The organism is uncultured Thermosynechococcus sp. (assembly GCF_938074695.1).
Taxonomy (GTDB): domain Bacteria; phylum Cyanobacteriota; class Cyanobacteriia; order Thermosynechococcales; family Thermosynechococcaceae; genus Thermosynechococcus.
The window spans coordinates 1-44,743 of record NZ_CALJEM010000025.1 but is presented as its reverse complement, the minus strand read 5'-3'; the positions used below and the strand labels follow the sequence as shown (position 1 = coordinate 44,743).

The 44,743-nt window shown below is 53.6% G+C and carries 40 protein-coding genes and 2 pseudogenes; 23 read left to right on the top strand and 19 right to left on the bottom strand.

From position 1 onward, the window contains the following. Nucleotides 1-28 precede the first annotated feature (28 nt). Nucleotides 29-268, top strand: a pseudogene (locus tag Q0683_RS04305) (hypothetical protein); the annotation flags it as partial. A gap of 59 nt (nucleotides 269-327) precedes the next feature. Then, complete coding sequence (locus Q0683_RS04300) at nucleotides 328-852, top strand: alpha/beta hydrolase (RefSeq protein ID WP_298976454.1); 525 nt, start codon at nucleotides 328-330, stop codon at nucleotides 850-852. 76 nt (nucleotides 853-928) lie between these two features. Here Q0683_RS04300 and mreD read toward each other — a convergent pair whose 3' ends face one another. Genes mreD through Q0683_RS04285 form a run of 3 tightly spaced genes read right to left on the bottom strand, consistent with a single transcriptional unit; the run spans nucleotide 929 to nucleotide 3,241 of the window. After that, nucleotides 929-1,456: a rod shape-determining protein MreD gene (mreD, locus tag Q0683_RS04295; RefSeq protein ID WP_298613903.1), complete on the bottom strand. Its 528-nt coding sequence runs from the start codon at nucleotides 1,454-1,456 to the stop codon at nucleotides 929-931. After that, entirely contained in the window at nucleotides 1,422-2,186 is a 765-nt protein-coding gene (gene mreC, locus Q0683_RS04290; RefSeq protein ID WP_298613901.1) for a rod shape-determining protein MreC, read from the bottom strand. The genes mreD and mreC overlap by 35 nt, the downstream gene beginning before the upstream one ends. 14 nt (nucleotides 2,187-2,200) lie before the next feature. Continuing rightward, complete coding sequence (locus Q0683_RS04285; protein WP_298613899.1) at nucleotides 2,201-3,241, bottom strand: rod shape-determining protein; 1,041 nt, start codon at nucleotides 3,239-3,241, stop codon at nucleotides 2,201-2,203. Between the two features lie 373 nt (nucleotides 3,242-3,614). On the opposite strand from Q0683_RS04285, the gene Q0683_RS04280 reads away from it, so the two are divergent. Continuing rightward, nucleotides 3,615-4,373 carry a ChaB family protein gene (locus tag Q0683_RS04280; protein WP_298613897.1) on the top strand — a complete coding sequence of 253 codons (759 nt, stop codon included), beginning with the start codon at nucleotides 3,615-3,617 and terminating at the stop codon, nucleotides 4,371-4,373. A gap of 209 nt (nucleotides 4,374-4,582) precedes the next feature. Here Q0683_RS04280 and Q0683_RS04270 read toward each other — a convergent pair whose 3' ends face one another. Together Q0683_RS04270 and Q0683_RS04265 are read right to left on the bottom strand one after the other, a co-directional pair. After that, entirely contained in the window at nucleotides 4,583-4,942 is a 360-nt protein-coding gene (locus Q0683_RS04270; RefSeq protein ID WP_298976451.1) for a YtxH domain-containing protein, read from the bottom strand. Continuing rightward, nucleotides 4,939-5,244: a hypothetical protein gene (locus tag Q0683_RS04265; protein WP_298615262.1), complete on the bottom strand. Its 306-nt coding sequence runs from the start codon at nucleotides 5,242-5,244 to the stop codon at nucleotides 4,939-4,941. Before Q0683_RS04265 ends, Q0683_RS04270 begins: the two co-directional genes overlap by 4 nt. Nucleotides 5,245-5,357: 113 nt before the next feature. On the opposite strand from Q0683_RS04265, the gene Q0683_RS04260 reads away from it, so the two are divergent. From Q0683_RS04260 to Q0683_RS04245, 4 genes are read left to right on the top strand one after another with little or no spacing between them, the layout of a single operon-like run. Next, the gene (locus tag Q0683_RS04260; protein WP_298976449.1) at nucleotides 5,358-7,481 is read left to right on the top strand and encodes a transglycosylase SLT domain-containing protein; all 2,124 of its coding nucleotides are present in this window, start codon (nucleotides 5,358-5,360) and stop codon (nucleotides 7,479-7,481) included. Between the two features lie 26 nt (nucleotides 7,482-7,507). Then, the gene (locus Q0683_RS04255) at nucleotides 7,508-8,230 is read left to right on the top strand and encodes a M15 family metallopeptidase (RefSeq protein WP_298615269.1); all 723 of its coding nucleotides are present in this window, start codon (nucleotides 7,508-7,510) and stop codon (nucleotides 8,228-8,230) included. Nucleotides 8,231-8,232: 2 nt separating this feature from the next. Then, nucleotides 8,233-8,937 carry a 3-oxoacyl-ACP reductase FabG gene (gene fabG / locus Q0683_RS04250; protein WP_366142503.1) on the top strand — a complete coding sequence of 235 codons (705 nt, stop codon included), beginning with the start codon at nucleotides 8,233-8,235 and terminating at the stop codon, nucleotides 8,935-8,937. Continuing rightward, the gene (locus Q0683_RS04245; protein WP_298615277.1) at nucleotides 8,924-9,103 is read left to right on the top strand and encodes a hypothetical protein; all 180 of its coding nucleotides are present in this window, start codon (nucleotides 8,924-8,926) and stop codon (nucleotides 9,101-9,103) included. The genes fabG and Q0683_RS04245 overlap by 14 nt, the downstream gene beginning before the upstream one ends. A gap of 4 nt (nucleotides 9,104-9,107) precedes the next feature. On the opposite strand, the gene Q0683_RS04240 is transcribed toward Q0683_RS04245, so the two are convergent. From Q0683_RS04240 to Q0683_RS04225, 4 genes are read right to left on the bottom strand one after another with little or no spacing between them, the layout of a single operon-like run. After that, on the bottom strand, nucleotides 9,108-10,289 hold the full coding sequence (locus Q0683_RS04240; RefSeq protein WP_298976446.1) for an LL-diaminopimelate aminotransferase: 1,182 nt from the start codon (nucleotides 10,287-10,289) through the stop codon (nucleotides 9,108-9,110). Next, nucleotides 10,286-11,632, bottom strand: a complete 1,347-nt coding sequence (ftsY, locus tag Q0683_RS04235; protein WP_298976444.1) for a signal recognition particle-docking protein FtsY — start codon at nucleotides 11,630-11,632, stop codon at nucleotides 10,286-10,288. The genes Q0683_RS04240 and ftsY overlap by 4 nt, the downstream gene beginning before the upstream one ends. A gap of 28 nt (nucleotides 11,633-11,660) precedes the next feature. Beyond that, nucleotides 11,661-12,521: a 3'(2'),5'-bisphosphate nucleotidase CysQ gene (locus Q0683_RS04230; RefSeq protein WP_298615283.1), complete on the bottom strand. Its 861-nt coding sequence runs from the start codon at nucleotides 12,519-12,521 to the stop codon at nucleotides 11,661-11,663. A 4-nt stretch (nucleotides 12,522-12,525) separates the two neighbouring features. Continuing rightward, nucleotides 12,526-14,265 carry an ABC transporter ATP-binding protein gene (locus Q0683_RS04225; RefSeq protein ID WP_366142500.1) on the bottom strand — a complete coding sequence of 580 codons (1,740 nt, stop codon included), beginning with the start codon at nucleotides 14,263-14,265 and terminating at the stop codon, nucleotides 12,526-12,528. A gap of 42 nt (nucleotides 14,266-14,307) precedes the next feature. On the opposite strand from Q0683_RS04225, the gene Q0683_RS04220 reads away from it, so the two are divergent. Next, nucleotides 14,308-15,570 (top strand): cell wall metabolism sensor histidine kinase WalK, encoded by a 1,263-nt coding sequence (locus tag Q0683_RS04220; protein ID WP_298615286.1) that lies wholly within the window; start codon nucleotides 14,308-14,310, stop codon nucleotides 15,568-15,570. 4 nt (nucleotides 15,571-15,574) lie between these two features. Here Q0683_RS04220 and Q0683_RS04215 read toward each other — a convergent pair whose 3' ends face one another. Further along, a complete protein-coding gene (locus tag Q0683_RS04215; protein ID WP_298615290.1) occupies nucleotides 15,575-17,887 on the bottom strand; it encodes a diguanylate cyclase domain-containing protein in 2,313 nt (770 codons plus the stop codon). Between the two features lie 413 nt (nucleotides 17,888-18,300). Here Q0683_RS04215 and Q0683_RS04210 point away from each other — a divergent pair, with 413 nt between their 5' ends. The 5 genes from Q0683_RS04210 (at nucleotide 18,301) to Q0683_RS04190 (ending at nucleotide 23,978) form a co-directional block, all read left to right on the top strand. Then, nucleotides 18,301-20,175 (top strand): PP2C family serine/threonine-protein phosphatase, encoded by a 1,875-nt coding sequence (locus tag Q0683_RS04210; RefSeq protein ID WP_298615294.1) that lies wholly within the window; start codon nucleotides 18,301-18,303, stop codon nucleotides 20,173-20,175. After that, the gene (queA, locus tag Q0683_RS04205) at nucleotides 20,175-21,239 is read left to right on the top strand and encodes a tRNA preQ1(34) S-adenosylmethionine ribosyltransferase-isomerase QueA (RefSeq protein WP_298615318.1); all 1,065 of its coding nucleotides are present in this window, start codon (nucleotides 20,175-20,177) and stop codon (nucleotides 21,237-21,239) included. The genes Q0683_RS04210 and queA overlap by 1 nt, the downstream gene beginning before the upstream one ends. Before the next feature lie 577 nt (nucleotides 21,240-21,816). Further along, nucleotides 21,817-22,629, top strand: a complete 813-nt coding sequence (locus Q0683_RS04200) for a carbon-nitrogen hydrolase family protein (protein ID WP_298617219.1) — start codon at nucleotides 21,817-21,819, stop codon at nucleotides 22,627-22,629. A gap of 120 nt (nucleotides 22,630-22,749) precedes the next feature. After that, nucleotides 22,750-22,947 carry a hypothetical protein gene (locus tag Q0683_RS04195; RefSeq protein ID WP_298615299.1) on the top strand — a complete coding sequence of 66 codons (198 nt, stop codon included), beginning with the start codon at nucleotides 22,750-22,752 and terminating at the stop codon, nucleotides 22,945-22,947. A 164-nt stretch (nucleotides 22,948-23,111) separates the two neighbouring features. Continuing rightward, nucleotides 23,112-23,978 (top strand): alpha/beta fold hydrolase, encoded by an 867-nt coding sequence (locus Q0683_RS04190; RefSeq protein ID WP_298976440.1) that lies wholly within the window; start codon nucleotides 23,112-23,114, stop codon nucleotides 23,976-23,978. Here the strand turns inward: Q0683_RS04190 and Q0683_RS04185 are convergent. Next, nucleotides 23,970-24,503: a P-loop NTPase family protein gene (locus tag Q0683_RS04185; protein WP_298615304.1), complete on the bottom strand. Its 534-nt coding sequence runs from the start codon at nucleotides 24,501-24,503 to the stop codon at nucleotides 23,970-23,972. The two genes, Q0683_RS04190 and Q0683_RS04185, sit on opposite strands and share 9 nt — an antisense overlap. 161 nt (nucleotides 24,504-24,664) lie before the next feature. Between Q0683_RS04185 and Q0683_RS04180 the strand changes: the two genes are divergently transcribed. From Q0683_RS04180 to Q0683_RS04165, 4 genes are all read left to right on the top strand, one after another. Then, nucleotides 24,665-25,312: a DUF3386 domain-containing protein gene (locus Q0683_RS04180; protein WP_298615307.1), complete on the top strand. Its 648-nt coding sequence runs from the start codon at nucleotides 24,665-24,667 to the stop codon at nucleotides 25,310-25,312. Between the two features lie 2 nt (nucleotides 25,313-25,314). Then, on the top strand, nucleotides 25,315-26,526 hold the full coding sequence (rnz, locus tag Q0683_RS04175) for a ribonuclease Z (RefSeq protein WP_366142725.1): 1,212 nt from the start codon (nucleotides 25,315-25,317) through the stop codon (nucleotides 26,524-26,526). Between the two features lie 268 nt (nucleotides 26,527-26,794). Further along, nucleotides 26,795-27,964, top strand: a complete 1,170-nt coding sequence (locus Q0683_RS04170; RefSeq protein ID WP_298976437.1) for a cysteine desulfurase family protein — start codon at nucleotides 26,795-26,797, stop codon at nucleotides 27,962-27,964. 9 nt (nucleotides 27,965-27,973) lie between these two features. After that, a complete protein-coding gene (locus Q0683_RS04165) occupies nucleotides 27,974-28,423 on the top strand; it encodes a hypothetical protein (protein WP_298615311.1) in 450 nt (149 codons plus the stop codon). Here the strand turns inward: Q0683_RS04165 and Q0683_RS04160 are convergent. Both Q0683_RS04160 and Q0683_RS11030 read right to left on the bottom strand, forming a co-directional pair. Further along, nucleotides 28,420-32,142, bottom strand: coding sequence for an EAL domain-containing protein (locus Q0683_RS04160; RefSeq protein WP_298976434.1), 3,723 nt, complete (start codon nucleotides 32,140-32,142; stop codon nucleotides 28,420-28,422). The genes Q0683_RS04165 and Q0683_RS04160 overlap by 4 nt on opposite strands. A gap of 298 nt (nucleotides 32,143-32,440) precedes the next feature. After that, the gene (locus Q0683_RS11030; RefSeq protein ID WP_366142502.1) at nucleotides 32,441-32,743 is read right to left on the bottom strand and encodes a transposase; all 303 of its coding nucleotides are present in this window, start codon (nucleotides 32,741-32,743) and stop codon (nucleotides 32,441-32,443) included. A gap of 968 nt (nucleotides 32,744-33,711) precedes the next feature. On the opposite strand from Q0683_RS11030, the gene Q0683_RS04155 reads away from it, so the two are divergent. The 3 genes from Q0683_RS04155 to Q0683_RS04145 are packed head-to-tail and all read left to right on the top strand — an operon-like array spanning nucleotide 33,712 to nucleotide 36,055. After that, nucleotides 33,712-33,954 carry a hypothetical protein gene (locus Q0683_RS04155; protein ID WP_298976432.1) on the top strand — a complete coding sequence of 81 codons (243 nt, stop codon included), beginning with the start codon at nucleotides 33,712-33,714 and terminating at the stop codon, nucleotides 33,952-33,954. A 19-nt stretch (nucleotides 33,955-33,973) separates the two neighbouring features. Further along, nucleotides 33,974-35,350 carry a magnesium transporter gene (mgtE, locus tag Q0683_RS04150; protein WP_298976430.1) on the top strand — a complete coding sequence of 459 codons (1,377 nt, stop codon included), beginning with the start codon at nucleotides 33,974-33,976 and terminating at the stop codon, nucleotides 35,348-35,350. Between the two features lie 3 nt (nucleotides 35,351-35,353). Further along, nucleotides 35,354-36,055, top strand: a complete 702-nt coding sequence (locus Q0683_RS04145) for an MgtC/SapB family protein (RefSeq protein WP_298976428.1) — start codon at nucleotides 35,354-35,356, stop codon at nucleotides 36,053-36,055. Nucleotides 36,056-36,061: 6 nt separating this feature from the next. Here the strand turns inward: Q0683_RS04145 and Q0683_RS04140 are convergent, their stop codons facing one another. The 4 genes from Q0683_RS04140 to petG all read right to left on the bottom strand — a co-directional run bounded on the left by Q0683_RS04140 (nucleotide 36,062) and on the right by petG (nucleotide 39,831). Further along, the gene (locus tag Q0683_RS04140) at nucleotides 36,062-36,490 is read right to left on the bottom strand and encodes a hypothetical protein (protein WP_298976427.1); all 429 of its coding nucleotides are present in this window, start codon (nucleotides 36,488-36,490) and stop codon (nucleotides 36,062-36,064) included. Between the two features lie 96 nt (nucleotides 36,491-36,586). Next, nucleotides 36,587-37,990: a 3-isopropylmalate dehydratase large subunit gene (gene leuC, locus Q0683_RS04135; RefSeq protein ID WP_298612835.1), complete on the bottom strand. Its 1,404-nt coding sequence runs from the start codon at nucleotides 37,988-37,990 to the stop codon at nucleotides 36,587-36,589. Nucleotides 37,991-38,336: 346 nt separating this feature from the next. Next, nucleotides 38,337-39,686, bottom strand: a complete 1,350-nt coding sequence (der, locus tag Q0683_RS04130; RefSeq protein ID WP_298612832.1) for a ribosome biogenesis GTPase Der — start codon at nucleotides 39,684-39,686, stop codon at nucleotides 38,337-38,339. A 31-nt stretch (nucleotides 39,687-39,717) separates the two neighbouring features. Next, on the bottom strand, nucleotides 39,718-39,831 hold the full coding sequence (gene petG / locus Q0683_RS04125; RefSeq protein WP_298612828.1) for a cytochrome b6-f complex subunit V: 114 nt from the start codon (nucleotides 39,829-39,831) through the stop codon (nucleotides 39,718-39,720). A 113-nt stretch (nucleotides 39,832-39,944) separates the two neighbouring features. On the opposite strand from petG, the gene Q0683_RS04120 reads away from it, so the two are divergent. The 3 genes from Q0683_RS04120 (at nucleotide 39,945) to grxD (ending at nucleotide 43,761) form a co-directional block, all read left to right on the top strand. Further along, nucleotides 39,945-43,040, top strand: a complete 3,096-nt coding sequence (locus tag Q0683_RS04120; RefSeq protein ID WP_298976425.1) for a response regulator — start codon at nucleotides 39,945-39,947, stop codon at nucleotides 43,038-43,040. Between the two features lie 91 nt (nucleotides 43,041-43,131). Beyond that, nucleotides 43,132-43,383, top strand: a complete 252-nt coding sequence (locus Q0683_RS04115) for a BolA family protein (RefSeq protein ID WP_298612822.1) — start codon at nucleotides 43,132-43,134, stop codon at nucleotides 43,381-43,383. Nucleotides 43,384-43,437: 54 nt separating this feature from the next. Continuing rightward, on the top strand, nucleotides 43,438-43,761 hold the full coding sequence (grxD, locus tag Q0683_RS04110) for a Grx4 family monothiol glutaredoxin (RefSeq protein ID WP_181496364.1): 324 nt from the start codon (nucleotides 43,438-43,440) through the stop codon (nucleotides 43,759-43,761). Between the two features lie 100 nt (nucleotides 43,762-43,861). On the opposite strand, the gene Q0683_RS04105 is transcribed toward grxD, so the two are convergent. Together Q0683_RS04105 and Q0683_RS04100 are read right to left on the bottom strand one after the other, a co-directional pair. Continuing rightward, nucleotides 43,862-44,299 (bottom strand): Hsp20/alpha crystallin family protein, encoded by a 438-nt coding sequence (locus Q0683_RS04105; protein WP_298976422.1) that lies wholly within the window; start codon nucleotides 44,297-44,299, stop codon nucleotides 43,862-43,864. A gap of 230 nt (nucleotides 44,300-44,529) precedes the next feature. After that, nucleotides 44,530-44,743 (bottom strand): annotated as a pseudogene (locus Q0683_RS04100) (MBL fold metallo-hydrolase); the annotation flags it as partial.

The window sequence follows — 44,743 nt, the reverse complement described above, 5'->3', positions numbered from 1 at the left end:
CAAAACTTTGGAGAACTTCCCTCGCCCCATGATTGATGAACTCTTGGAACTCTCACCCAACTGGGGACTGGATACCCTGTTGTTGCTGGTGGTGTTGTTGGCCCTAGAAGCGGTTCTTTCGGCAGACAATGCGATCGCCCTAGCGGCCTTAGTGCGAGGCATCGAAGCTTCAGATGAGCAGCGGCGGTCCCTCAATTTGGGACTCGTCATTTCCTACATTTTTCGGATTGGGCTGATTCTCACAGCCACGTGGGTCTTGCAGTTTTGGTAGACTGCTAGCGGTGCAATCCAACGTTTGTACTGAAGTGATTTTGGAGTTGATCCCCTATGTTGAAGCGTCTTTCGCCTTGGTTGCTAGCCCTGGCCCTACCCGTTGGTGCTCTTTTCACCACCCCGGCTAAAGCAGCTAACTTTATCTCCCTCACCTATGGCCCTTTTCAGCGCTCCTTCCCCATCTCGGAGCTTGAGGAATTTGTATCCACTCAAGAAGCGACTGGCGAATTGCGGGCATTGATGCGGTTGGTTCCCAAAGATGACCAAGCCAAGCTCCGAGAATTCTTAAGTATGCGGCTGCCCTTTGACGTCGTGCAAACCGATAAAATTCTAGCTAGTCCCATCGGCAAAGATTTACTCAAACAATTTTCTCAGGTGATGATTCGTCGGGATGAAGCCGGTGAAGTTGCCCTGCGCGGTGCCCTGCTCACTGCTGCTGCTTCCCCAGAAGGCTTGAGCATGATGTCGTTCCTGAAAAACTACCCTGCTGAAACCATTAACCTAGACTTGCGCAAACTCAATCAAATGCTCAAGACACAAGATGGCATTATGGGTATGCTGGGTAACTTACGCCCATAGCGCCAAACGATTGATCAAGATTCACAGTGAACAATTTCAGTGCAGGGGCAAAAAGACTCCTGCATTTTTTCGCAATCTACTCTTGCTCTCGCAACCACGTCCACCAGCGATTCAAGGGGGCATAGATCAAGGGTGCCCAAAGGCTGCTCATGATGGCCGAGCCAAGTGCCACCTGCCGATGGTGTTGCCAAATCTCTTCGAGGGGAAAACCACTGACAAGACTCATTTGAATGGCGATGACCGTTTGCTGCACAATGGCCATTGCAAAGGTAATTAGAGCAACGGAAATAAAATCCTCAGAAACAAAGCGCTGCTTTTGCATTAGGGCGGTCAGCGCCCCCACCAAAGCTAAACTGACTGCGTGGCTAGGGTGAGCACCCACTAAACCATCCTGAATCCAACCGAGGGCAATACCTGCTAGTGCCCCTTGACCCCACGATCGCTTGACACTCCAGACAATAACCCAAATTAAAAACCAGTCTGGTACCAATAGCGGCAAGTTAGGTAAGTGAATAAAGGTCAGCAGGGCACAAAGCCCCACAGAGCCGGTTGTAATTAGCCAGTTGAGGCTAGTTCGCCGTAAATGTGTCCATCGGTTCAGCATAGGGAATGACGGTCACCCACTCAAGGCGATCAATCGGTGCACCGAGAATAACCGTGGCATGGGGACGGGTTGGATCGCTTAGTTCCACCGATTGTACTTCTCCCACGGGAATGCCGGCCGGATAGAGACTGCTGAGGGCTGAAGTATAGAGGACATCCTTGGGCTGTACCTTGGGGTCTTTCTCCAAAAACTCCACAATCACCTGCTGATTCAGTTGTCCCCGCAGAATCCCCATTTGCCGCGTCCGACCCACCACGACCCCCACTCGACTGGCAGGATCGGTGAGCAACATCACCCGACTGGTATTGGGAGTAATGCTCGTAATGCGTCCCACAAGGCCACCGTTGCCCACAACCACCGAGCCAATGGTCAGACCTTGACGACTGCCTGCTCCCAGGAGGAGCGATCGCCACCATTGATCGGAACTCCGTCCAATCACCGGAACAATACGCCCTTCCCAATTAGGCAGCATCGGTGCTTTTAGCAGTTGCCGCAACCGCTGGTTTTCTGCCCGGAGGGCTGCTAGTTGCTGCTCCAGTTGCCAGGTGCGGGCTTGAATCAAAGTTTGCTGATCTTCCACGGAGCCTTGAAAGGGTAGATTGAGAAGGCGGTACAGCTCCCGAATTGCTGCCCCATTCGTCTCACGCAAGATCCAAGCGCTCGTGAGCACCAAGGTTGCCAGGAGGAAACTTCCTGCATATCGTCCCCACCAGCGCAGCAAAAAAGCCATGGCTGTTGTGATCCTTAACCAATGACCGAGGGTTGGGTGGAAAAGACACGGGCTAAGTCTTTGAAGTTTTCTAGCACCCGACCTGTGCCCATGACAACACAGCGCAGGGGATCTGCTGCTACATGAACCGCAATGCCTGTTTCATGGCTAATCAGCGTATCTAAGCCCCGCAGCAAGGCACCTCCCCCCGCCAGCATAATACCACGATCCACAATGTCCGCAGCCAGTTCTGGAGGCGTCCGCTCAAGAGTGCGCTTGATTGCTTCAATAATAGCCGAGAGAGGTTCTGCCATACTTTCCCGAATTTCCTCGGCTTTGACCACTACTGTGCGCGGTAGGCCAGAGAGTTGGTGTAGTCCTCGCACTTCCATGGATTCGGAGTCATAGCTGTCGTTGGGATAAGCAGAACCAATGCGAATTTTAATTTCTTCAGCTGTGCGTTCACCAATAATTAGGTTGTGCACTTTTTTCAAATATTGGACGATTGCCTCAGAAATTTCATCTCCAGCGACACGGACAGACTCACTCAAAACCGTGCCCTGCAAACTCAGAACCGCCACTTCTGTGGTTCCACCGCCAATGTCCACAATCATGTTGCCCGTTGGTTCTTCCACCGGCAAGCCCGCACCAAAGGCAGCAGCAACGGGTTCATCAATTAAATACACCTCCCGCGCTCCTGCCCCTCGCGCCGCATCCTCAATAGCACGGCGTTCCACACCCGTCACACCGCTGGGAATACCAATCACCACACGGGGCGCAAACAAATTCTTGCCGCCGTGCACTTGGCGCATAAAATGCTTGAGCATGAGTTCAGCGCGCTCAAAGTCAGCAATCACACCATCGCGCAGTGGCCGTACGGCCACCACATTGCCCGGCGTCCGACCTAGCATTCGCTTTGCTTCAGTACCAACGGCAAGGGGTTGTTTGGTGTTTTGGTCAATCGCAACAACGGAGGGTTCCTCTAAAACCACACCCCGCCCGGATACATAAACTAGGGTGTTGGCTGTGCCCAAGTCAATGCCGATATCTCGTGATAGCCGACTAAATAGTCCCACGATGGTGTACCCCTTCTTTGAATCCTATCGACGGTAACAGTCCTGTTACCAAAAACGTGATGGCAAGATTGTATTACGTTTTGTTTGAAAAATTTCGTTGAAAAATCCCGGTGGGTTATGCGTAAACAGCCCTGTTCACGAGAACGGCATGCCCCCTAAAACCATGAAAACCAGTGTGGGAAAGGTTGCCATTCCCTGTGTATCCTATAGAAGGCTGTACCAGTGATTTGCCATCGGGTCAATCCGGTCGCCTAGGGTTCCAAGTTGTTCAAGAATGGACAATTTGACATCCTCCCCGGCCTGTTAGCTTGCTCCCGCGCAGCTTGGCGCACCGGGTCAGGGAAGTAGTTTGTTCTGTTAAGGGAATCTATCTATGGCTACTGACTCTACTCAACCGGCAACCAAATGTGTCTCTGCCACCTTCAAGGAAGAGGCCAACGTCAAAGAAGCAATCGAACGGCTCTTGAATCGCGGTGTCCCCAAGGAAAATATCTCGATCATTGGTCGCAATTTTCAATCTGAAGCCCGGATTACTGGATTTATTACCAAGAAAGATATTATCTTGGATGGGGTTACTACGGGCGCCCTCTACGGTTCTATCTTTGGTTCACTGCTCAGTCTGCTGACGGGGGTTGGCGTTCTGTTCATTCCTTTTATTGGTGTTGTTGCGGCTGCAGGACCGCTGGCGGCTGCTCTCTTAGGTGCCACAGGTGGGGCACTCTATGGTGCTTTGGGCGCTGGGTTGGGCTCGGTGCTAATCTCCTTGGGGATGCCCCAAGATAAAGCAGCCATTTATCAAACACGGGTACAGGCGGGGGAATTCTTGCTCGTGGTCGAAGTTCCTGAGGAAAAGACGGGGGAGATTTTTCTCCTCTTGCAATCCGCCGGCGGTCAAGAGGCTGCAATTACTGAGATGCAAATTCCGCGTCAACCTGAGGGGCAGTTGTCTGGACCTGAGGACATTTCTCCAGAGGTGCGTGCAGATTTGTCGGAAGCGGCTCAGTCTAAGTTTATTGAGGCCTACAACGAGGCCCTCAAGGAGTCCAACGATGCAAAAAATGCCCTTGTTAAAGCATGGGAGCACATCAAAAATCTCTTCCAACGGGACGATCGGGGCATCTATGGTAGTTAAATAGTGGCTAGAGGGCGTTGACTTTCTCCCTGAGTTCAGGGTGCCCAAAGTCGGCAATCACACCATCGCGCAAGAGCCGCATGCGTCCGACCTAGGATTTACTTTGTTGCAGTACCAACGGTAAGAGGTTGCTTGGTGTTTCGGTCAATGGCAACAACGGCGGGATCCTCTAAAACCACACCCCATCCAGATACATCAACTAAAGCAGGCTATTGATTGACGGCATCTTCTTCATCGAGGTTACCCAAGGCCATGCCATTGGCTTCACGGCGTAGGATTTGCCGCTGTTGCTGGGTCACCTCAATGCCGACAGCGATCGCTTCTTTGAGCCGCTCTAATGTAGCTTGCCAGCGCTCTTGGGTAGTTTCTGAGAGGCGATCGCGATGTTGCTCAAAACTGGCAGTGATGTCTTCGAGCAGTTCGGGTAAAGCATCAGCAGATTTGCGCAGCAGTTGTCGGGTTTCCTTACCAGAGCGGGGAGCAATCAACAGCCCTACAACTGTGCCGATCGCGCTTCCTAGAAGCAAACCACCCCAAAAGGCACCACCGCCACCCTGTTGCTGACTCATCGCTTTCTCCTTCGGAAGCGGACACCATACCGCCCTATCCAGCTTATCAAGGTTAAAAACAAACGGACATGGCGCTGTTGCCGACGCCATTTAGGCAGTTGCGATCGCAAGCCTGCAACGCCTCGTTGGCCAATGAGAATTACCTCGGGGGCACCGCCTAAGACCCCGTGGGTACTCCGCTCGGCATCCAGTAGAGCGCGGGACACCCCCCGTAGAATTTGCCGCAGCTTCACTAACTGCCACGCTAACCACAGAGAAATCAGCGCAATCAGGCAATTGCAGCCAATTACAATCCAGACCATTCGTGGCGTAGGGGGCATTGACCTTCGGGACTACCGGTTCATCTTTTCATAGATTGCCACAGTGGAGGGTGAGGTGTGGCTAAGTAGACTAAGAGTTGATGATATTCAGCAGTGTGGTGAAATTGCTCCTAAAACAAAAAGGTTGGCGACAGATGTGGCCTTGGCCAGGGTCGCTGTTGCTGGCTGGGCTTGTTGTCGGCGGTGGCTTAGCCGGTTGGTACCACTGGCGATCGCCCTCTTTGACACCGCCTTACACGCTCACGGTGGAAGCACCCCCCCAAAGTCTGCAAGAGCTAAAGCAGTGGGCACAGTCTTCAGACCCCCTCAAGCGCGATCGCGCCCGCTATCTTTTGGCCGTAAAAAGCCTGAGTCAAAAGAACCCCCAATCTAGTCTCCAGTGGCTCCAAGGCCTTGAACGGACCTACCGACCCATGGCAGCCCCTATTCTTCTACTGCGGGCTGAGGCCTATCGCCAACAGGGAGACAACCGCAAGGCCAAGGAAACGTGGGAACAGTTGCTGCGGGACTATGGCAATGAACCTGAAGCAGCAGTGGCGCTTCTGAGCTTAAATCAACCGCAACCGGCGATCGCGCGCTTTCCCCGCCATCCTGCCGTCATCAACTACGTGGCGGAACAGTTAGAGAAAAATCCCGATCAAGTGCCCTACCTGAAGCTGGTGGCGCGCTACGGCCTTTTTCTGAAGGACTACGGCACCTACCTTGAAATTTTGCGCCAGCGCTACGCCGATCAACTGACGCCAGCCGACTGGGAAGCAGTTGCTTTCGGCTATTGGGAGAAAATGCAGTATGCCCCCGCTGCGGCCGCCTATGCCAAGGCACCGCCAACACCTCTGAATCTCTATCGGGTAGGACGGGGACGGCAACTGAGTGGCGACACCCCAGGGGCGATCGCTGCCTATCGGACGTTGGTTAACCGCTTTCCCCAGAGTTCAGAAGCTGCCCTAGCCCAACTGCGCCTTGCCCGTCTGGCGAAAACCCCGGCGGAGCGTCTCCCTTTGCTGGCTAAGTGTCTGCAGTTGGCAACGCAAAATCAAGCCCCGGCGATCGCGGCCGATGCCCTCTTGACGCAGTATGAAAACTACAAAGCACTGGGGAATACTGAGGGAGCACAACAGAGCCAACAGCAACTTTTTAAGACTTATCCCCAAAGTGGCGCCGCAGCGGAACTGCGCTGGCAACTGGCCCAAGGGGCTGCCCAAAAACGGCAGTGGTCTGAGGCACAACGGTGGGTTAGGGAAATTCTCAAATTCAATGCCGACAGTGAGCTGGCGCCGCGCGCAGCCTTTTGGCAGGGAAAATGGCAGGGAGAGGCAGGACAACCCCAAGCTCAACGCCAAACTTGGCAGTTCCTTATAGAGCACTATCCCCACACCTACTATGCTTGGCGGGCAGCCAGTCTGCTCAAAAAGCCAGTGGGCACGTTGACAACCCTGCGGCAACAGCGTCCTTCAGTGAGGCGCGATCGCCAACCCCTCCTCCCCCTAGCGACGGGTAGTTCAACACTGCGGGAACTGTATCTACTGGGGCAATCGCAGGAGGCTTGGCAGCGCTGGCAGTGGGAATTTGAAAATCGGGTGCAACCCAGTGCAGCAGAGCAACTGAGCGATGGCCTCATTCGCCTAGGGGTGGGGGAATACCTCGATGGCCTCTTCATGCTGCAAAACTTATTTACGCGGGCTGCCAATGAACCTGAAGTGGCCACCTTCTTTGCCCCCCTTCGCCGCGATGTTCGCTTTTGGTATGCCCTTTACCCCCTGCCCTACTGGGAGTTGGTGCAAAAGTGGTCACTGGCGCGCAACTTAAATCCTCTGCTGGTGATGGCTTTGATTCGCCAGGAGTCTCGCTTTGAAAAGGACATTCGCTCAGTGGCAGGGGCAACGGGGTTAATGCAGCTTATGCCTGAAACCGCTACTTGGATTGCCAAAAAGTTGAACCTAGACCGCTATTCGCTGGTGGAGCCAGAGGATAATATCCGCCTGGGCACTTGGTACTTTGACTACACCCACAATCAATACCATCAAAACACCCTCTTGGCTTTGGCAAGCTATAATGCGGGGCCTGGAAATGTCAATCACTGGTTAAAGCGGTTCGATATTACCGATCCCGATCGCTTTATCGAATCAATTCCCTTTCCTGAGACCCATGGCTATGTCAAAAATGTCTTAGAGAACTATTGGAATTACTGGCAACTCTATGCCCAGCCCGAAAAACCCTAAAATTTAGAGAAGGACAGGGTCAAATCATGGATCAAGATATTCCTGTTGCGGAGCGGCTACAACCAATCCCGAAGAGTAAGGGAGAGCCTCGGCGAGGGGGACTGGCGATCGCCAGCGCAATTCTTCTCGTGGGTCTTGTAGGGGGGGGAGCAGCAGGGTTTCTCAATCGTCCCCCTGCATCGCCAACGGCCAAAGAAACAGAGTCAACCCCGACGGCTACCCCAACGGAAAACCTGCTGGGACATCTGCCCTACGAGGAAGCCCCTCTCTCAGAACTCGAAGCGGTGAGTGCCGATGGCCAAATCAAGCTACGCCGAGCCGCAGCAGAGCGGTTTCGAGCCATGGTGGCTGCCGCGCAGCAGGAGGGAGTGGTTCTGGTGCCTCTTTCGGGCTTTCGCTCCAAACAGGATCAGGACTATCTCTTTTTTGAGGTCAAAGAGCAGCAGGCACAACGCACCACTGAGCGGGCATTGGTGAGTGCTCCCCCTGGCTATAGCGAACACCATACGGGCTATGCGGTGGATATTGGCGATGGCCACCGACCCAACACCCATCTTAAGGAGAGCTTTGAGGACACCCCGGCGTTTCAATGGCTGCAAAAAAATGCCGCCCGCTTTAGTTTTGAACTCTCGTTTCCCCGCAACAATCCCCAGGGCGTCAGCTATGAACCTTGGCACTGGCGTTTTGTGGGCGATCGCCACAGTTTGCAGACCTTCTACAGAGCACGACAACTGACACCGAGGAATTAGCCATGGGAGGACTTGCCCATCGGGCGGTTTTAGTGACAGGCGGCACCGGCGGACTGGGTCAGGGAGTGGTGCCCGTTCTCTTGAGTCAAGGCTATACCCTGACGGTTCCCTACATTGATGCGGCTGCCCGTGAAGCCCTTGAAAAACAATTGACGGCGGCGGAGTTGGCCAATGTGCGGTTTGTGGCGGCGGATTTGAACAATGAAAGTGAAGTAGCCGCCCTCGTGGAGCGCATGCCGCAATTGGATGCGGTGGTTCACTTGGTGGGCGGCTTTAGCATGGGGGCAACGGCGCAATTTGCCCTCAGTGACTGGCAGCAGAGTTTTCGCCTCAATGTGGAGACCACCTTCTTGGTGTGTAAACACGCCCTCAAACGCATGCAGGCTCAGCGGTACGGGCGCATTGTGACTATTGGCTCTCGCGGTGCGGTTGAACCCGCGGCGGAACTGGCGGCCTATTGTGCCGCCAAAGCAGCAGTGGTGGCTCTGACGCGGGCGATCGCCGCTGAAACCAAAGGCCAAAACATCACCGCCAATGTAATTCTCCCTAGCATTATTGATACCCCCGCCAATCGAGCGGCCATGGGGGAAGCGCAAGCAGCAAATTGGGTGAGTCCCCAGGCAATTGGTGAACTGATTGCCTATCTGATTTCCGAGGGAGCAGCGGCCATCAGTGGTGCCGTGATTCCCATCTATGGCAATGCCTAGGGCCATGCTCTTTATCCTATTGCTGAGCCTGCTTTGTGCGATTGCCAATGTCCTCACCGAGATCCTGATTCTTACCCCCCTTGAAGTGCTGCGCTCCCTTCATCTGCCCGCGGTGGTGCTGTGGGGTGTGCTTTTCCTCCTGCTGGCGTGGCTGATGGGAGACTAGGGCACTACACCAGAACTCCCCTTTGGCTAAATGCAGCAATTTGGGCAGCCGCCACTTCTAAACAGGGGCGATCGCGCACTAGGGCAAAGCGCACATAGCCCTCTCCCCCTTGACCAAAGCCTGAGCCGGGTGCCGCTGCAATCCCAGTTGCTTTGACCAGCGCCTGACAAAAGCCAAGGGAATCCCGCCGCCAAGGCTCAGGGAGGGGCGCCCACACATACATCGTCGCCGCGGGCAGGGGCACCGACCAACCGTGATCTGCAAGGGCTTGGACAAAGGTATCGCGCCGCTGTTGGAAAATTTTGCGGGTTTGCTGAACACAGGTCTGATCCCCCGTGAGGGCGGCAATGGCCCCCCGCAGGATGCCGGCGTACTGGTTAAAGTCAATCACTGACTTAATTTGGCGCAGCGCCGCAATCACGTCGGCACGGCCGATGGCAAAGCCAATGCGAAACCCGCCCATATTGTAGGACTTGGAGAGGCTATAGAATTCAATGCTCACCTGGCGATCGCGATCCACTTCAAAGATCGAGGGTGCTCGCTCTGCGTCAAAGACCAGATCAACGTAGGGGAAATCGTGTACCAGCAGGAGGCCGTGGCGATCGCAAAACTCCACCGCTGTCCTAAAAAACTCAAGGGGAGCAACCGCCGTGGTGGGATTGTGGGGATAGCTGAGAATCAGCAGTTTGGCCTGCTCTCGCACCCTCAGGGGAATGGCCTCTAGATCCGGCAAAAAGTGATTTTCTGCCCGCAAGCGCAATGGATAGAGTTGCCCCCCTGCCAGATACACGCCCCCCGCATGGGAGGGATACCCCGGATCGAGCACCAGGGCATACTCTTGGGGGTTCATCACCGCCAGGGGCAAGTGGGCTGTGCCCTCTTGGGAACCAATCAGCGTCAGCACTTCCCGCTCTGGATCCACCCTGAGGCCGAAGCGGCGTTCAAACCAAGTGGCCACCGCCTGGCGAAAGGCCGCCGTACTGGCAAAGAGTTGATAGCCGTAGGTACTGGCATCGCGTACCGAAGCTTCAATGGCCGCCAAAATGTGATCCGCGACGGGCAAATCCGCAGAGCCGAGGGAGAGATCCACAATGGGCTTGCCTGTGGCTGCCACCGCTGCCTTCGCCCGATCCATAGCATCAAAGACATTGCTCTGAAAGTACCGCAGGCGATCGGCCAACCTCATGCTGCCACCTCCCCATCGCGGGAGAGCAGTGCCTCCACAAATTCAAAGCTGTTAAAGGGGCGCAAATCCTTAATGCCCTCGCCAGCACCAATGAAGCGAATGGGCAGGCCTAATTCCTGTACCACCGCCAAAGCCACCCCTCCCTTCGCCGTCCCGTCCAACTTAGTGAGGATGACGCCCGTGAGTTGCGCCGCCTCGGCAAAGACCTGGGCTTGGCGCAAACCATTTTGACCCAGGGTGGCATCGAGAACTAGGAGCGACTCAATTTGCGCATCGCCTGCGTTCTTATCAATAATGCGGCGGATTTTCTTGAGTTCCTCCATGAGGTTGGCCTTGTTTTGCAGGCGGCCGGCAGTGTCCACCAGCAGCAATTCGGTGCCCCGCGCCTTGGCTGCCCCAATGGCATCAAAGACCACCGCAGCAGGATCGGTATTTTTGGCGGGGTTGGCAATCACCTCCACATTGGAGCGTTGTCCCCAAATTTTCACCTGTTCCGTGGCTGCTGCCCGAAAGGTATCTGCCGCTGCAATCAAACAGCGATAGCCTGACCGGGTGGCAATGTGAGCCAGTTTCCCAATGGTGGTGGTTTTGCCGACACCGTTGACACCGGCAATCAACCAGATATTCAGCACGCCTTTTTTCGGGGCAAACTCGCGGCGGTAGCCTTGTTGAAAGGGGCGATCCAGAATGTCCCGCAGAATCTCCTTCAGGTAGGCGATCGCCTGATCGGCAGGGAGGGTTTCTTGGCGAATTTTTGTTTGCAGTGCTGCAATAATCTGATCTGTGGCCTTGACCCCCACATCCGACTGCAACAGCAGCATCTCAATCTCTTCCACCGCCTCCCGACTCAGGGGGCCTTGACCCACAATCGCCCGCAGTTGATGCACCAATCCCCGCCGCGTTTTGCCCAGACCTTGGCGCAGGCGTTGCAACCAAGTAATTTCCTCAATATCCACCTCCTCTGGCCGCCGCCCTTGGGCTGCCAGCACCTCCGCTGACCACAAAAAGCCCTCATTGAGGACAAGGGAAGGGTTTGGTTCTCCCGGTTCAGCCTCAACAACAGCAGATTGAGCCACGGCAGTCTTTTCGGACTCCTCAGAAATGGAAACGGGGCTATCCGCCGCTGTCTTTTGGCTTGCTTCAGGGGTTTCAACGGTTGCGGCACTCTCCGATTGCTGTCGCGCTTGAATAGACTGGAGTGCTGTTTTTGCCCAATTGAGGATAGGCGGGGAAGCGGTGGATTCTGGAGAGTCTGGGGGTGGGGATTCCGTTGGGGTTTCTGCCGGAGGGGATGGCTCCTCACCACTGCCGCCAAACTTGCGTCGAAACCAATTAAAAACCATGCCCTATCCTTTGTCCAACCGAACTTGCCTATTTTCCAGAATAGCTTTGATTCTCTGCTAAAAAAGCTTGCAGGCGATCGCCCACCCAGCGGCTCAAGGCAGGATGACCCACCACCAAGGGCAGCCAGTGCTGCACATCGGCGCAATTGTAGCGGGGCAACTCCCCATTGGCATAGGTAAAGGCTCCTCCCGCCTCCTGCATGATGAGATCTGGCGCGGCCAAATCCCAGTCCTTGGGGGCACTGCCTCCTGTGAGATTGACGTACAGATCCGCATCCCCTTGGCAAATACTTGCTGTTTTACAGCCCATACTCCCCATCGGAATTTGCTGTATGACCCCCAATGTGCTTAGAAAGGCTTGCAGGTGCTCTCCGCCGTGGCTCCGACTCATGACCACCCGCAACGGCCGCCCTTCATTGGGTGGCTGAACCCGCAGTTGCGTAGAATCCCAGCGGGTCTCTCGATAGGTGCCTGCGCCGGCAATGGCGGTGTAGATGACCTCCTGCTCTGGCCAAACCACGGCGGCTAAACAGGGGCGATGGTCATGAACCAGGGCAACGTGAATGGCGTATTCCCCCGTTTGCTGTAGAAAGTCGGAGGTGCCATCGAGGGGGTCAATGATCCACTGGTAGGGCTGCGGCAATGGCTGCCCTGGGGTATAGGTTTCTTCTGTCAAATAGCCAAACTGGGAGGCGGGAAAATGTGCTTGGAGGGCATGGCGCAAAAAGGCATCAATCGTTTGATCCGCCAGCGTAACGGGATCGCCGCCTTTGTCCTGCACCGTTAGATGCTTCACCTGGCGGTAAAACTGGCGCAGTTGCTCAAGGGCTTGCCACAGAATTGGGCGCAGCGTTGCAAGCGTCTTTTCAAGATCAAGGGAGGGGGACATGGTTTTAAGCTGCCCAAAAGGAAAGACCACGGGGAATCGCGGCAATTAATCTGCGGGTATAGTCGTGCTGGGGCTGTTGGTAAACGGCTTCCGCCTCACCCATTTCCACAATTTCGCCATTGTACATAACCATGAGGCGATCGCTCATGAATTTGACCACACTGAGGTCGTGGGAAATAAAGAGGTACGTCAGTTGAAACTCCCGTTGGAGTTCTTTGAGTAAATTCAGCACCTGCGCCTGCACGGATACATCCAAGGCCGAGACGGCCTCATCGCAGACGATAAACTCTGGATTCAAGGCCAAGGCACGGGCAATACAAATTCGCTGCCGCTGCCCCCCCGAAAATTCATGGGGATAGCGATGCTGGGCTTGGGGGTCAATGCCCACCCGTTCCAGAAGATAGGACACCCGTTCTTGGTGTTGCCGTTTTGACTGATGAGGGCGGTGAAGGCGCAGCGGTTCTGCCACCAACTCGCCAATGGTCATACGCGGATTCAAGGAACTGTAGGGATCTTGGAAAATGAGTTGCATGCGTTGCCGCAGGGGGCGCAATTGGCGAGGCGATAAATGGCTAATGTCGCGATCGCCAAAAAAAATCTTGCCTTGAGCAGGTTCCAGCAGACGCAACAGGGTGCGGCCTAGGGTGGTTTTGCCGCAACCCGACTCCCCCACCAAGCCAAGGGTCTCCCCTGTACGAATCGTAAACGAGACATCCCTAACGGCAGTAACAAAGCGCTGCCTGCCCGCCACAGGATACTTCACCCAGAGATGTTCCACCCGCACCAAGGGGGGTTGGGTGGCTAAATCGGCTAGGCGCTCCTGCTGCTGCGCGGGGGAAATTACTTCTAAGCGGGGGGGCGTTGCCCCAAGAAAATCGGCCACCGTGGGCAAAAGAGTCAACCGGCAATCCAAGCGGGGACGGCAGGCCAAGAGTCCTTTGGTATAGGGATGTTGGGGGTGGCGAAACACCTCCTCCACCGTTCCCGCTTCAACAATTTGCCCTTGGTACATGACAATAACTCGATCGGCCAACTCCCCCACAAGATTGAGATCATGGGTTACAAAAATCAATGACAAGTTGTACTGTTGCTGTAACTCCTGTAGAAGCCGCAGGATGGCCGCCTGCACGGTGACATCGAGGGCAGTGGTTGGTTCATCGGCAATTAAAAGCAGCGGCGAGGCCGCCATCGCCATGGCAATCATCACCCGCTGGATTTGCCCGCCGGACAGTTGGTGTGGATAGCGCTTAAGAAAGCGTTTTTTCACCTCAAGGGGGTCTTCGGGCTTGAGGAGCTGCACCTGCTCCAGGAGGGCGATCGCCCGCTGTTGAACTGATGCCCAGGGCAGCCGTTGCTGCGGATCGATGGCCTCCGCCAGTTGAAAGCCAATGGAATAGACGGGATTGAGGGAACTCATTGGCTCTTGAAACACCATACTGATTTGCCGTCCCCGAATCTGTTGCATTTGGCGAGGGGAACAGCGCAGCAAGTCAATGGCTTCCCCTTCTGGTTGAAACCAAGCTTGGCCACGGCTAATGCGTGCCGGCGGCAACAGTAACTGCAGGAGCGCCAAACAGGTCACTGACTTACCCGAACCTGACTCGCCGACAATGCCAAGGGTTTGACCCCGCTCAAGGCTAAAGGAAATCCCATCCACTGCCCGCTGGATCTGACCCGCTTGGCAAAAGTCAACGGTGAGGGCTTCAACACGCAAAAGGGGTGACGACATCGCAGGGCGAACCAACTCAGAATAATCCTAGAATAGAGGCGATTTTGGCACTCAGGTATGGAGTTGATCTTTTTGGGGGTTGGCCTGCTGTTGGGTCTAGCAGTTTGGTTCTGGCAGTGGCAGCAAGTGCAACACGCTGTGGAGACAATCCTTGAGCAGTACACCGTCCGTCCCTGCAAATCCTCACCGTGGCAACGCCTGCAGACCTTACTCAGCCAACAGCTTCAAGAACAGGAACGCTGTCGTCAGCAACTGCTGCGCTCTCAAAAGCTTGTTGAATATGCCCCCATTGCCTACTTTGAGGTGGATGAAGCCGATTGCGTGGTCTGCTGTAACGCGGCGGCGCGATCGCTCTTCGGTTGCGCCCATCCCCAAGGTCGCCTTTTTCTAGAACTGGTGCGCTCCTATGAATTGGACTGTCTTATCGAGGAGGTGCGCCACGAGGAAACCATGCGGGAGCAGGAATGGCTCTATGCCTACCTTACACCGACCGGACAAACCAAGCGCAAACCCCTGCGGGCACGGGGACTCTTCCTTGGCGAGGGGCATGTGGGGGTATTCATTGAAGACTGCGAAGAAACGGTGCGGTTGCGGGATGAGCGCGATCGCTGGGCAGCGGATGTTGCCCATGAATTAAAAACCCCCTTAACATCCCTGCGCCTTGTTGCTGAAACCCTGCAACAACGGGTGCCAGAGTCCTTACGGGATTGGGTTGATCGCCTCCTCGAGGAAATTATTCGCCTCAGTCTCCTTGTCCAAGAACTCCTAGAATTAAACCGCCTCAGCCACACGCCCGCCGATAGCCTAGAGCGACACCCCCTCGACCTTGTCAAACTTATTGACACTGCATGGCAATCCCTCGCCCCCCTCGCTAAGGCCAAAAACATTCACCACGAGTACACCGGCCCAGAGCAATTTCCCTACTGCGGGAATGAATCGCAACTGTTTCGGCTCCTCGTCAATCTCTACGACAACGCCATTAAGTACAGCCCTGTGGGGAGTCGGGTTTACACCCGCCTAGTGAGCGATCGCGAGGGAGGCTATCTTTGCCTTGAAGTCATTGACACGGGCAGTGGCTTTCCCCCCAAGGACTTGCCCCATGTGTTTGAGCGGTTTTATCGAGCACAGGCACGGCGGCATCGCTTTGTCATCCCCACCGATAGTGAAGGACGCATGCCCCCTATTGGCAGTGGCAGTGGATTGGGGCTAGCCATTGCCCGCCAAATTGTAGAGTGCCACGGGGGCTATATGCAGGCTGCCAATCATCCACACTATGGGGGAGCATGGCTGCGAATTTATCTGCCGCTGATCTCACCTTAGTTTTCTATAATTCCTTAGCAATCCAGCGATCGCGCCCCAGTGACTTTGCTTTATAAAGGCATTGGTCAGCCCACCGGAGCAAGTCGGCAGGCAAATGGGGCGCAGCAGGCACGGTGGTGGCAATCCCAAAACTGGCGGTGAGGGTTGAGCCAACGAGGCTTTTCGCATGGGGAATGTTCGCTGCAGCAAGAGCCGCCCGTACCTTTTCCACAACGTGGATGGCTCCGCCTTGGGTTGTATTGGGCAGGATTAGGGCAAATTCCTCCCCCCCAAAGCGGGCAGCCACATCGCCGGCACGCTGAAGACAGCACTCCAAGATTTGTGCCACCTGCCTTAGCACCTCATCTCCCTGCAAGTGGCCGTAGTGGTCGTTATAGGCCTTAAAGCAGTCAATATCCAATAGCACTAAGCTCAAGGGACAGTGCTCCCGCTGACAGCGCCGCCATTCTTTGGCCAGCAGCTCATCAAAGTAGCGACGATTGCCAATATCGGTGAGGCTATCTAAATAGGCCATCTGTTGTAAATTGGCATTGGCCTGTTCTAGGGCTTGGTACATTTCTGCCTGTTGCAGTGCCACCGCTAGGGGTTCGGCAATCCGTTGCAGTAAGAATAGTTCTTCCCGCTGCCAAAGCCGTGGCCGACTGCACTGATGGGCAATCAACAGCCCCCAAAGGGTCTGCCCGTGCAAGAGGGGTACTACGAGATTCGCCTGCACCTGCAAACCCACCAGCAGCTCGCGATAGCAATCTTGAAGTTGGGCTTGGTTGACATCGCTGATGGTCAGGGTTCGTCCTTCGAGAAAGCGCTGGGCAGTTTCCCTGCTAAAACAGGGGTCGTGGATGATTTGGCCACGGATGGCATAGGCAGGAGAAGAGGTTGCCTCTACAGCAACAATGCCACTGCCGTCTTCTAAAAAGCGGTAAATGAGCACGCGATCGCTCAGGAGCAGTTGCTGAATACTGGTGACTGCCCGCTGCAAAATTTCTTCCAGTTGCAGGGATTGGCGAATATCTTGAATGATTGTGCTGACGATAATCTCCCGCTCTAGGGCGGTCTTGAGCCGCTCTTCCGTGCGCTTTTGCTCCGAGACATCCAGCAGCACGCCGTAGAGGGTATTGGTTTCAGGATTGAGCTGGCCGCGATCGCTCAACCAGCGGAAACAGCCATCCCGATGTTGAATGCGATAGGTGGTACTATAGGCACGCTGCTGCTGAATCGCCTGTTCAATCTCCCGTTCTGCCCTAGCCAAATCGGCAGGTGGAATAATCCGACGCAGATCCGACAACTCTTGGGGAAAATATCCCGTGAGATCGTAAATTTGATCGCTAACGTAATGAAACTGCCACAGGCGATCGCGGCGATAGATCGCAACAGGTAAATGACTGATGAGGGTGTTGTAGCGCTGCTCACTCTCGGTAATTGCCACCGTAATTGCCTGTTGCCGTGACAGTTGCCAGCGGAGTTCTGCCGTGGCCTGATTGAGTTCCCGGGTTAGAACCTGAATCACCCCTTGGGCTTCCGTAATGTCAATTGCCGCCAACAGATTACTTTGGGTAACAATGCCCACCATCTGCCCCTTGGCATCCACCACCACAACCCGCCGTACCCCATGCTCTTTGAACAAATGATTGACCTGCCACAGAGTTTGATCGGGGGTTACCGTCAGCACGGGTTGGGACATAGTACTGCCCACCGTTCCGCTGAGCACCCCCCCTTGGGAATGCAGTGCCTCAAAAATATCCTTTTCTGTAATGATACCGCGCGGCAGCAGACCACTGGACGTTGCTTCAGGAACCACCAAACTCGTCACACGCCGTTCAGTCATCAGGGCAGCAGCTTCCTGTAAAGAAGCCTCCGCAGCAATAGTAACCACATCGGGCACCATGACCTCAGCCACCCGCTTAATCCGTAATAGATCCACCGGGCGCAGGCTCTCGCGAAAAGCTTGGCGGGTCAGTAATCCCTCAACCCCCCCTGAATTATTCACCACTGCAAGGGCATCCACCCCAAAGTAGCGAAACCGCTCCAAGACCGCTAGGGGATCGTCGAGATCATTGAGGCGCAGACAATAGTCGGGCGGTAGCATAATTTTGGAGGCGGTGATCTCCTCAGGAGACATGCCTTGACCAAGGGCACGGATCACCTCCCGCTGGGTAATCAATCCTTGAAACTGTCCTTGCTCTTCTACAACTAAACCAAATCCTTGGTTGTTCTGTAACCCGCGGAGAATCTCATTGAAGGAACCCGTTGGAGCAATCACAACTAATTGAGCCTGAACCAAGGCTTGCAAATTTAAGCCTAAACTCAATTGCTCCATAGTGCCCCTCTCTCAGGAAGATTTGCTATTAAGGTTATGTCTATAATTTTTAATTTTTCTAAAAAACAAACAAAAGATTTACAAAAATCCATGTCATTAACTTTGACGATCTCCACCGCAGCTTGATTATTCTAATTTTATCTTGTATGGTTCGCTAACAGCATTGAGGATGAGGATACGCAAAGGGAATGTGAGTCTCCTCCGTGGCTACTTTTACAGTTTTGAGTGCCTTCGATCCAGCAATCAAGAGCTGTAACTGAAATATTCCGCTATTGCAGGAGAAAAGCTAGGATAGGGAATTGCATGCCTCTTATTCGCCCCATGCTATGGACTAGTAAATTACTCGATCAGGAACTCCACACGTGCCTGCTACGGGCGATTGTGACTGCGGCAGCCATCTCAGGGTTGAAGCGATGAATCCAACTGCGCCTAACCTCATTTGCCCGGAGTGTGGCACCGCCAATGCCATTGATCAAACCGAATGCTGCCACTGCCGAGTACCGCTTTTGAAACGCTACTTGTGGGCGATCGGTTCTAGCTTGGATCACTACAGCGTGGGTGAACTGGTGGGCGATCGCTACCTCGTGCAAGGCAAACACTTACTCTTAGATCTACTGCCGGGGGAACCCGCTCCTGGGGTGGACAACACTGCCCAACTCTACCGTCCTTACCTGCGCCTATTTCCCAAGCGTCCCCATGTGCCCGAATTATTCGGTGCCCTGTCCCTTCCTGAGGGAGAACTGTTGCTCCTTGAGCATGCCCCCGTCAGTTGTATTGACCTTGCCGATGCCAAAGTTGCCCCCGGTCTCACCCATGCTGCTCCCCTTACCCTCATCTGGGAGAAAGCCAATTTAGTGCGCCGCCTCAACTGGTTATGGCAAATCATCTCCCTTTGGCCGGCACTGGCGGCAGAAAATGTGGCTCTCACGCTGCTCAATCCCCAGCTTTTGCGAGCCGAAGGTTCCCTTGTGCGACTCCTGCAACTGCAAGCGGGCAATAATCCAACCTTGGCCGACCTTGGCAAATTCTGGCAAACCCATTTCAGCTTTGCCGATCAAGGGGAAAATTTTCAGCAGGCCTTCACGATCCTATGTCAACACATGCAGGATCCTCAGGACACTACCCCTGAATTTATTCGTGACACCTTAGAGACACTGTTTCAACAGGCTCTAGATCACCTGGGCTATGAGTACTACTATGATATTGCCAGTCGCTCCGACCAAGGGCCCAGTCGCACTCGCAATGAGGACAAGTGTTTTCCAGAGGGCGATCTCACGAACCAATCGCAGGTGCTCGCCTTGGTGTGTGATGGAGTTGGGGGGCATGAAGGGGGCGATGTCGCTGCGGGCTTAGCCATTCACATTCTCAAGGAGGCGCTAACCCCCCTTCAAGTGCTGGAGATGTCCCCTGCTGGGGTTGAGCAGGCCATTCAAACAGCCATTCGCCGCACCAACGATGCGATCAATCAACGCAACAATACGGAGCAGCGCCACGAACGCCAGCGCATGGGAACCACCGTTGTCGGTGCCCTGATTGAACACGCCCATCTTTACTTGGCCCACATTGGCGATAGCCGTGCCTACTGGATCAACCGTTGGGGATGCTACCAACTCACCCTGGATGACGATGTGGCCAGCCGCGATGTGCGCTTGGGGATGAGTACTTACCATCAAGCCCTCGAACTCCCCTACGGTGGTTCTTTGGTGCAAGCTTTGGGCATGGCACCCTCTCAGCATCTACATCCCACGGTTCAACACTTTTTGCTAGATGAGGAGGGGATTCTGTTGCTCTGTTCCGATGGCCTCAGTGATTTTAACCGTGTCGAAACCTACTGGCGGCAGTACCTCCTGCCGGTGCTCCAAGGTGAACTTTCCCTCACTGCTGCGGCTGAACAACTCATTGATCTTGCCAATGGCCTCAATGGTCATGACAACGTGACGGTGATGCTCATTCACTGTCGGATGAAGAATGCGGCGGGGGTCATTGACTTGGATTACAGCGATATTGTCTGTCAAGGGGAGTTGCCAGAGGTAACAGACATTCCAATGAACCACGTCGCCCCCCCCCAGCCATCGGAACTGGATATAATGGCTTCCCAAATGGGGGAACCCCCTCAACCCCAACCCAAACCGCAGCCAACCCAAATGTCTCGTTCCCCCGCCTGGCTGCTGCTGACGGCTGTGGGCATTGCCACTGCTGCCCTTGGTTTTCTCACTGTTGTGACTTCTATGAATCGCTCTACAGAGGGTGTAGAGTCCTCTCCTTCCCCCTTGATTACCCCCCAATGATGCCTAATCCTGCTGATTTTTGCCTCAACGCCTACGACTATCACCTACCCCCGGAGCGGATTGCCCAACACCCTGTGTCCCCCCGCGATCATTCTCGCCTGATGGTGGTGACCAAGAACACTGCCACGGATCACTTTTTCTATGAGCTACCGCAACTGTTGCAACCGGGGGATCTGCTTGTGCTCAACGATACACGAGTCATTCCAGCACGGCTAATTGGGCAAAAAGTCGGTGGCGCTGGCCGCACCGTCGAGGTGTTTCTCCTCGAAGAATTGAGCGATCGCCAGTGGTTGGCCTTGGTGAAGCCCGGTCGAAAATTGCGCCCTGGCGCCATGATTCAAATTGGCACGCTGCAGGCCACGGTACAGGCTGTTGACGAGGAGACTCGCGGACGGATAATTGAATTCGATCTGCCGGCGGGCGATCGCCTATGGTCCTACCTCGATCAACTGGGGGAAGTGCCCCTACCTCCTTACATTGACAACCCCATTGAGGATACCGAGCAATACCAGACCGTTTATGCCCGCCGTCCCGGAGCCGTCGCTGCACCAACCGCCGGCTTGCACTTTACCCCCGAACTCCTGAGCAAGCTAGCCTATCAGGGGATTGATCACTGTTTTGTGACCCTCCATGTGGGCATTGGCACCTTTCGCCCCGTTGAGGCTCAGGATATTCGCCATCACCATCTCCACGAAGAATGGATTGAGGTACCGGCTGCCACTGTCGAGCGGATTCAGGCCGCCAAAGCTGCCGGGGGGCGGCTCATTGCCGTCGGCACCACCGTGATTCGCTCCCTAGAGACGGCAGCTCAATCAGGCACCCTTCAACCCTTTTCTGGCAAAAGTGATCTGTATATCTATCCGGGGTACCGGCCCAAGATTGTCGAAGGCTTCATTACCAACTTTCACCTGCCTCGCTCCAGCTTGATGATGCTTGTCAGTGCCTTTATTGGTCGCGAACGGCTACTTGAGTTGTACCAGCAGGCCATTGATCGCCAGTACCGCTTCTATTCCTTTGGCGATGCCATGCTGATTTTGCCTAGCGCTTGCTCCAATCCCGTTTGAATGTGCTATCCTAAGCTCAGTTGTTTTGCAAAGTACCGTTCAGGGAGATGGAGGTGATGCCCATGGCAGATAGTAGTAAACGCTTGGGTCGTCGTTTTGGAGTAGTTCAGCTCTAGGGAAGAGTTGTTCTCCATCTGTTGAGTTGAAATCGACACCTAGGAAGCTACCTTTCCTAGCAGTTGACACCCACGATAACCACCAGACCGCTCCTGAGGCCTTCCTTGGGAGCGGATGGCTTTTTAGGGGCATGCTTGGGCGTTTAAGGAATTTTGAGCAATAGTATAGCTTTGTGGTTAACCATTAAAAAAATATTTCAGATTCTTGGTTGCCCATGGGACGGCGATTTATAGTGGGGGCAACCGAAACCTCGCCATTGTTGGCCAAGTCAAGAAAATTCATTGAGAGCAGAAAACGACTAATGATGGTGAACGCGGGAACTATTGCGTTCTAAGAGCAGCCATGGCCGTTCAACTCCTACCCCGCGCAATCCGATCTTCCAGAACCTGCGTTCTCGTTAGACTTGCCCGAAGCAGATTGCAACGATAGAATAAAAGATTGCTGTCTTTTTTCAATGGGCATGAAATCCTATCTCGCTGCCGCACTGCAAATGACCAGCCAACCCAACCTTGAGGCAAATCTGGCGCAGGCAGAAGAATTGATTGAATTGGCGGTGAGACGGGGGGCAGAACTAATTGGCTTGCCAGAAAATTTTTCCTTTCTTGGTGATGATCGCGAGAAAGTGGCTCAAGCGGCAACGATCGCCGAGCGTACCGAGGCCTTTTTGAAACGCATGGCGCAGCGATTTCAGATTACCTTGGTGGGGGGTGGCTATCCGGTACCGGCCACTGAAGGCAAAGTCTATAACACAGCAGTACTCATTGGCCCCACAGGGGAAGAATTGAGCCGTTACCAAAAGGTGCATTTATTTGATGTCGAGTTGCCCGATGGCAATATCTACTACGAATCGGGAACAGTGCTGGCCGGACGGCAATTGCCCTCTGTCTATCCCAGTAAGGAACTGGGGAATATTGGCTTGTCGGTGTGCTACGATGTTCGCTTTCCAGAACTTTACCGCGCGCTCTCCCAGGCGGGGGCAACGGTGTTGTTTGTGCCGGCTGCCTTTACGGCTTTTACGGGTAAAGATCACTGGCAGGTTCTCCTGCAAGCACGGGCCATTGAAAACACCTGTTATGTGATTGCACCAGCTCAAACGGGGGTTCACTATGGGCGGCGGCAAACCCACGGCCATGCCCTGATTGTCGATCCTTGGGGAACCATCCTTGCAGATGCGGGCGATCGCCCCGGTGTCGCAATTGCAGCCATTGAACCCAGCCGCCTTGAACAGGTCCGCCAACAGATGCCCTGCCTGCAACACCGCGTCTTTTTCTAATCCTTGGGCAAATTGTGCAATCAATCGTAACAGGGCATACAGCAGCGGGGAATTTCCTACGCTATCTTAAAACCATAGGTGAATCCTTGCCCTCACTCCAAACCAGTTAGGAGCGTATCTATGGATAGCGTTACGGTTTCCAACCCGCAAGCCTCCTCGGAGGTTTGGAACTTGCTGAAGCGGGCGATCGCCCACAGTTCAGGGTTTCAGCGTTGGCTGAGTGAGAAGCAAGCCGGTGTGATCCTTGAGCAGCCCACCGATCTGGATGCTTGTGTTACCGCTTACTTGCGTCAGGCTCTCGAAACCCTTGCCTACTAACGTTACGCCAGAATTGTTTCAGAGTTTCAGAATTGTCTTGCGAAGTGATTCTCTCTCCCCTCGGAAGCGGGGTTTTTTATTGCCGCAAAGAGCGATCGCCCCGCCAAAGTCCTACGTCTAGGGTTTCTTGGTTATAGTGGAAAGTGCCAGCTCACAAGGTGCCTATGATTGAAGGGCCGTGGATTCATAAATTTATTGTCTCCAATGGCATCCGTCTCCACTATGTCACCCAGGGAGAAGGGGAGTTGGTACTGTTGCTCCATGGCTTTCCGGAGTTTTGGTACTCTTGGCGACATCAAATTCCCGTCTTGGCAGACAAGCACAAAGTTGTTGCCCTGGATTTGCGCGGCTACAATCTCAGCGATAAACCCCAAGATACCGCCAGCTACGTTCTCGATGAGTTAATCCTCGATATTGTCGGTATCATAGATGGCCTAGGTTATCGTCGCTGTCATCTAGTGGGGCACGATTGGGGAGGAATGGTGGCTTGGGGGGTGGCTTACACTGTCCCTGAGCGGATTCAAACCCTGAGTGTCTTGGCTTGTCCCCACCCTGCCAAGTTTCAGCAGTTAAGTTGGGAGCAATGGCTGCGCAGTAGCTATATGCTGCTGTTCCAACTGCCGTGGTTGCCGGAGCTGCTCTTAGAATGGGGGGGCTATGGGGCGATCGCCCAAATTTTTCGCTGGGCAGCGGTGAACCAGCAGGCCATTCGACCTGCCGACTTGGCTCTCTATCAGGATGCTGCCGCCCAGCGGGGCGCCCTTTCAGGGATGCTCAACTACTACCGTGCCACGCTACAAAGTCTCTGGCGTCGCGAGTGGGGGATGTTAGAGGTGCCGACCTTGATGCTCTGGGGGCGGCAAGACCCCACCCTCGGCATTGAACTCACCTACGGCACAGAAGCCTACGTCAAAGAGTTAAAAATCCAATACTTAGACTACTGTGGTCACTTCGTGCAGCAGGAGCAACCCGATCTGGTGAATGAGTATTTGCTGGAGTGGTTAGAGACTGTTTCAGCGCCCCTAAATTAGTCGCCGCAATTCGGTCACTTGGTCAGCGATCGCCAACAAGGACGGCGGCATTTCAGGCCCAGTCAACATAACATCGAGGGTGCGTGGGCGATGCTTCAAGAAATTCAGAACTTCAGCTTCACTCAGCAGCCCCAGTTGAATGGCCACACTCACCTCATCTAGAACGACCAAGCGATACTGTCCCCCTTGCACCGTCCCTTGGAGATGTTCCCAAAGCTGGCGGACTGCGGCCTTCTCCTCTGGCGTGATGGTCTGTGGATCCCCCAAACAACGTTGAAAAGCCGGTCGCCACCACGTCAAATGTTGCCCCAACTGAATCGGGTGCTCAATTCCCGTTTGAATTCCCCCCTTGAGAAATTGCACAACCAATACCCCACTCCCCTGAGCAGCCACCCGCAACGCCTGTGCTATGACCGTGGCGAAAAAGTGTCGCTGCGGACAGGTAAAGACCTGCACCACTCCCTCAACACCATAGGTTAGGGGCAAGCTTGCCTCAGAGACGGAAACCGAGAGTTGTGCCACCATCGTGTTCCTGTTTATTCAAAAAGGGGAATGACCCACGGGGGTTATACATCTAGTGTAGTGTGCCATGATTTAACCCTAGTGAACACTAGATATACGTGGCCGTCAAGGGGTCAAAGAATCGGTTATCTTAAAACAATGTGATTGTTACGGAGGATGCCGCTATGCCCGCGACACAAGCCCTTGATGCTGAGGCGCTCTTTCGCGCCGCCTACGAAAATCGTTACACATGGGATGAGAATTTTCCCGGCTTTACGGCCAAGGTCACGCTCATTGAGGGCGATCGCAGCTATCAGGGGCAAGTCAAAGTGAGCCGCGACTACACTGTTGAAGTGAGTGGCATTGAAGACGAGCAGGTGCGCGAATCCCTTTACAACCAACTGCGGGATGTGATTGTGCACCGCAAGCGCAACAGTTTTGAAGCTGCCCATGGCAAAAACACCTTCCAAGTCGGGGAAACCGACGCCAGTGGGGCGGTGGAGATTCTCGTCAGCGGCGACGCCATGGGGTCTAATTACAAAGTGCGGGACAATCAAATTGTCTATGTCAGCCGCGTCATGGGGCGGGTGGCCTTTGCCATTACCCACCGTGAAGCCCTCGAGACCGGCGCGGGGTACATTTCCACCAACTACGTGGCGGTCTTCCGCAACCCGCAAACCAATGAAGTGCTGCGGCAAATGGAGTTTGAGGATACCTACGTGCCCGTGGGCAATTACTACCTAATGAGTCGGCAGGTGGTGCACACCCATGAAAATGGCCAGACCAGCACCGTGGAAATTCGCTTTGATGACCTGCAGCTTTTAGCCGACTAAGCGTGGAAATCACATTTTTAGGCACGAGTTCCGGGGTTCCCACCCGCACACGCAATGTTTCCAGCGTTGCTCTGCGGCTCCCCCAGCGCAAGGAAATTTGGCTCTTTGACTGCGGGGAGGCCACCCAGCACCAATTGCTGCGCAGCGACCTGCGCACCAGCCAGATCCGCCGAATTTTCATTAGCCACATGCACGGCGATCACATCTTTGGGCTGATGGGCTTGCTGGCCAGTTGCGGTCTTGCGGGAACGGTGAGTCAAATTGATGTCTATGGCCCGCCGACCTTAAACCGCTACGTTGAAAGTTGTTTGCGCTGGTCGGCCATGCGGCTCCCCTACAAGTTGCAGGTGCATACGGTGGAGCCAGGGGAAGTCTTTAGCGATGGCGAGTTTACGGTGACCTGTCGGCTGCTGCATCATCGGGTGCCCGCCTTTGGCTACCGCGTTACGGAGAGCGATCGCCCCGGTCGCTTTCATGTGGAAAAAGCCCAAGCCCTAGGGATTCCCTCTGGTCCACTGTATGGTCAACTCAAGCAGGGTAAAACCATTACCCTTGAAGATGGCCGCACGTTCGATGGCCGCGACTTTTGCGATCCACCGCAGCGGGGACGCAGTATGGTCTATTGCACAGATACAGTATTTTGTGACAGCGCCGTTGAACTAGCTCAGCAGGCGGATGTGCTCATTCACGAGGCCACCTTTTCCCATCGGGAGGCAGACTTGGCCTTTGCGCGGCTGCATTCCACCTCGACAATGGCAGCTCAGGTGGCGGCCTTTGCCCAAGTGAAGTTGCTCTTCCTCACCCACTTTAGTGCCCGCTACGCCCCCGGCAATCCGCTGCAGGTGGAAGATCTGCTGGCGGAAGCACAAGCCATTTTCCCCAATACCCGCTTGGCGTGGGATTTTCTCCACTATGAGATCCCCCGCGAGGGCAGTGAAGCAGCCCCGCCAGAGAACCCTGCGCCCCCCGCAACAAGAGAGGATAAACTTCCTAGCCAACCGGTGGAGAAAGGGGTTGCCGTTGCCAAGAAAACCCTGTCGGCGATCGCCATCAACCGTGCCACCCGCCAACAAATGCAGCAGAAACTCGGAATTGATGCTGTTACAGCCAATGCAATTTTGGAGCGGCGGCGGCAGCAAAAATTCACCTGCTTGGCGGAACTCGAACGCCTCTATCCACAGGTGGCCTGGGACACCCTCAACGTGCACTTCTAAAGATTAATTCTTCTGAGTCTTAAATAGGAACTTGATAGGAACTTTTGATTGAGATCAACGTCCTGTTGTGCTGTTAATCACCGTTAAGCCCTAGGAAGGACTGGCATCGTTAAAAGCATACAGGCAAATTTCAAGGGGGCTAGGGTATGATGCTGCTGGAGCTAATCCGCCGTATTCAAAGGAACGAGGGAATCATCGGTTACAATTAGCTTAAGGGACTTGATCTTGCAACGGTTCCCCCATTGGTTTTTGGGAGCGGCTCCTGCCCATGCAATTGTATTTCGACTATGGCGCGACGACCCCCTGTCGAGCGGAAGCTATTGCGGCCATGGTGGCGGCCTATGAACAGCAGTGGGGCAATCCCTCCAGTATTCACGAGTGGGGGCAACGTTCGGCAATTGCCCTGGAGCAGGCACGGATGCAGGTGGCAGCCCTAATTCACGCCCAACCAGAGGAGATTATTTTTACCTCTGGGGGCACAGAGGCAGACAATCTTGCCCTGTGGGGCGTCTGCCGGCGCTATCGCCAACCCCAGCACCTAATTATTTCCGCGGTCGAGCATTCTGCGGTGGCCAAACCGGCGGGTGCCCTAGAATCCCAAGGCTGGCAAGTGACCCGCTTACCGGTTAATCATTGGGGACAGGTGGAACCTGCGCAGTTGCGCCAAGCCCTTCAACCGAACACGGTTTTAGTCTCGATTATCTATGGCCAAAGTGAGGTGGGCACGCTCCAGCCCATTGCCGAGCTGGCGGCCATTTGCCATGAGGCCGGGGTTCTCTTTCATACGGATGCGGTTCAAGTGGCAGGACGCGTTCCCTTGGATGTGCAGCGGTTAGGAGTGGATTTACTCTCGCTGTCCAGTCATAAGATTTACGGCCCTCAGGGGGCAGGGGCACTGTATGTGCGATCGGGGGTGTCCCTAGAACCCCTCTTGCGCGGCGGTGGGCAGGAACTTGGCGTGAGGGCAGGAACCCAGGCAGTGCCGACCCTTGTGGGTTTTGGGGTGGCGGCGGAGTGGGCAGCGACTGAGCTGGCGACAGAACCAATGCGCCTTGCCCAACTGCGCGATCGCCTGTGGCAGCAGTTGCAGGATCATCCCCAAGTGGAACGCACCGGACACCCTTGGCAGCGATTGCCCCATCACCTGAGTTTAATTGTGCGCGATCGCCACGGCCAGCCCTTGAATGGAAAAACCTTGGTGCGGCAACTGAACCTAGCAGGCATTGGCATTAGTGCGGGTTCTGCCTGTCAAAGCGGCCACACTCAACCTAGTCCTACCCTTTTGGCCATGGGTTATGATCCGGAAACGGCTAAAGCGGGAATTCGCATTACCTTGGGGCGAGAGACCACAACTGCCGACGTGGATTGGTTAGCCATGGTGCTGCGGCAATATTTGGCAGAGGCGATCGCGCCTTCTTTAGCGGTGTCTATTCCTTAGGGGTGATCAATGGTGTGGGCGACATTATCTGCACAGGGGACTTGGGCGCTGGCCAGCTACGGCGTGGTTGCCACCCTGATTCTGCTATGGACAATTCTGCGATCGCTGCGATACCCCTCGCAAAAAGCCACCCTCGAAGCCAAATTAGCAAGGCTGCAAGATCACTGCAATCAACTCCAACAACAACTTCAAGCAACGGTGGCAGAAAATCAACAATTACAGAGAGAGCGCGATTACTGGCAACAGCAACATCAAGCCCTTAGTCATCAACTTACCACCCTAGAGACGACGTATCACCAACTGGAGATGAATCTTCAACGCCTTGAACAGGAGCGCGATCGCCTACAACAAGCACTTCAACAGCCCACCGACTGGTGGGAAGAAATAACAAAAAACTATCAAAGTTGGTGGGAAAGTTTGCCCTTTATTCCCCACGAGAATACCAGCAGCAAATCCTAGGGCAACCGCTCGATGGGCAATGGCGGATAAAAGAGGTAGCCTTGGCCATAGCGACAACCGAGGTTGATTAATTGGGCGGCTTGGGTCGCCGTTTCCACCCCCTCTGCCACCACATCTAGGCGCAGACTCTTGCCTAGGGCAATCACGGCACCGATAATTTCCTGGGCTGCTTGGCTGTTCTCTAAGCTCTGGACAAAGGAGCGATCAATTTTCAGGGCGTGGATTGGCAATTGATGCAACCGACTCAGGGAGGAATAGCCCGTGCCAAAGTCATCAATGTTGAGGGCAACCCCCAGTTGTTGTAGTTCCTTGGCCACCTGTAATGTGGCTTCAAGGTTGCGGATCATTGTTGTTTCCGTAATCTCCAGATGCAGAAGAGGGGGGGGCAATTGGGCATTGCGCAACACCGCCAAAATATCACCGACAAAGTGGGCATCCACCAGTTGTTGCGGCGAGATATTGATGCCCAAGGTGATGGTCTGACGACGGCTGTCCTGTTGTCGCCACTGGCTGAATTCTTGGATTGCTCGTTCAAAGACCTGTCGGCCAAGGCTGACAATGAGACCTGTTTGCTCCGCAAGGACAATAAATTCAGCGGCAGGAATTTCGCCCTTTTGCGGGTCAAACCAACGGCTGAGGGCTTCAAGACCGACAATCGCCCCGCTCTCCAGCTCAACAATGGGCTGAAAATACACTTGCAACTCACTGTTGGCGATCGCCTGATGCAGTTGGCTCTCAAGGGTAAAGCAACTCTGAGCTTGGGTGTGCATTTGGGGATCGAAGATGCGATACTGCCCCAATCCCTGTTTTTTGGCTTGGTACATGGCTATGTCAGCATCCCGTAAGAGGGTAGCGGCGGAGGCAGTCTCGCGATCGCTAAAAGCCACACCAATACTGGCACTCAAACTCAACAAATGACCATCAATAATCAGCGGTTCCTGAATCACCCGCTCTAGATCGGCAACCCGTGCTTGCACTTGTGCCACCATTTGTTCTGGATCAAGGTCTTCACACAGCACCACAAATTCGTCACCACTTAGATGAGCTAAGGTATCCCCCTCAGGCACCACACTCTGCATCCGCTGCGCCAGGGTAATGAGCACCTGATCGCCCACTTGGTGCCCTAAGCTATCGTTCACCCGCTTAAAGCGATCAATATCAATAAAAACAACGGCAAAGGGTCGATCCCGATGGCGTTGATACTGGCGCCAACAATGCTGCAAGCGCTCCTGGAGCAAGGTACGGTTGGGGAGTCCCGTCAGGGCATCGTGGAGGGCATCGTGAATTAACCGATCCTCCATTTCCTTGCGGCGGGTAATATCGCGCCCCACACATTGATACTCAACACAGCGGCCATGGTTGTCAAAGAAGGCACGGGTAGTCCATTCAAACCAAGCAAAACGTCCTTCACCAAAGGTGACGCCACATTCAATTGTGCTGATGGGCTGCGTGGGGGTAAGGGCTTGCAGGTGTTGTTGGAAACGTTGCTGTGTGAGGGTATCAAACGGGTGTTGGAGCAGCTCCCCAAGGTCACAACTGATCCCTGCCTCAGCCAAATAGCGGAAGAAGGCAGGATTGCCGAAGGTCAAGTGTCCCTCAGGGGTGCAACGATAGAGCAGTTCTGTCTGTGCTTCGAGAACCCGCCGATAGCGTTCCTTTTCTTGATGCAGGGCGCTTACCAATTCGGCACGGTGGATGCCAAAGCCCAGTTGTTCCCCCAGTTGGCGGAGCAGTTCCATCTCGTCGGTTGCCCAAGGTCGAGGAGAAGAGCAGTGGTGGCACAGGAATAATCCCCAGAGGCGTTCCTCCTCAAGAATCGGGACTACCAATAGGGCACGCACCTGCAATTGGCTGAGAAAGTCGCGATGACACTGCCTTATTTCAGCGGTGTTAATATCGGCAACCGCCAGTACCCGTCCTTGGACATAGGCTTCAGCAGACTCGCGGTGGAAGCAGGGGTCATAGAAGGTGCGGTGCAGGAGGGAAAACTGTGCTGCCGCCACTGATTCAGCGACCACTTCACCCCGCCCATCAGCATAGAATTGAAAAATCAGTGTGCGATCGATCCCCAACAATTGACGAACTTCCTCAAGAGCAGTTTTGAGAACCGTCTCTAGATCAAGGGAACGACGAATATTCAGTGTTAGGCGATGGAGGAGTTCTGCTTGGGTTTGTCGTCGCCGTAATGAAGTGGTCGAATCCACCTGAAGCGTAATATTCTGAGAAAAAACCGCCAGTCCTCGACCTGTGGGAAACACCCGCACCGCCAGCCATTGGTTTAAGCTCTGGCAAAACATCTCAAATTGGAGGGGGATTTGTTCTACCATTGCCCGCCGACTTTGGCTCTCAAAAATCGAGTTGCGGGCATCGGGAAAGAGATCCCAGAGGTTTTTCCCCAACATCGCCGAGGCAGATTTTCCCAGTAGGCGGCAAAAATTGCCGTTGACATAGATAACCGTAAAGTTGCGATCTACTTCAAAAAAGTGATCCGACATGCTCTCCAAAATATCGGCCACTTGGTTGTAGGCCGCTTGCAGGCGATCGCTAAATTGGCGCTGTTCTGTTACATCCCGTGCGACCCCATAAATGCGCCCTTGACTGAGAAGCCCTTGCCATTCATACCAGCGGTAGTCTCCCCCTTGGGTGCGCAGGCGAATGGTGTGGTTAGTGATTTGCTCTCCCGCTAGGAGACGTTCCTGCATCTGCCGCTGGCGGGGGCGATCCTCTGGGTGGAGAAATTCTTCAAACTTTGCGCCGGCCAACTGATTCAGGTCATAGCCAAGGCAGGTTTGCCAGTGTTGATTGACCCGCCGCAGCCGTCCCTCACTATCGGCAATCATAAATAGCTCTAGGGACGAGCCAAAGAAATACTCTAGTTCAGCCGTTTTTTGGGCAATTTCCGCTTGAAAACGAACGCGATCGCTAATGTCGCGCTGCACGCCAAAGTGGCCGATGATTTCTTTGCTTTGGTTGTAGAGGCAAACATAGTTCCCCTCCACCCAAAAGGAGCTGCCATCGCGGCGCTGAAGTTCAATTTCAACGTGAAAACGACCCAAGTCAAACATCGCTCGCCACAGTCGTTTTGCAAGCTCAAGATTATCCCTAAAGCAAATACGGGGCGTCAGGCCAATCAGTTCCTCAGCGGGCAGTTGATACTGTTGGGCAAAGGCACTATTGATCCGAGTCAGACGCTGATGATCGAAGACATACTCTAATACTTCCTCTTTATTGACCGTCTCATCCCAGCGGATCGGACGATCCAACATCATGAAAAAACAAGCCTCAAGGGATTGCTGAAAAAAAGCTTCTAAAAGCTCTTGATTGGCTTGTAGTTCAAGTTCGAGTTGACGGCGGCGAGTCACATCCCGCGACGTGGTCACTAAAAATAAAACATTTCCCGCCTCATCACAAATGGGGTGTGTGAGGGTTTCTAGCCAAATATATCCGCCGTTTTTTTTCCGCATTCGATAGGTTTCGGTAATATTCACACTGCCTTGCAGGGCAAGGGCATGGGCACCGCTGCGGATGCGTTCGGCATCCTCAGGATGAATTAATGTGTAGGGACTTTTACCAATCAGCTCTTCGGGAGAATAACCCAAAAGAGTTTTGCTGGAGGGGGTCACATATAAATAGTTGCCATCTGGTTCATGTAGGCCAATGAGATCATCTGTGTGGTTGACTAATAATTCAGTAAAGTGCTCAAATTCAGCTATACTCATTCGCTAGAATCCACGATTTTTACTTCAGATTAAGACACTTCTGAATGCTTTACACTATAAAATCTTAGGTAATCATTAAAAATTTTAGCGGATAGCAGTCCTTTTCTGGAGTATAGAGGCCTAGGAGTATTGGATTCTGCAACAAAAATTAATATTATAAATGACAAGAAGTTATGTCTTTTAATCAAAACTCCAATGCCCTATCGTAGCTTGGGTGGCGTTATGCATACACCACCAACTGAGTTGTAGTTGCAAATATCGTAATTCATATAACAGCTTTCTCCTAAAAGATGCAGGGCTATCCACCAGCTCTAATAGCTCTAGAATCAAACAAATTTGCACTCAATACTATGTGTATCTTGTTTACTACCTCGTTCACACCCTTCCCAATTAGCCGGTCTAACAATAAGTGCACCTCCAGAAATTTCCATAAATTCTCAATTGCCCACCGCTGCTGATACAGTTTAGCCACTTCTTCATCAGTTAAAACCCATAGACTCATTGCTAGCTGAAACTCCGTCTTACTCTTAAGATCACAAAAATAAATCACTCGATATCGGTTCTGATTTACAGCCGTTCTCACATTATTTCTTATGTGCATAAGAAACTTTTTATTCGCTTCATATTGCTCGTAGAGAAACTTTCAGCCCGCAAAATCTCTATACTTGACCAAGGGCGCGGCAAGTCTTGCCCTTTAGGGCAGGGAGGTATAGCGCAGATGGCGCAGCCGTGGTACACTGACAACCGGGTTGGCTTACGGCAGGACATGCCGAAGGCAGCGCCTGCGGAGATACGAGCAGCGGATACGCGCTCGACCCGAGAACTCACTAAAGTGTCTCAAGCTCATCTTGAGCACAGTAGGAATCTCTAGCTTTCAGGCCGGGGAGGAGGTCAAAGACGTTTACTCACCCCCTGAAATGTGGGATGGCGATCGCGAGATTGCCGAAGCTGCTTATGTTTACCTGTTTTCGGAGGTTTTCTTGATGGAGTCTAGTAGTAGTCACTGTAGCCCTGCTTCTGCTGACTCCATCTCCGCTAATGAAGATCCCTGCCACAGGTGGAGCTTCCTTAAGGATCGCTGAGGTGAACTCAGGCTTTCCGGCTGACTAATGGCTTGAACTTCTGGTTCATCTCCACGCGTTCCAAGGCAGTTGATCTGAAAATGGAGATGGATCGGGAAGCAAGTTGTCCAATGGAGATCAATCCTGTACTTACCTGAGCTTGCCTAAATGGGGCTGGCTTAACCTTTTCTAGCATTGAGAGCGATCGCCAGTAGTCAAGCGTTTTTCGCTTTATTTATTTAGCGACTTCCCTTGATTGCTCAATTGGTTGCGCGGCAAAACCATTCGCAACCGAGAGTTTCTATGTTTCAAGTTTGTTCAGCATGATGGCGGAAATGCTACCGATTAGGCTTTCAGAAGTTTTGGGTGTTGCCCTTGCGCACCTAATGAGTACAGCCATGAGCCAAGCGATGGCCAGTTTGGCAGAATACTCACCCTTCGAGTTCTTCCGTTAATTCCGCTAAACCCTAGAGAACCCAATTGTCGTTTGTGAATGGAGCCTAGAACAATGATGACCCACGATGTAAAACAGGCATTTCTGTACCCCTATACCCCTTACCGTGGGCAGGTGACCCTAGACGCGCTGACCTTTGATGCCTATTTACAGAAGTTTGCTCAGCAGGCAGGGTTTATTGCTGCTCTCCATACCAGTGGGAAACTTTCTACCTCCGAGGCGTACAACCAGTTAGCCAATCTCTGGCATCAATTGAGCGAAGCCTATGCCCCTGTCTCACTCACCCTGAATCCCTAGCCATAGAAGGAGCAACACGATGGTAATCAATCCCCTCAATGATCTGCTGACCCATCCTCAGGGTCTCGGTGCTGCCAAACGGACAGCCAACCAGTTGACGATTCCTGAGCTGGTGCGTGCCCTGCGCCAAATTGACCCCCATAAGCGGGTATTGGCCTTTCGCCTCCTAGAAAAAGACAAGGCGATCGCTGTGTTTGAAGCCCTGACTCCAGATGAGCAAGCAACCTTGACTCAAGGGATGACTGACCCTGAGATTCTCCATTTTCTAGAAGCTCTTGAAGCGGATCAACGGGTGCGCCTCTTCGAGGAGTTGCCCGCTAAGGTCACCAAACGCCTGCTGAGCCAGTTAAGCCCAGAATCCCGCGATGCAGTGAACCTATTGTTGGGCTACCCTGAAGGCACGGTTGGTCGGCGGATGAATTTGCGCTATTTGGCGCTGCGGCAACAGTTGAGTGTGGGGGAAGCGATCGCTAGTATTCGCGAAAGCTCCCTAGATATCGATGATCTAAGCATTATTTTCGTGATTGATGAACAGCGCTTTTATCGCGGCTTTGTTCAGCCAATTCAGTTGATGAAAGCAAATCCCGACCAATCGCTTCAAGATTTGGTTCAAGGACAGGAGTTGGCGATCGCTGTTACTGCGCCGGAACTCGCCGCAGCCAAACTCCTCAAGGAACACGATGTCCCGGCTATTCCCGTGGTGGATCAGGAGGGGCGACTGGTGGGCGATATCACCTTTGATGATGTGATTGACCTGATCGAAGAAGAGGCCACAGGCACAATTCTGGCGCAAGCGGGCGTGGTCAACTTGCTCAACCGTGATCAGGCTTGGAGTGAACGCCTAGTGCGCGGCCCCATTCGCTACGCGGTGCAACTGCGGATTGTCTGCTTGATCATTACCCTCATTGGCGGCATGATTGTTGGCGGCGTCATTCAGTACTTTGAGGAGGTTCTCGAAGCCGTGGTTGCCGTGGCCATTTTTATTCCTGTGGTCATGGACATGGGAGGCAATGTTGGTACCCAGTCCACAACTATTTTTGCCCGTGGCCTCGCTTGGCAGCAGATTGATATTCGTCGCTATGCAGGTTATCTCTTTCGTGAGTTCCGCATTGGTGCCATCATGGGTCTCATCTTGGGAACCGCTGGCGGCTTGATTGCCCTTGTCTGGCAGGGGCTACCCAACGGAATTCCTCAACTGGGGCTGGCTGTCGGACTTTCCCTTTTTGTGGTGATCACTTTTGCTGCGGTTCTCGGTGCCCTGCTTCCTTGGATCTTACTGAAGCTTAATTTTGATCACGGCCCGTCGGCAGATCCCTTTATCACAACCATTAAAGACTTCACAGGGCTGTTGCTCTACTTCTATCTAGTGAGTGCCTTCCTAGGGCTGTCGTTTTAAGCCATGTCAACGAGTGATTTTATTGTGCGTTTGGCGGCGGCCTTTTGTCTTGGGGCAGCCCTTGGATTGGAGCGACAATGGCGGCAACGCATGGCAGGTCTGCGCACGAATACCCTAGTGGCAACGGGAGCAGCACTATTTGTCATGCTCTCAGCTCTGACGCCGGGGGAAGCAAGTCCAACGCGGGTTGCCGCCCAAATTGTCTCTGGCATTGGGTTTCTGGGCGGGGGCGTGATCCTGCGGGAAGGCCTCTCAGTGCGGGGCTTGAATACAGCAGCTACTCTGTGGTGTGCAGCGGCAGTGGGAGCACTGTGTGGATCGGGATTACTCTATCAGGCAACCTTGGGAGCGGTGGCAGTTCTCATGGCCAATCTACTCTTGCGTCCCCTTGGCTATCGCATTAATCAGCAGCCCCTCAAAGGCACTGAAGTAGAGTTGTGCTATCGCTGTGATATTGTCTGTCGTGCTGAGGCAGAGGCTCATTTGCGGGCACTGCTGTTGCAATCGTTAGCGGGGAGTCGGCTGAAGTTGAGATCGCTCCTCAGCGAGGATATTGAGGAAACAGCAGATCGTGTCCACATTGAAGCGGAACTCCTCAGTCAAGAACGCAATGATGATTTTATAGAAGGGTTGGTGAGCCGCTTGAGTCTGGAGCCCAGTGTTCTATCAGCCCGCTGGCGAATTACGGAACAGGAGTACGGTTGACCTTATCTAGCGATAGAGCCGCATATTCAGACGAGCCGTGGTGCCCGCCTGAGGACAACGCAGACGGGGGGTATAGGTACCGCCAATCCGCCACACAGAAATATACCGATTGCCCCGCACCCACTGAATGGTGACATCGCCACTACAGCCAAAATTGCCGGCGCGATCGCGATCGGTAAACCAGCCCCGTATCCAACCCTTACCAACCGCTCTCACGGTAATTGCGCCATCATAAACCCGTCCATTGACTTCTGTCGTGTAGGACAAGACATCTCCTGGAAAGTGGGTGTATTGGTAGTCATAAATTTCCGTCATCCCGCTATCGGAGATGAGGGTTTCTGCTGCTACTGGGAAAACAGGAACCAAGCTCAGCACCGCTGTACCTACTAGCCGCTGAAGAATGGTCATGGCTTTACCGCCTCCGTTAGCACTCAACCTTCTTCCCCCATTATTAGCTAGTTAGCTAGGGCGGCTTCGAGGCTAAAGATTTTTTACAAACGCAGCAAAAGGCCTATAGCCCTTCAGAGACTTTTAGAGGAACGCGCGGACATCCGTGACTTCGCCGGCGATCGCTGTCGCCGCCACCATGGCCGGACTCATGAGCAGGGTGCGCCCCGCTGCCGATCCTTGGCGACCTTTGAAGTTGCGATTCGAGGAGGAGGCGCTGAGCTGACGCCCTTGCAGTTTATCGGGATTCATGGCAAGGCACATTGAACAGCCGGGGTTGCGCCATTCAAAGCCTGCCGCTTGGAAAATGACATCGAGACCTTCCGCTTCCGCTTGGGCTTTGACCCGTTCTGAACCGGGAACCACGAAGGCTTTGACACCGGGCTTCACTTTGCGTCCTTCGACCACCTTGGCGGCCTGCCGCAGATCACTGATGCGGCCATTGGTGCAACTGCCGATAAAGCAGACATCCACCTTTGTGCCCTGAATCGGCTGCCCTGGTTGCAAATCCATGTAGGCATATGCTTCCGCAGCGATCGCCCGTTCTGCCTCCGGCAAACTCTCTAGGGTGGGCAAGGTCTCATCAATGGCCACGCTTTGGCCGGGGGTAATGCCCCAAGTCACCCTTGGCGCAATGTCGGTCGCTGTAAAGGTAACTACATCGTCGTATTCTGCATCGGCATCACTGGCTAGCGATCGCCACCAGGCCACCGCCTCATCCCAATTTTTTCCCTGGGGGGCAAAAGGCCGCCCCTGCAAATAGGCAAAGGTGGTTTCGTCAGGGTTCATGTAGCCGCAGCGGGCACCCCCCTCAATGGCCATATTGCAGACCGTCATCCGCTCTTCCATGGACATCTGGGCAAAGGTGGTGCCGCTAAATTCGTAGGCGTAGCCCACGCCCCCTTTAACCCCCAACCGATGAATGAGGTAGAGAATGACATCCTTGGCATAAACTCCAGGGGCCATTGAGCCATTCACTGTTACCTTACGCACCTTGAGCTTATTCAAAGCAAGCGTTTGGGTAGCCAAGACATCGCGGACTTGACTAGTGCCAATCCCAAAGGCGATCGCCCCAAAGGCACCGTGGGTCGAAGTGTGGCTATCTCCGCAGGCGATCGTCATCCCCGGTTGGGTTAAGCCCTGCTCAGGGGCAATCACATGGACAATGCCCTGCCGACCAGAACCGGTACCAAAAAAGGGGATATTGTGGGCACGGCAATTCGCTTCGAGGGCTTGCAGCATCTCTTCGGCAAGGGCATCTTGGAGAGGACGCACCACCGTATCTGTAGGCACAATATGATCCACCGTGGCCACGGTTCGCTGCGGATACAGCACCGGCAACCCCCGCTCCCGCAGCATCGCAAAGGCTTGGGGACTGGTGACCTCGTGAATCAGGTGCAGGCCAATAAATAGTTGAGTTTGCCCTGAGGGCAATGTAGCCACCGTATGTTGTTCCCAAACCTTGTCGAAGAGTGTGCCGCGACTCATAAACTCGTCAAAAAATCTGGTCTATTGATTATAGGGAAAAGTCAGAGTTCAGTACAGTGGTTATACAGAAGTTTGACATCCTCCCCGCCCTGTTAGCTTGTGCCCGCGCAGTGGTAGGCCGAAGAAGTTCCTGTTTCCCACCGCCCACGCGGTTCGATCCACAGGCCATGCGGGTTCTCTCGCCGGATTTCCCTACCACAAGACAGGAGGTTGATGCGCCGACCAAATCGGCGTTGGAGTTGAAACCCCATGCCACGCACAAAACTTGTGAGTAGCGGATACGCCCTTGGCTCAGGAACCCACCAAAAGAATCTTCGGGCTACAGGTCAAGGAGGATGTCAAAAAGTTAGCGGACAACCAATTCGGTAGCTTCACGAGGTTTCTTGCTACGCCAAAGGAGGCGAATCGGCGTGCCCCGGAATCCCAGTTGTTGCCGAATTTGCCCTTCAATATAGCGGCGGTAGTTATCCTTGAAGAGCTTGGCATCATTGACAAAAATGGCAAATGTTGGCGGTTGGGTGGCCACCTGGGTAGCGTAGTAGATTTTACCTTGACGGCCTTGGCGGGTGGCAGGGGGCGTATGCCAGCGTAGAGCCTCTTGAATCACTTCATTTACCACTGCTGTACTAACTCGGCGACGATGTTGCTCAACTGCCGCATCCACCGCTGCAAAAATTTTATCCAGCCGCTGGCCGGTCAGAGCACTGACAAAGAGGGCATCTGCCCAATCGAGGAAATTCAGTCGTTGATACAGGCGATCGCGATAACTATTGATTGTATAAGTATCTTTTTCGGGAACTGCATCCCACTTGTTCATGATTAACACACAGGCACGTCCCTGATCGGCAATGTGTCCTGCCAAGCGTTGATCCTGTTCGGTAATGTCTTCAAGGGCATCTAGAACCAACAGCACGACATCGGAGCGGTGAATGGCCTTAAAGGCACGATGAACGCTAAACATCTCAGGCCCATAGGCCACATGACCGCGCTTGCGAATACCGGCAGTGTCAATGAAGCGATACTGGGTGCCGTTGTGTTCAATGACGGTATCAATGGTGTCGCGGGTTGTGCCTGAAATGGGGCTGACAATGGCGCGATCGCTCCCAATCAAGGCATTGAGCAAACTAGATTTACCCACATTGGGACGCCCGGCAATGGCCACCTGAATTTCTGGTGTCTCAGGGAGTGTTTCCACCGCCGGCAAGTAGGTAATCAACCGATCCAGCAGCTCCCCCGTCCCGCTGCCGTGGATACTGGAAATCGGGTAGGGTTCTCCCAGCCCCAAGGACCAAAACTCTGCCGCCTGTGCCTGACCCATTTGGTGCGACTCGCATTTATTCACCGCCACTAAAACCGGTATGGGAAGCTGTCGCAACCACGCTGCAATGTCATAGTCCAGAGCTGTAGGGCCTGCTTGACCATCCACCACAAAAATCGCTGCCGTTGCTTCCTGAAGGGCAAGTTCTGCCTGCCGGCGAATTAGGGGAAAAAACTCACTGTCATCGTCAAAGACCAGTCCCCCCGTATCCACCACCAGAAATTCACGATCTTGCCAAAAGACCTGCCGGTAGGTGCGATCGCGGGTAACACCCGGTTCGTCATAGACAATGGCATCGCGCTCTCCCGCCAGGCGGTTGACAAAGGTGGACTTCCCCACATTGGGGCGGCCAACCACAGCAACAACGGGTAGCGTCATAGGCAAGCTAGGGACGTTGTCCGTAGGAGGGTTACAGCTCAAGCGAACTACTGCGACGATACTGCCGGTAAGCAGAAAAGAAGAGTCCCGCCAACGTCACCGGAATAAGACCTAACACAATACCACACAACAATGGCTCAATCATGGGACAGCCTGAATACACTAAAACAAGGGCTTTACTTCCCTAAGATACACTATTTATAAGCCCTGTTGACCCCGACGTGGTAGCTTTCTGCTCGTACTTTGGAACATCGTTCTATGCCTCGCCCTTTGCTGCCCCAGTTCCTAAAGTATTTCCTGCCCACCACCGCACTAGTTGCTGTCTTTTTTCTCCAGCTTTACAAGCTTCAGCGCAGCCACCTCCTCAGTCAAATTGAAGCGGATAAAGTTACTAGGGTTGAGCGCACTGAGCTTATTCTCAAGCATTCTCTACAAACAGTTATCACCGATATTCAGAGTGCTGCCCCCATCCTCGCCAAAAGATTGACTCCTACAGCTACACTAGCTGAGCAACAGGAGCGCAGGCAAGAAATTGCCGCTTGGCTGAAGGCTAAGGAAGTCTATGATTGCCTATTTCTGCTGGACGCCAACGGCAAACTCACGTTGAGCTTTGCCCTTACAAAAGCGGGAGTGGCGATTAAAGAAGAGGCAGCAGGGAATTCACAGCCACTACGGCGCTATTGGTCGGCAATTCAACAACTGCGGGGGGGAGAGGTGTTTGTCTCTCCCTTTGAATTAGAAAGTGACCCTAACTCACCGATGGTTAAGGTGCAGCCCTTTCTCTATGTGGTCACGCCCCTGACAGGCGGTAGGTTTTTGATGGTGCGCTACAATGCCACGTCTCTCTTTCAAGAATTTCAAATGGTTTGTCACAATCCTTACTTGGGCTGTCTGTTGACGGATCGAAGGGGGCACTGGCTAGTGGGGCACTTCCCAGGCCAAGAGTGGGTTGCTACTGACTCGCAGCGCCGGGGCTTTACCGTGGCACAACAGTACCCTCGCCTCTGGACACAGATGCAGGCTTCACCGAGGGGGACTTGGCAAGACGAGCAAGGCATATTCGCTTACAATCAAATCCTTCCCTTTGGCGAAAATCAGCGCTCCATTGACCCAGAGAAGGGCACCCCCATTCTTGGCGGCGATTATCTCCTGTGGATTGTGGCGCACCTGCCTGCGGCTGCCATTGAAAGTAAGCTGGTCGCAGGGGTTTATTTCCCCCTCTTAGCAGGATTTGTGGGGGTATGGCTCACAAGTGGCATTGGTGTGTACCTGGGCGTGCGCTACCGGCAGCGACAACAGAGCTGGCAAGAGCAATTGCAAGCCAGTGAGGGGCGCTTCAGGCAATTCAGCGAAATGGCACCGGTGGGCATTTTCACCTTGGATGAGGCGGGAAGACCTACGTTCCTAAACCAAACCATGTTGCAGCTTTTGGGAGTAAACAGCGCTCTTGAAGCCGAGCAACACTGGATTGAGCACCTCCATCCCCAGGATCGGGAGCGCGTTGTGACCACTTGGCAGGAGTGTCAGCAAAAGCAGCAGCTTTTTCAAGCACAGTTTCGTGTCCTGTACGGGGATGGCCACAGCCGCTGGATCAGCGCTCGCATTGTCCCCCTTCAGGATTTGGAGGGAAAAACCTATTTTTTGGGCACTTGGGAGGATGTGTCCGCCATTGTTACCCAGCAACAACTTCTAGAGCAAGCCCGCAAAGCTGCTGAGGATGCTAGCCGTGCCAAAAGTGAGTTTTTGGCAACCATGAGCCACGAGATTCGCACCCCCATGAATGCCATTATCGGCCTAACAGGGTTACTGCTGGACACGCCGCTAACAGAGCAGCAGCGGGAGTTTGTCAATACGATTCGCGTCAGTGGCGATGCGCTGCTGGCAATTATTAACGACATCCTTGACTTCTCTAAAATTGAAGCGGGCAAGCTGGAGCTGGAAGCCTATCCCTTTGATCTCCACACCTGTATAGAAGAGGTTTTAGATCTGCTCAACAGCCGAGCAAAAGAGCAGGGTGTTGAATTGGCCAGTTATATTGATAGCAGTGTGCCCCGCCAAGTCATTGGCGACATGGGGCGGCTGCGGCAGATTCTGCTAAACCTTGTGGGCAATGCGATTAAATTTACGCCCCAAGGAGTTGTGACCCTGCACGTTAAGGCAGCGCCGACGCAGCCAAAGGACTACTCTGACTTTATGCCCTCTTACTACGATGTGTTTTTTGCTGTTCAAGACACAGGTATTGGTATTTCCAGCGATCGCGTTGCCCGTCTGTTTCAACCTTTCACCCAAGCGGATGCCTCAATCACCCGTCGCTACGGCGGTACAGGTTTAGGCTTGGCTATTTGCCAACGCTTGGTGGAGCGGATGCAGGGGCAAATTTGGTTAGAAACAAAAACCAAAGAAGGGTCGCAAGTGGTGGGGGGCTGCCCTCCCAGTCAGTATGAATCGCTGCCGATTGGTGAGAGTGGCTCGGTCTTTTACGTTCGGGTACGACTGCTGCTGAATCCCACTCGCATTAGCAATGACCCTACCCCCTCTTTCCAAGGACGTTCGCTGCTAGTTGTGGACGATAACCCACATAATCGTCAAATTCTCCGGCTCCAGATGCAAAGCTGGCAAATTCAGGTTCTATTGTCTGCTAGCGGTGCAGAAGCTCTAGCGCTCTTGCAGCAGAAGCCCTTGCCAGATGCAGCAATCATAGATTTGCAGATGCCGCACATGGATGGTGTGACCCTTGCAGCGCGCCTCCGTCAACGGTACCCCAACTTACCTCTTATTCTGTTAACTTCGGTGGGCAATGACCTTACCCCTGAGCAACAGCGACTCTTCCACAGCTTAATCAGTAAGCCTGTCAAGCAGTCCACTCTCTTTAACGTTCTCAGTGATCTTTTTAGCAGCCGCTTGCAGGTGGCTAAGACTCCTGCCCCTTCAATTTCAATTGATGAGTTAAAGCAAGGATTACCACCGCTACGCATTCTGGTGGCGGAGGACAATAAGGTCAACCAAATGGTGGCGCTGCGAATACTGGAGAAGTTGGGGTATCGGGGAGATGTTGCTGCCAATGGTTTAGAGGTCTTGGAGGCGGTGCAGCGGCAGCCCTACGATGTGATTTTGATGGACATGCAAATGCCGGAGATGGATGGGGTGACGGCCACGCGAGAAGTGATTGACCTGTTTCAACGGCTGAACCAACCCCGCCCACGCATTATTGCGATGACAGCCAATGCCATGGAGAGCGATCGCCAGCTCTGCTTAAGGGCCGGCATGGACGACTATATCAGTAAGCCCGTCCGCGTGGAGGAATTGGTGCGGGCATTACAACAGTGCCAACCGCTGACACCTTCCTCTTTCTAGCTTTGTAAAACCCATTGCTCAACATTTAGCGATACACTATGGTAAATAAACTTTTTGGCTGCTAGTTTTAGTCAAAACTAGATTATTCTCTATGGTTACTCCTGAGCAACTCACCAGTCTTATTCAAGCCAGCCTACCCGATGCCTTTGTGCAAGTGCAAGACTTAACGGGAGGCGGCGATCATTATGAAGCAGTGGTCGTTTCTGCTGCCTTTGAAGGGAAGCGACTAGTACAACAGCACCAACTGGTCTATAGCAGCCTCAAGGAGCTGATGGCCAGCAATGAACTCCACGCCCTTGCCCTCAAGACCTATACCCCCCAACAATGGGCACAACTTCAATAGCCTACAATTCGATCCATTCCTTTTAATTTCTCAATCTAAGAAGGAGAGCCAGCAATGACACCCGAACTCCACGCCAAAATTGATCACCTTGTCAAGAGCAATAAGATCATTGTCTTTATGAAGGGTAGCAAGCTTATGCCCCAATGCGGGTTTTCTAACAATGCGGTGCAAATTTTGAATGCTCTCGGCGTCCCCTATGAAACGGTGGATGTCCTTGAGGATTTTGAGATCCGTCAAGGGATCAAGGAGTATTCTAACTGGCCAACGATTCCCCAAGTGTTCATCAATGGGGAGTTTATCGGCGGTTCGGATATTCTTATTGAGCTATACCAAAGTGGCGAGTTACAACAACTCGTAGAGGTAGCCCTAGCTTCATAGGCGTTTTCCCAATTTGACTCATGCCTAAAATGAATCCCCCATTTCTGGGGGATTTTCGCACATTGAGCAACTTTAGCTGTTCCGCTTTACCACGGGTGAATTAGCTAACACTCACTTTGACTACACGATTTTTCTCCTCTTCTGCTTTTGGCAGCGTTAGGTGGAGAATGCCATTTTTGTATTCAGCTTTAGCCTCCGTGTTTTGAATCCGCACCGGCAGAGGAATGACCCGTTGGAATTTACCATAGCGGAACTCAGTGCGTTTCATACCATCGCTTTCGGTTTGGCTTTCAGATTTGCGTTCACCGCTCACCGAGACCGCCTCCGCCGTGACTTGAATATCCAAGTCTTTAGGCTCCATGCCCGGCAGTTCAATTTTTAGAAGCAGGGCCTCCGGTGTTTCTTCCAATTCGGCCGCCGGCAGGAAGCTCAGATCGGCGCGGCGTTCGGCTAGAGGAATTAACTCATCAAAGATACGGTTCATTTGGCGTTGTAGCGCATCGATTTCGCGGAACGGTTCCCAACGAATGAGTGCCATACACTTATCCTCCTGTGTTTTTTAGGGTTTTAGATTGCCCATGGGATGGTTTACAGAGAGAACAGCTCTAACAATTAACCTTGTTTTTTTTCCTTGGTATTGCTTTGGCTTCTTCCCTCTGCCCACCTTCACTATAGAGGATAAAAGTCTTGATACAAGTGGGGGTTAACGATCTCTCCAAGTTCCTTTTTCCGAACCTGTGTTATCCTCATGGAAAAATTAAGGAAACATTAAACCTTGTTAACCCAAAGGGTATCAACAGGGAGTTCTTGCAGCACGGCTTGGGCATTGGCGATCGCCAAAGTCCCCCGCAGAAACCCAATATTTGCCCCCGGACACAGATAACTCAAGGACTTCTGCCGACAGAAGGCTTTTAGTGCTTCAACACTGCGCAGTTGCCGAGGCCAGTGGAAGGTGGTGGCCGTTTTAATCGGTGCCAGTTCT

Bases quoted from the DNA above. Each gene is read 5' to 3' on its own strand.
- Q0683_RS04300 (WP_298976454.1), top strand. From the start codon at position 328: ATGTTGAAGCGTCTTTCGCCTTGGTTGCTAGCCCTGGCCCTACCCGTT.
- mreD (WP_298613903.1), bottom strand. From the start codon at position 1,456: ATGCTGAACCGATGGACACATTTACGGCGAACTAGCCTCAACTGGCTA.
- mreC (WP_298613901.1), bottom strand. From the start codon at position 2,186: ATGGCTTTTTTGCTGCGCTGGTGGGGACGATATGCAGGAAGTTTCCTC.
- Q0683_RS04280 (WP_298613897.1), top strand. From the start codon at position 3,615: ATGGCTACTGACTCTACTCAACCGGCAACCAAATGTGTCTCTGCCACC.
- Q0683_RS04270 (WP_298976451.1), bottom strand. From the start codon at position 4,942: ATGAGTCAGCAACAGGGTGGCGGTGGTGCCTTTTGGGGTGGTTTGCTT.
- Q0683_RS04265 (WP_298615262.1), bottom strand. From the start codon at position 5,244: ATGGTCTGGATTGTAATTGGCTGCAATTGCCTGATTGCGCTGATTTCT.
- Q0683_RS04255 (WP_298615269.1), top strand. From the start codon at position 7,508: ATGGATCAAGATATTCCTGTTGCGGAGCGGCTACAACCAATCCCGAAG.
- fabG (WP_366142503.1), top strand. From the start codon at position 8,233: ATGGGAGGACTTGCCCATCGGGCGGTTTTAGTGACAGGCGGCACCGGC.
- Q0683_RS04245 (WP_298615277.1), top strand. From the start codon at position 8,924: ATGGCAATGCCTAGGGCCATGCTCTTTATCCTATTGCTGAGCCTGCTT.
- Q0683_RS04240 (WP_298976446.1), bottom strand. From the start codon at position 10,289: ATGAGGTTGGCCGATCGCCTGCGGTACTTTCAGAGCAATGTCTTTGAT.
- ftsY (WP_298976444.1), bottom strand. From the start codon at position 11,632: ATGGTTTTTAATTGGTTTCGACGCAAGTTTGGCGGCAGTGGTGAGGAG.
- Q0683_RS04230 (WP_298615283.1), bottom strand. From the start codon at position 12,521: ATGTCCCCCTCCCTTGATCTTGAAAAGACGCTTGCAACGCTGCGCCCA.
- Q0683_RS04220 (WP_298615286.1), top strand. From the start codon at position 14,308: ATGGAGTTGATCTTTTTGGGGGTTGGCCTGCTGTTGGGTCTAGCAGTT.
- Q0683_RS04215 (WP_298615290.1), bottom strand. From the start codon at position 17,887: ATGGAGCAATTGAGTTTAGGCTTAAATTTGCAAGCCTTGGTTCAGGCT.
- Q0683_RS04210 (WP_298615294.1), top strand. From the start codon at position 18,301: ATGAATCCAACTGCGCCTAACCTCATTTGCCCGGAGTGTGGCACCGCC.
- queA (WP_298615318.1), top strand. From the start codon at position 20,175: ATGCCTAATCCTGCTGATTTTTGCCTCAACGCCTACGACTATCACCTA.
- Q0683_RS04200 (WP_298617219.1), top strand. From the start codon at position 21,817: ATGAAATCCTATCTCGCTGCCGCACTGCAAATGACCAGCCAACCCAAC.
- Q0683_RS04195 (WP_298615299.1), top strand. From the start codon at position 22,750: ATGGATAGCGTTACGGTTTCCAACCCGCAAGCCTCCTCGGAGGTTTGG.
- Q0683_RS04190 (WP_298976440.1), top strand. From the start codon at position 23,112: ATGATTGAAGGGCCGTGGATTCATAAATTTATTGTCTCCAATGGCATC.
- Q0683_RS04185 (WP_298615304.1), bottom strand. From the start codon at position 24,503: ATGGTGGCACAACTCTCGGTTTCCGTCTCTGAGGCAAGCTTGCCCCTA.
- Q0683_RS04180 (WP_298615307.1), top strand. From the start codon at position 24,665: ATGCCCGCGACACAAGCCCTTGATGCTGAGGCGCTCTTTCGCGCCGCC.
- Q0683_RS04170 (WP_298976437.1), top strand. From the start codon at position 26,795: ATGCAATTGTATTTCGACTATGGCGCGACGACCCCCTGTCGAGCGGAA.
- Q0683_RS04165 (WP_298615311.1), top strand. From the start codon at position 27,974: ATGGTGTGGGCGACATTATCTGCACAGGGGACTTGGGCGCTGGCCAGC.
- Q0683_RS04160 (WP_298976434.1), bottom strand. From the start codon at position 32,142: ATGAGTATAGCTGAATTTGAGCACTTTACTGAATTATTAGTCAACCAC.
- Q0683_RS11030 (WP_366142502.1), bottom strand. From the start codon at position 32,743: ATGCACATAAGAAATAATGTGAGAACGGCTGTAAATCAGAACCGATAT.
- Q0683_RS04155 (WP_298976432.1), top strand. From the start codon at position 33,712: ATGATGACCCACGATGTAAAACAGGCATTTCTGTACCCCTATACCCCT.
- mgtE (WP_298976430.1), top strand. From the start codon at position 33,974: ATGGTAATCAATCCCCTCAATGATCTGCTGACCCATCCTCAGGGTCTC.
- Q0683_RS04145 (WP_298976428.1), top strand. From the start codon at position 35,354: ATGTCAACGAGTGATTTTATTGTGCGTTTGGCGGCGGCCTTTTGTCTT.
- leuC (WP_298612835.1), bottom strand. From the start codon at position 37,990: ATGAGTCGCGGCACACTCTTCGACAAGGTTTGGGAACAACATACGGTG.
- der (WP_298612832.1), bottom strand. From the start codon at position 39,686: ATGACGCTACCCGTTGTTGCTGTGGTTGGCCGCCCCAATGTGGGGAAG.
- petG (WP_298612828.1), bottom strand. From the start codon at position 39,831: ATGATTGAGCCATTGTTGTGTGGTATTGTGTTAGGTCTTATTCCGGTG.
- Q0683_RS04120 (WP_298976425.1), top strand. From the start codon at position 39,945: ATGCCTCGCCCTTTGCTGCCCCAGTTCCTAAAGTATTTCCTGCCCACC.
- Q0683_RS04115 (WP_298612822.1), top strand. From the start codon at position 43,132: ATGGTTACTCCTGAGCAACTCACCAGTCTTATTCAAGCCAGCCTACCC.
- grxD (WP_181496364.1), top strand. From the start codon at position 43,438: ATGACACCCGAACTCCACGCCAAAATTGATCACCTTGTCAAGAGCAAT.
- Q0683_RS04105 (WP_298976422.1), bottom strand. From the start codon at position 44,299: ATGGCACTCATTCGTTGGGAACCGTTCCGCGAAATCGATGCGCTACAA.